A 57,671-nucleotide genomic window follows, 5' to 3' on the forward strand; every position below is an offset into this window, starting at 1 on the left:
TCGCGAAGGTGCTGGGCACCACGGCGAAGGTCATCGACCCGATGACGTACATCGCCAAGGGCGCCGGCGCCGGCCTGGCGAAGATCGGCGACATCGCCACCAGCCTCAAGGGCGTCGGCACCATCGACATCCCCACCCTCCCGGACGGCTCCGTCCAGCTGCCCGACGGCCGTCTGATGGACCCGAACGGCAACCTCGTCGCGCCGAACGGCGTCATCGACACGACGCCGGTCCCGCACGAGACCGGCCCGCCGGTCCCGCACGGTACGGCCACGCCGACGCTTCCGGCCCACTGGACGCTCCAGGGCCAGCAGCCCGTGTACGCGGGCGACGGCATGGCACACACGGTCGACAATGCCGGGCACCACAACTACGCCGCGTCCCACAATGCCCCCGCCGGGCAGTTCGGACCGCCGCCCACGTCGACGCCGTACGGCCACATGCCCTCGCCGTCCGCCTACGACCACGCGCCGTCGCCGTCGGCGTACGACCAGACGCCGACCACCGCGCCGCACACCGGCGGGCAGACGCCCTGGTACCACCAGACGACGGGTCCGAACCCGGTGCACGACGTCCCGCACACCGGCGGCCCCGACGCCCCGCACCACACCGGCCCCGACGTGCCTGGTCCCGGTCACGCCGACGACGTGGCGCACGGCGCCGGCCACACGGACGACATGGCGCACACCGGCGACCACACCGGCCTCGGCGACAACGTGGTGGACGCCGCCGCACACCACGGCACGGACGTGCCGGGCACCCCCGGACACCAGGGCCCGGACGTACCGGGCGGCGCAGGCGAGCCGTTCGAGTACAAGCCGCTCGTCTCGAACAAGGAGTGGGCTCAGCTATCGACCGCTGAGAAGCATCGGGTCGCCTACGCCGAGATTTCGGAAGGTACGGCCCCCTTCCCAGAAGACACCGACGCCATCGCCTACGGGCAGGCCTACTGGAACGACTACGCGGACAACATGTCGGCCGAGCGGAAGCAGGCTGTCTGGGACTACACCGATGAGCCGAACTACGGCCTTCCCGCTCCGCGTCCCGAGGGCTGGGCCACGTACCGCGAGATGAACGGCTACTTGCGGGGCAACGCCTCGAAGTGGAGCCCCTACGTCCAGCACAACATCGACGAGGTCGACGCGGCCCTTGCCGGCCGGGCCGTTCCGGAGGACGTGATGGTCGTCCGCGGCACCGGTATCGGGCACCTCGACCTGGACAACCCGCTCGACATGCTGGGCAAGACCTACGACGACCAGGGCTACATGTCGACTTCGCTCGGTAACCACCCGGTGGGTGCCTTTGCGGGTGAGGACGCCATCCTGCACCTCAGAGTTCCCAAGGGAACACCGGCTCTCTGGGTCGAGAACGTCGGCAAGTTCGGACAGGGCGAACGAGAGATCTTGCTGGGGCGGGGCACGGAATACCGAGTGACTCGCGTGTTCATGGAGAATGGACAGGTGCAGGTCTATGGCGAAGTCCTGCCCCGGAAGTAGCTGACGAAAGGCATGACCATGAGCCGGGATCCGCGTGTTCCTCCCCGGGTGACCGAACCGCTGCAGTGGGAGGAAGTCGACAGCCCTCCCCGCTATGCCAACTCCACCGACAAGCCGGTGGAGTACGCGACGGTGGTTGACCGGGAAGGCACCGTCCTCGGGTACGTGTGGGTGAACGACGAGGATGACGCCGCGGGATGGCAGTACCGCCGGGCGGGTGGGGACGAGGCCTTCAACATGGGCGCCCTGTGGACAACCGAGTTTCACGAGGCCAAGGAAAAGGGCCTTGCCCCGTCGCAGGCGCTCCAGAGGATGACGCGTGCATACGGACCGGAGGACCCCAGCCGCGTCCTTCCCGGCTCGCTCAGGACTGCCCCCACCCTGCAAGCGGTGAAGGACCTGGCCACCGGGGCCTGACGTGTCCGAGCGTCCGCCCGTTCAAGGAACGTCGACTCATGAGCAGCGAACGACCGATCAACCCCCGCTCCGACGAGGACGTGCATTTCAACCTCGTGTCGCCGGGTCCGCCGCGGTATCAGAACCACACCGACAAGCCGGTGCGGTACCTCACGGTGGTCGACAAGCAGGATGGCGTTGTGCTCGGTTACGTGTGGGCCAATGACGAGGACGACGCCGCCGCGTGGGAGCCGCGTCAGGTGGCCGGCCCTCGGGCGTTCTCCGAGGGCAGCCTGTGGCACGCGAGGCTGGAGGGGGCCAAGGGGCGGGGCATCCTGCCGTCTCAGGCCCTGGCGGAGCTTCTCGCCAATCCGGACGGCGTCAAGGGCCGCGTCATGCCCGACTCACTCACCGATGCGCCGAGCACGGCCGCGGTGGAGGAACTGGCCAAAGGTGAATAGGGAGCAAGGGATCAACCCACGCTTCGACGACGACCGCGAGCCGAGTCCCGCCGTGCCGGATTCCCTCACCGAAGCCCCGGCCTTCGCCGCACTCGAAGAGCCGGGCGCCCGCGGCTGAAGCGCCGGAGAAGGCCTGACCAGATGTCCAGTCCCCTGCACTACGTCGCCATCACCGCCACCGACGGTGAACTCATCGGCTACCTCTGGGCCGACGCCACCGTCGTTGACCTGGTGCACCGGTCGGCGAGCAGCAGCCGTGCCTACGACGCGGGCACGCGGTGGTGGCGGCGGGCCGATGATGCCCGCAAGCGGGGTCTGGCCCCGCTCGGCGTCCTCACCCTGCTCAGCCGGGAATCCGATGTCGGCCCCGTCACCGGAGCCCGTGACCTCGCCGCGATCGAGGAACTCGCCCGTGTCGTCACCCCGGAGGACGACCGGCGTCTGCTCGATCAGCTCGACCGTGACAACGCGGGGGCCTGGCACGAGCTCGCCGAGGCCTTCGGCGCGCTGACGGACGAGGACCGGGACATCACATGGGGTGGCGGGCAGAAGCAGGCGAACGGCGTGTACCACGTGGCCTTCCCGCTCTACAGCCGGCCGCTGAAGCGCGCCGTCGCGGCACTGTCCGGCGTCGGTGCCGTCACCCCGGAGCACCGGTGGGTCGACAGCCCGATGCCGCAACCGTCGCCGGACGGGCGGCTGTCCGCGGCCGACGCGGTGCGTGCCGCGACGACGATCGTGCGCGGGGAGCGCTTTTCCGACGGGACGATCGCCGCCGCCGTGCAGGACGGCCTCCTGGACGCCGTCGTCGCCGCCCTTCGTGCCTGGTACGCGCAGCAGGCGCACCCGCACCACGACGAACGCCCCCTCCTCATGTGCAGATTCTGCGGAGGTTCCCCCGCCGCCGACGTCAGCTTCCGTGCCCACCGCGGGCTCGTCGTTCTGATGGGGTTCAAGAAGGCGGACGGGCCCATGTGCATGACCTGTGGCCTGGCCGTGTACCGCGCCTACACCACGCACACCCTCTGCGTCGGCTGGTGGAGCCCCCTTTCGCTGTTCGTCTTCGCGCCGTTGGCGCTGGTCCGCAACGTCCTCGCGGTGCGCCGGGTGAAGCGGCTGCCCGCCCCGGGGCCGGGGACGCTCGGCCCGCGGTACGACCCCGGCGTGCCCGTACACCGCCGGCCCCGCGCGTACGTCGCCCTCGTCCCGGCCCTGTGGCTGCTCTTGATGGTCGTGACGGGGCTGTCGGGAGGGGTGTGAGAAGCCGCGAGGGGCCGCCGTACCCGGCTGTACGCGTGGCGCGTCCATGTCTTATGTTGCGGAAGCGAAGTCAGGGGGATCCGCATGCCGCAGGAGATGAGTCTCACCGAGATCGAGGCCGTCGCCCGCACCGCGCACGCCGGGCAGACGGACAAGGCAGGGAGGCCGTACGCCGAGCACCTGGCGGCCGTCGCCGAGGGGGTGCGCGCCCGGGGCGGGCAGGACGACCTCGTCGCCGCCGCCTGGCTGCACGACGCCGTCGAGGACGGTGCCCTGAGCGAGGAGTGGCTGGCCGGTGCCGCGCTGGCGCAGCGCACCAAGGACGTCGTACGGGCCGTGACCAAGCGGGAGGGGGAGGACCCGGAGGCGTACGCACGCCGGATTCTCGCCACGCCGGGTGCCCGGCTCGTCAAGGCCGCGGACCTCGCGCACAACGCCGACCCGGACCGCCTCGCCGTGCTCGACGAGCACACGGCCCGGCGGCTGAGCCACAAGTACGCCCGTATGCGTGGCCTCCTCGGCCTCACCCCCGACGACTGACGGCCCGCACGGACCGGCAGGCGACGAAGGAACGCCCGGCGCGCAGGGCATGACGCACCACGCACGGCGCACCACGCACGACGCACGACGCACCACGCACGACGACGATTTCTACGGCACGGGACGACGACTGAATGGCACGGGACTACGACAGCCAACTGCTGGAGTCGGTGGCGGTGCGCCGGCGCCGGATGCGCGACGCGCTGCTGTTCGGCGCGCAGCGTGCCCGGCGCACGGCGGACGAGCGGCTCGGCAAGATCTTCGCGGGTATCGCCATCGCGGCCGTGCTGTGCGCCGGCTGCATCGGCTGGTCCTTCGTCCAGTCCACTCTCGCCAAGCAGCGGGCGGAGCAGGACAAGCAGCGCCAGCAGCAGGAGCAGATGTACGACCCGTCGCCCGGCAAGTCCGCCGACGACGGCGGCGACGGTGGGGAGAAGCGGTGAACACGGTGTGTCCGACCGGCCTGAGCACGTCGTCCGGCGCCGATGACCGAAACGACGCGATGATAGGTTCCGGTGAGTGGTGAGCACATCAACGACGTCCCGGACTCAGCTGAGCCGAGTCACCCTGGTCGGTGAGCGCCGACGCGCCGACATCGTTCTGCCCTCGGACACACCGATCGGCCAACTGCTCCCCGACATCTTGCAGTTGCTGGACGACCGGGCCGCCACCCGGCCGACCACACGGCAACTCATCGGCACCGACGGCTCGGTGCTCCCGCACGAGGCCACGCTCTCGTCGGCCGAGGTCCCGGACGGCGCCGTACTGCGCCTGGTGCGCGCCCACGCGGCACCGCCAGCGCCGGTCGTGCACGACGTCACCGACCAGGTCGCCGACGACCTCGACCTGCGCGCCTGGCGCTGGCGTCCGGCCGCGCGCCGGGTCAGCGCCGGTGTGGCGACCTTCGTCTTCGCCGTGGCCGCGGCGGTGCTGGCCCGCCGGGAGTTCGGGCCAGATTCCGTCGCGACGGCGCTGCTCGCCGTGACCGCGGTCTTCCTGATCGCCGGCGCGGTGGTGGCGAAGACCGGCGGCGGCAACCAGGGGCTCGCCACCGCGCTGCTGCTCGCCTCCGGCGGGCTCGGCGTGCTCGCCGCGTGGACCACGGCCGACGCCTACGACTGGCCCGGCACGGCCCGGCTGGCCGGCGTCGTCGCCGCGCTGGTGCTCACCCTCGTACTGCTCGCCTTCTTCTCGCCGCTCGGCCGCGGCGGACTGATCGGGGCGGGGGCGGCCGCCGGCATCACCGTCGTATGGGAGGCCGTGGCCGCGGTGCAGGACCGGCCGGAGCGGCTCGGTGCCGTCATGGCGGTGTTCTCCGTGGTGCTGCTCGGGCTGCTGCCCCGGCTCGCGCTGATGGCCTCGGGCCTCACCGGGCTCGACGACCGTCGTTCCTCGGGCACCTCGGTCAGCCGGCACGAGGTCGGCAACGCGCTCGCCGCCACCCACCGCGGCCTCGCCCTCGCCACCGTGGTCACCGCGGCCTCGGCCGCCGCCGGCGGCTGGCTGCTGACCACCGGCGAGGACCCGGCCGTCTGGTCGGTGGTCCTGGCCTCGCTCACCGCGGTCGTCCTGCTGTCCCGGGCGCGGGCCTTCCCGTTGGTCGCCGAGGTCGTGGCGCTGTTCGGGGCTGCGGCGCTGCTCGTCGTACGGCTCGGGGTGCTGTGGCTGGACCACGCCGGCGGTGCCGGTGCGCTCGTTCTGCTGGGCGCCGCGGCGCTGCTGCCGCTGCTGGTCCTCGCGATCGAGCCGCCGGAGCACGTCCGGGTGCGGCTGCGGCGGCTGGCCGACCTGGTCGAGTCCCTGGGTGTGATCGGGCTCTTCCCGCTCGCCGTCGGGGTGTTCGGCATCTACGGGCAACTGCTCAACAAGTTCTGAGGCTTCGAATACCAGACGCCGAGGCGCGTCGCTCCGGGCGGGACGACGAGGCGGGAGCGTCGCGGGAGGGAAAGGGCGACATGCCGAGCGGGGACAACTGGCAGGGCGACGTGCTGCGCGACCTGAGGGCCGGCGCGGCCGGACAGCCTGCCGCGCAGCCGGGCGCCCGGCCAGGGCAGCGGCCGGGCGGTCAGTCCGGCGCGCGGCCGGAGCACGACCGGCCGGGCCAGGAGCAGCAGCAGCCGCAGCAGGCGGCAGGGCAGCCGGGGCCGCAGCAGGTTCCCCCGCAGGGCCCCGACCCGGCCTACGGCTACCCGGAGCAGCCCCAGCAGCCCGACACCGCCTACGGCTACCCGCACGGCCCGCAGCCCGACACCGCCTACGGCTACCCGCACGGCCCGCAGCCCGACGCCGCCTACGGCTACCCGCACGGCCCGCAGCCGGCCACCCCCGAGGTGCCGCAGCAGGCTCACGGCTACCCGCAGCAGGGCCACGCCGACCCGGGCCCCCCGTACGCCCAGGCCCAGCCCTACGCCGACCAGCACCAGCCCCAGCAGCAGGCCGCCCCCACCCCCCAGCCCGCCCCCGCCCGCCGCGCCCCCGCGTCCCGCGCCACCCCCGACTCCCGTCCGGCCGTGGACAAGCGGATCGTCGGCACCGGACTCAGGCCCCGCCGCGGCGAGCCGTTCGCCGCCCGCGCCCTGCGCGCCGTACGCCGTACCGTCTCCTCCTCCGCCGCGCGCGAGGTCGCCGCGACGACCGCCACCGCCGAGGTGCTCCAGCAGGCCGTCACCACCGGCCGGCAGATCGCCGTGACGTCCATCCGCGGCGGCTCGGGCAAGACGACCGTCGCCGCCCTCCTCGGCACCACCTACGCCCACTACCGGCAGGACCCGGTCCTCGTGGTCGAGGCCGACCCGGCGCTCGGCTCCCTGCCGCTGCGGCTCGGCGCGCAGAACCTGCGCTGGACCACCGGCGACCTCGCCGACGTCGTCGAGCCGCAGATGTCGCTGCTCGACGTCACCGGCTACCTCGTCCAGCTGCCCGACAACGCCTGGCTGCTGCCCGGCAGTCAGGGCCAGGTCGGCGCCATGCTGGACACCAGGGCCTACGAGCGCGTCATGGTGTCGCTGCGCCGCTACTTCGGGGTGACCGTCGTCGACTGCGAGACGCTGCCCGCCGAGGTGGCCCGTACCGCGCTGTCGGCCGCCCAGGCGCGGGTGCTGACCGTGCCCGCCACGCTGGAGGGCGTCGCCAGCACGCACGCCGTGCTCCAGTGGATGCGGGGGCTGCCCCGGGACATCACGACCTCGACGGTCGTCGTCCTCACCGAGACCGTGCCGCACACCGGTGTCGACCTCGACAAGGCCGCCGAGCCGCTGAAGGCGACCGGCGCGAGCGTGCGGACCCTGCCGTACGACCGGCATCTCGCCGCTGGCGGCACCATCCGCACCGACCTGCTCGCGCGGGCCACCCGGCAGGCCGCCGCCGGCCTCGCCGCGGAGGTCTTCCAGCTGTCCCAGAAGCGCCGTTGAGCTCCCCGGAAGGGAACCCCCAGAGGCAAGGACGATGAGCACCCGACTGATCCACCGCCCGGCCCGGACCACCCGTCCCCCGGCCGCCCCCGCGTCGCGCACCATAGAGGCACCGCCCAACCTGCCCGACGGCAAGACGGGTTCGGTCGCGACCTCGCTGCTGCCCGTCGCCGGTGTGATGTCGTCCGTGGTGATGATGACCGTCGTGCGCAACAGCCAGTTCGCGGCGCTGGGCGCGATCATCCTCGTCGTCACCATCGTCGGCTCGCTGATCCTGGTGTTCTCCCAGCGCGGCAAGGCCCAGCGCACCCGCCGCACCCAGCGCGAGGCCTACCTCGCCTACCTGGAGGACCTGCGGGAGGAACTGTCCACGGAGGAGCGCGAACGCCGGGAACGCGCCCAGGTCCTCAACCCGCCGCCGGACGCCCTCTACGACATCGTGCGCGACCCCGCCCGGCTGTGGGAACGGCGCCGCATGGACGGCGACTTCCTGCGCGTGCGCGTCGGCACCGGCGAGATGCCGGTCCGCGACCTGAAGGTCGGCGACCAGGGCTCCTCCGTGCTCACCCCGCCCGACCAGTTCATGCTGAACGAGGCCTCCGCGCTGGTCTCGCGCTTCGGCACCGGCACCGAACTGCCGCTCACCGTCCCGCTCGACCGGGTCGGCAACATCAGCGTCATCGGCCGCCGCGAGGACACCCTCCGGGTCGCCCGCGCCCTGCTCGCGCAGGCCGCCGCCACCCACGCGCCCGACGACGTGGCGATGGCGCTGGCCGCGCCGGGCGAGCGCATCGGCGACTGGGAGTGGGCCAAGTGGCTGCCGCACCTGCTCGACGGCGAGCAGTTCGACGGACCCGTGCCCGCCCGCCGCATCGCACCCTCGGTGCCCCAGCTGGCCCGAAAGATCGGCCCCGAGCTGCGCCGCCGCGCCTCCTACGCGGCCGAGGTGCGCCGGGGCCTGTCCGGCCGGGACGCGCTCGCCATGTCCGCCCGGCTGATCGTCGTCGCCGACGCGCACGGCGACGACGCCGTGGACCTGCCCCGCCCCGACGACGCGGTCGGCCTGCGCGACATGGGCGTCAGCGTGCTGCACCTGCTCGACGAGCGGGTGCAGGAACCCGGCAGTGTCGGCGTGCGCATCACCGTCGACGGCGAACGCGTCGTCATCGAGGACCTGCGCGAGAGCGAGCCGATCAGCGCCCACGGCACCGTCGACGAGGTCGGCACCGCCTTCGCCGAGGGCCTCGCCCGGATGCTGGCCCCGCTGAGGCTGTCCGCCGACTCCATGGGCGCCGACGCCCCGCTGACCGGCCCGGTCGACTTCGCCGAGCTGCTCGGCATCGACGACGTGGCCCGCCTGGACCTGGACCGGCTGTGGGCGCCGCGCGGCGAACGGGCCTTCCTGCGCGTGCCGATCGGCGTCAGCGACTCCCGCGAGCCCGTCCTGCTCGACCTGAAGGAGTCCTCCGAGCTGGGCATGGGCCCGCACGGCCTGTGCGTCGGCGCCACCGGCTCCGGCAAGTCCGAGCTGCTGCGCACCCTGGTGCTCGCCCTGGTCGCCACCCACCCGCCGGAGGACCTCGCCCTCGTCCTCGTCGACTACAAGGGCGGCGCCACCTTCGCGCCCTTCGCCGACCTGCCGCACGTGGCCGGCGTCATCACCAACCTGGAGAACCAGGCGGGCCTCGTCGAACGCGTCCACTCCTCCCTCGCCGGCGAGGTCAAGCGCCGCCAGCAGGTACTCAAGGACGCCGGCAACGTCGCCGACATCGGCCACTACGCCGCGCTGCGCGCCGAGAAGCGCCCCGACCTTCAGCCGCTGCCGCACCTGTTCGTGGTGATCGACGAGTTCGGTGAACTGCTCACCGCCAAGCCGGACTTCATCGACCTGTTCCTGTCCATCGGCCGCATCGGCCGGTCCATCGGCGTGCACCTGCTGCTGTCCAGCCAGCGCATCGAGGGCGGCAAGCTCAAGGGCCTGGACACCTACCTGTCGTACCGGCTGGGCCTGCGCACCTTCTCCGCCGACGAGTCCCGCACCGTGCTGGACACCACCGACGCCTTCCACCTGCCGCCGCTGCCCGGCTTCGGCTACCTCAAGGTCGACACCAGCCACTACGAGCGGTTCAAGGCCGGCTACGTCTCCGGCGCCTACAGCGGCCCCGTGCAGCGCGAGACCGAGGACACCGGCCCGCTCGCCCTGCCCTACGACGCCTACAACTCGCTCGGCGAGGAGTCCGCCGCCGCTCCCGTCGAGCAGCCGCAGATGCGGCGCCGGGAGACCGGGCCCACCGAGATGGGCGTGATGATCGAGCAGCTCGAAGGCGCCGGTGCCCGGCCGGTCCGGCAGATCTGGCTGCCCCCGCTGCCCGCCGCCGTCGCCCTCGACAAGGTCGCCGGCCCCGTCGAGGTCGGCCCGCGCGGGATGCAGCTGGCCAAGCGGAGCGGACCGCTGCGGGTGCCGCTCGGCGTGCTCGACGACCCCACCAAGCAGTGGCAGGGCCAGTGGTACCTGGACCTCACGCTGGCCGGCGGCCACGCGGCCGTCATCGGCGGCCCGCAGTCCGGCAAGACGACACTGCTGCGCACCCTCGCCCTGTCCCTGGCGCTGACGCACACCCCGCAGGAGGTCGGCGTCTACGGCCTCGACCTGGTCGGCGGCGGCCTCCAGGCACTGTCCGGGCTGCCGCACGTCGGCGGCATCGCGGGCCGTGCCGACCGGGAACGCGCCGCGCGCACCATCGACTCGGTGCGGGCCATGCTCGACCAGCGCGAGGAACTCTTCCGCGTCCACTCCATCGACTCGCTCGAACAGCTGCGCACGCTACGCGCCGCGGGCCGGGTCACCGAGCTGGCCTCCACGGAGATCGTGCTGCTCATCGACGGCTTCGGGGCGCTGCGCGACGACTTCGAGGAACTGGACGACGCGGTCGCCGACATCCTCAAGCGAGGCGGCGGCTACGGCATCCACGTCGTCGCCGGCATGCTCCGCTGGAACGACGTGCGCATCGCGACCCAGTCCCAGTTCGGCACCCGTGTCGAGCTGCGCCTGAACGACCCCGGCGAGTCCAGCATCGAACGCAAGCTCGCCCAGACCCTCTCGCCCGAGGAGAAGGGCCGCGTCCTGACCGACGGCAAGCTGTTCGCCCAGGTCGCGCTGCCCCGCACCGACGGCCTCGCCGACACCGCCGACCTCGGAGCCGTCCTGGAGCGCACCGCCCGCACGGTCCGCGCCACCTGGACCGGCGAGGTCGCCCAGCCGGTGCGGGTACTGCCGCACATCCTGGAACCGCAGGCGCTGCCGACCCCGGCCGCCGAGCCGCGCCGCGTCCCCATCGGCCTGGACCAGACGCAGCTCGCCCCGGTCCTGCTCGACCTGTTCCAGCACGACCAGCACATGCTGATCATGGGCGACAGCGAGTGCGGCAAGACCAACCTGCTCAAGGTGATCGTCCAGGGCCTGATCGAGCGCCACGGCGACGACGAGCTCGTCTTCGGCGTCTTCGACCCGCGCCGCGGCCTGCGCGGCGTCGTCCCCGAGGAGTACCGCGGCGGCTACGCCTACAACGCCAAGCTGTGCGCGGGCCTCGCCGCCGGGATCGCCTCCGAACTGGACAAGCGGCTGCCCGACGAGAGCGCCGGCGGCGCCGACCTCGAGCCGGGCAGCTTCTCCGGCCCGAGGATCGTGATCCTCGTCGACGACTACGACGTCCTGACCACCGCAGGACAGCAGCCCCTGGCGCCCTTCGTGCCGTACATCCCCTCCGCCGTCGACATCGGCCTGCACTTCGTCCTCACCCGCCGTGTCGCGGGCGCCTCCCGCGGCCTGTACGAGCCGATGCTGCAGAGCCTGCGCGAGTCCGGCGCCTCGGCGCTGGTGATGGCCGGCGACCGCAGCGAGGGCCAGCTCCTCCCCGGCGTCTACGCGAGCCAGCAGCCGCCGGGACGCGGCACCCTGCTGCGCCGGGGCGAGCCGACCCGGCTCATCCAGACCGTCTACGCGGGGACCAGGTGAACCCATGACCAAGGACGTCATCGCCCTCACCAAGAAGATGCCCGACCCGCTGAGCGTGCTCGCGGGCCTGCTCTCCGGCGGCCCCGACAAGCTCGTGGGCGCCGAGGGCGACGGAGCCGTGGTGCGGCTGTGCGACGAACAGGGCCGCCCCCTCGTCTCCGTCGAGGCACCCCTGCTCGTGCAGGTCCGGGGCGAGGCCGAGCGGCTGCTCGGGGCCCGGGAACCGGAGGCGCCGTACTGGTGGACCGAGGCCCGCGCCACCACCGGTGTGAAGGAGGCCGAGGAGCTCGCCGGGACGTTCGCCGCCCGGCTGGCCACGCTTGTCGGCGGCACCGCCTGGCCGCGGGAGGCCGCCCGGTCGATGGCCGTGGTCAAGACGGACGGCGTCAGCGTGGTGCCGGCCCAGGCGGCCGCGCAGCCCGCCGTCGACGTCCTCACCGACAAGGTCGCCGTCGTCATCCAGGACCGCCCGGTCGTGGCGATGACGGCCTGGCTCGCGGACGCCTTCCGCGCCGCCGCCGAGGCCGGACGCGGCCTTCAGATCGTCACCCCCGCCGGCACCCGCATGTCCCCGGCGGTCCGGGGCGCCCTGCCGGGCTGGCCCTCGCGCTGGGTGGTGCAGGACGAGCGGGACGGCTACTACGACGGCCTCTCCGGCGCCGTACTGCGCTGGGACAACGGCCTCTTCGTGACCGTGGAGTCCCCGGAGGCGACCCCCGAGGACCCGCGCACGCCGGTCGCCCGCACCTTCGGCGAGGACGTCGCCGACACCGGTGAACGCCAGCTTGCCATCTCCTTCCGCACCGTGCACCCGGCGGACGACCGCCTCGTGCTCGGCGGCGCGGTGGAGGCCGTCTGGCGGGAGATCACCGGCGAAGCGCCCGCCGGCTGGGGCACCGAGGAGCCCGCCAACCTGCCCTGGTCGCTACGGCAGCTGACCGACGTGGCCTACGAGCGGACCCCCGAGCCGACCTGGTTCGTGGTCGTCGGCACGCCCGAACGCCCGGGACTGGCGACGGTGCGCGTCACGCGGACCAAGGCCGGCGTGGAGGAGGACGTCACGATGGCGTTCGGCTACGGCCCGGCCGAGCAGATGCCCTCCGACGCCGTGCCCGCCGCGGCCGAGGCCCTCGCCACCCGGCACGACCTGCAGTCCATGCTGGTGCAGATCCGCCGGGCCCGCCGCGACCTGTCCGTACCGCCCCGCTTCGAGGGCCCGGGCGTGCCGTACGCCTTCGTCCTGGGCGCCGAGGAGGTCCGCACGATGCCCGGCGACCGGGCCCGGCGCACACCGCTGGCCGAGCCGCCGCGCGAACTCGGCCCGCGCACCCGCCCCGCGCTGTACTACCCGCTGCCCGGCGATCCGTCGGACCTGTCGGGCTGGCAGGAGTTCGAACGCCTCATGCGGCACCTGAAGGGCGCGTCCTGAACCGCTCGGGCCCCTGAACGCGGAGCCGGGTCACCGCCGCGCGTACGGCGGCGACCCGGACCCGCGCCCTCATCCCACCGGGGACTTCTCCCGGCCCTTCTCCGTGCGGCCGGCCGGGGACTTCTCCGCGGCCTCGCGCGCCGCCTTCCCCCGCTCCCGCGCCCCCTGTGCCGCGTCCTGCCGGAACGCCCACTCCGTCCTCGGCTCCATCGCGAACCGGAACACCCGCTGCACGGGCCAGGTGCACAGCAGCGTGACGGCGACCGCCGCGAGCGCGCCGACGAGGATCTGGCAGGACGGCCGGTGCGGCCGGTCGGGCCCGAACCAGCCGCGGTAGTCACCGGCCTTCACCAGGAAGCCGTGCAGCGGATTGCCGTACGGCGTGCCCGCGCCCAGCGCCGTGAACCACATGTGCCGGCCGGGCACCCAGGCGAAGAAGCAGGCGGTCAGCACCAGCGAGCAGCCGAACATGGCGAGCGCCGCGAGGGCCACCGCGAACACCGGCACGGCCAGGATCCGCACCGACCGCCGCCGCACCATCCGGAAGTGCTCCGGCTTCATGCACAGGCCCAGCACGAAGTACGGCAGGAACTGGAGCACCCGCTGCAGGTCCGGGTCTTCGCCGATCGACGGGGAGACGGACGCCGGCATGGCGATGCCGAGGGCGATCGGAAGTGGCCGGCGCACCAGATTCCAGACGGGGGTGGTGAGCCGCCAGATGAACAGCGCGACACGGAACCAGGTCACGTACCAGGGGTCCAGCAGGCTGATGTCCTGACGTCTCGAAGATGACGTACGGCACGGCGACGCCGGTGGCTGAATTTCCGCGACGACGGCTTGTCAGTTCCCTTACGTGACGCGCGTGGTGGGCGCGCGATGGGCGCGCGGGGCTTGGCGGAACGCGCCGGGGTGCGGCGCGGGTGTGGTCGGCGTTACGTCACGCGCCGCATACGGGGGGCCTGTTGGTGGCACGATGGTTCTGGCGGGGGTCGCATGGGCTCGTGGTCCCCGGCCGGGAGAGCGGACCGACCGAGGGTGTGATCAGTTGTGGCCATTTCACTGTCAGTGGTGCTGCTGTTGGCGATCATCCTGGTGGTGATGATGCGAGGGGGCTCGATCAAGGCGGGACCCGCCGTAGTGGCGATCCTCTTCGGCTTCTTCCTCGCCTCGACCGGCATGGCCCCGTCGATCAACCGCTTTCTCGACTCGATAGCGGACACGATCAACTCGATCAGTTTCTGACGGTCCGGTCCCGGTCCCGGTCCCGATGCGGCCCCGGAGAGCAGACGCGGCGCCCGGGGGGTGCCGCGGCCGTCGGCGCATCCGGACGGAGCCGGGCTCACGCGTGCGCGCCGGGGCGCATCCCGTCCCCGGCGCTTCAGCCGTTCGGCGGTGAAGGCGCGGCCGGCCTCCGCTCCCGGCCGCGCCGCCCGATCCGGTCTGGAGACGACTCAGGCCCAAGGGAGGGCGGGAAACACCCTCTCACCTGGGCCTGAGCCTTCTGGAGCGGGCGACGGGAATCGAACCCGCGTAGCCAGTTTGGAAGACTGGGGCTCTACCATTGAGCTACGCCCGCACACAACGCGCCGCAGGTCAGTGGCCCGCGGCACTGCAGGCATCGTAGCGGGTCGGCCCCCCTCACCGCACACCCCGTTTCCGTCCGGGTGCCGACATCGCACCGCCCTCGGGAAATGCCGCAGCCTCGCTGCCTGCGGGCATGTACCCTACGTGTCGCACCAGACGGGGTGTGGCGCAGCTTGGTAGCGCGTCCGCTTTGGGAGCGGAAGGCCGTGGGTTCAAATCCCGCCACCCCGACCACTCACCCGATCACCGCGCGTGATCGCCTTTTGGGCGGTGCAGCCGCTGCCGTTACTATGCAAGCTGCACGCCCGTGTGTCTCATCACTGAAGTCCTCCGGGCGGCCAATCCGCCGGGCCCGTCGGGTCCCGGCAGAACCCGAGAAGTCAGCCACAAGGAGACCGAACCGTGAAGAGCGCCGTGGAGAACCTGAACCCGACCCGGGTTCGGCTCACTGTCGAGGTGCCCTTCGAGGAGCTCAAGGACAGCCTCGACGCGGCGTACAAGAAGATCAACCAGCAGGTCACGGTGAAGGGCTTCCGCAAGGGCAAGATCCCCGCCCGGGTCATCGACCAGCGGTTCGGCCGTGGCGCCGTGCTGGAGGAGGCCGTCAACGACGCGCTTCCGAAGTTCTACACGGAGGCGGTCAGCGAGGCCGAGCTCAGCGTGCTGGGCCAGCCCGAGGTCGACATCACCGAGCTGAAGGACAACGAGCTGCTGTCCTTCACCGCCGAGGTGGACATCCGCCCGGCCATCGAGATCCCGGACTACTCCGGCATCGAGGTCGAGGTCGACGCCGTCGAGGTCACCGACGAGGACATCGAGAAGTCGGTCGAGCAGCTGCGCGAGCGCTTCGCCTCCACCACGCCGGTCGAGCGTGCCGCCGAGGACGGCGACGTCGTCACGATCGACCTGGAGGCCAAGGTCGACGGCGAGGTCCTGGAGGACGGCGTCGCGAGCGGCGTGTCCTACACCATCGGCTCCGGTGAGCTGCTGGACGGCATCGACGACGCCGTGAAGGGCGTGGAGGCCGGTGGCGAGGCCACCTTCACCTCCGAGCTCAAGGGCGGCTCCGCGGCCGGCCGCCAGGCCGAGGTCACCGTCAAGGTCACCCAGGTCGCCCAGCGCGAACTTCCCGAGCTCGACGACGACTTCGCGCAGCTCGCCTCGGAGTTCGACACGCTGGACGAGCTGAAGGCCGACAGCCGCAAGCGCCTGGAGAACATGAAGCAGTTCGACCAGGCCACGCAGGCCCAGGAGCGCGTGCTGGAGAAGCTGCTGGAGCTCGTCGAGGTGCCCGTCCCCGAGAAGCTCCTCGAGGACGAGATCAACACCCGGAAGCACAACCTGGAGCACCACCAGCTCGGCCAGATGGGCCTCGACCTCGCGAAGTACCTGGAGATCCAGGGCAAGACCGAGGAGGAGTTCGAGACCGAGACCCGCGAGGCCGCGGTCAAGGGCATCAAGACCCAGTTCGTCCTCGACGAGCTGGTCAAGCAGGAGAAGCTCAACGTCAGCCAGGACGAGCTCACCGAGCACCTGATGCGGCGCGCCGCCTCCTCCGGCATGTCCCCCGACCAGTTCGCCCAGGCCGTCGTCGAGCAGGGCCAGGTTCCGCTGCTGGTCGGCGAGGTCGCCCGCGGCAAGGCCCTCGCGGTCGTCGTCGAGGCCGCCACGGTCAAGGACACCAACGGCGAGGTCGTCGACCTGGACGAGGACGAGGACGAGGACGAGGCAGCCGAGGCAGCCGAGGCCGCCGAGGCCGAGACCGGGTCCGCCGAGGTCACCGAGGGTGACAAGAAGGACGGCGAGGCGTAAACAGCCTTGGAGAGGGCCCCGGGACGATCACGCCCGGGGCCCTTTGCCGTACGGCCGCACCTGAGGTCACGGCGCTACGCCCCCGGCGAACACTCCCGTCTCCGGGATTCCCCGAAGGGACCCGCGCGTTAGGGTCCTTGAATACGACACGTGAGACGGCCCCGCGCCGTCGCAAGACGAGCAGGTGGATACGTGACGAATCTGATGCCCTCCGCCGCCGGCGAGCCCTCCATCGGTGGCGGCCTCGGCGACCAGGTCTACAACCGGCTGCTCGGCGAGCGGATCATCTTCCTCGGCCAGCCGGTCGACGACGACATCGCCAACAAGATCACCGCACAGCTGCTGCTCCTTGCCGCCGACCCGGACAAGGACATCTACCTCTACATCAACAGCCCCGGCGGCTCGATCACGGCCGGTATGGCGATCTACGACACCATGCAGTTCATCAAGAACGACGTGGTGACCATCGCCATGGGCCTCGCGGCCTCGATGGGTCAGTTCCTGCTCAGCGCGGGCACGCCCGGCAAGCGCTTCGCGCTGCCGAACGCGGAGATCCTGATCCACCAGCCCTCCGCCGGCCTCGCGGGCTCGGCCTCGGACATCAAGATCCACGCCGAGCGGCTGCTGCACACCAAGAAGCGCATGGCCGAGCTCACCTCGCAGCACACCGGCCAGTCGGTCGAGCAGATCACCCGCGACTCGGACCGCGACCGCTGGTTCGACGCCTTCGAGGCCAAGGAGTACGGCCTCATCGACGACGTCATCCCCACGGCCGCCGGCATGCCGGGCGGCGGCGGCACCGGGGCGGCCTAGGGCCCGTACGGCCCCTTCAGGCCCGTATGCCGCCCAGAGCCTCCAGCCACCGCCCCAGCCCCTTTCAGGAGACACCGTGAACGACTTCCCCGGCAGCGGCCTCGACGACCGTACGCGCGCCGAGTACACCGGTCCGCAGGCCGAGTCCCGCTATGTGATTCCGCGCTTCGTGGAGCGCACCTCGCAGGGCATCCGTGAGTACGACCCTTACGCGAAGCTCTTCGAGGAGCGCGTGATCTTCCTCGGCGTCCAGATCGACGACGCCTCCGCCAACGACGTCATGGCGCAGCTGCTGTGCCTGGAGTCGATGGACCCCGACCGGGACATCTCGGTCTACATCAACAGCCCCGGTGGCTCCTTCACCGCGCTGACGGCGATCTACGACACGATGCAGTTCGTGAAGCCGGACATCCAGACGGTCTGCATGGGCCAGGCGGCCTCCGCGGCGGCCGTGCTGCTGGCGGCCGGCACGCCGGGCAAGCGCATGGCGCTGCCGAACGCGCGCGTGCTGATCCACCAGCCGTACAGCGAGACCGGCCGCGGCCAGGTCTCGGACCTGGAGATCGCCGCGAACGAGATCCTGCGGATGCGCTCGCAGCTGGAGGAGATGCTGTCCAAGCACTCCACCCAGTCGATCGAGAAGATCCGCGAGGACATCGAGCGCGACAAGATCCTCACGGCCGAGGACGCGCTGGAGTACGGCCTGATCGACCAGATCATCTCGACGCGCAAGATGAACAACTCGTCGGTCCGCTGACGCGGATCCGGTAATGTACGCCGCTCCTTGGCACGGTGTGACACTGTGCGTGGCAAGGTGCACGTCAAAGTGAACCGTGCCAAGGGGGGCCCGAACGGGGGGCTCGGCAAGGTACCGTCGGACATAAGGCAGCACCAGGAGCCGCTGGACCAGGTGTCCAGTCGTCTCCCAGGCGAAGGGGAAGCACACCGTGGCACGCATCGGTGACGGCGGCGATCTGCTCAAGTGCTCGTTCTGCGGCAAGAGCCAGAAGCAGGTCAAGAAGCTCATCGCAGGCCCCGGTGTGTACATCTGCGACGAGTGCATCGATCTCTGCAACGAGATCATCGAGGAAGAGCTCGCGGAGACCAGCGAGGTCCGCTGGGAGGAACTGCCCAAGCCGCGCGAGATCTACGAGTTCCTCGAGGGCTACGTGGTGGGCCAGGAGGCGGCGAAGAAGGCCCTCTCCGTCGCCGTCTACAACCACTACAAGCGCGTCCAGGCCGGGGAGAACGGCGGCGCCCAAGGCCGCGACGACGCCATCGAGTTGGCGAAGTCCAACATCCTGCTGCTGGGCCCCACGGGCTCCGGCAAGACCCTCCTCGCGCAGACGCTGGCGCGCATGCTGAACGTCCCGTTCGCCATCGCCGACGCGACGGCGCTGACGGAGGCGGGCTACGTCGGCGAGGACGTCGAGAACATCCTGCTGAAGCTGATCCAGGCGGCCGACTACGACGTCAAGAAGGCCGAGACCGGGATCATCTACATCGACGAGATCGACAAGGTCGCGCGGAAGAGTGAGAACCCGTCCATCACACGGGACGTGAGCGGCGAGGGCGTGCAGCAGGCCCTGCTGAAGATCCTGGAGGGCACGACGGCGTCCGTGCCGCCGCAGGGCGGACGCAAGCACCCGCACCAGGAGTTCATCCAGATCGACACGACGAACGTGCTGTTCATCGTGGGCGGTGCCTTCGCCGGTCTGGAGAAGATCATCGAGTCCCGGGCGGGCGCCAAGGGCATCGGCTTCGGCGCGACGATCCGCTCCAAGCGGGAGCTCGAGGCCAAGGACCAGTTCGAGGACGTCATGCCGGAGGACCTGGTCAAGTTCGGCATGATCCCCGAGTTCATCGGCCGCCTCCCGGTCATCACCTCCGTGCACAACCTCGACCGCGAGGCCCTCCTCAAGATCCTGGTCGAGCCGCGCAACGCCCTGGTGAAGCAGTACCAGCGCCTCTTCGAACTCGACGGCGTGGAGCTTGACTTCGAGCGTGAGGCCCTCGAGGCCATCGCCGACCAGGCCATCCTCCGCCAGACCGGCGCCCGCGGCCTGCGCGCCATCATGGAGGAGGTCCTGATGTCGGTGATGTACGAGGTCCCGTCACGCAAGGACGTCGCACGCGTCGTCGTCACCGCGGACGTCGTCCACTCCAACGTCAACCCGACCCTGATCCCGCGGGACGCGCGGGGGCGGGGGACGGGCGAACAGAAGTCCGCGTAACGCCTGACGCACCACACGAGAAGGGGCCCCGGTCAACCGACCGGGGCCCCCTCCGCGTTGAGGCGATGTCAGGCCTTGACCCGGATCTCGGGGCGAAGCTTCGAGGTGACGTCGATCGCGACGTCCTTCGTCACGCCCTTGGTGGTGTCACCGGGGGAGACCATGACGATGGTGCTGTGGTCCGCCCAGGCGCAGAACCAGTCCGTCTTCTCCTTCTTGGTCACCTGGTCGGTGCCCTTGGCCGCCTGGCACTTCATGTACGCGCCGTCCAGATCGGCGTCCTCGGGCTCCCCGAGCAGTTCGGTCCTGGCGGCGCCGGGATCGCTGCCGGCGGAGCTCTCCTCGGCCGACTTCTTGAAGTTGACGAAGAACGTGTCGAGGGCCTGCTCCGGGTCCGCGATGTCGCCGTAGGCGCCGGCGAACGTGAGGCCCTTGGCGTTGGCGAGCTCGCTCGGGTCGGGCGCGGTGCTCGGGTCGGAGGGGTCGTAACCGGCCAGGTCCGCCGTCGAGTACAGGCCGAGCACCGTCTTGGCGTTCTTGACGCCGCTCTTCTCCAGCTCCTCCACGGAGTCGTCACCGGCGCTCGCGCCGTCGTCGGAGACGCGCTTGTAGTCGGTCAGCACGGTCTCCGGCGTCGCCACCTTGTGCGCGCCGTCGTCCTCGACGCCCGCGCCGCCGCCCCCGCCGATCACGAAGTACGCGCCCACCGCGATCGCGGCCACGACCGCCACCCCGCCGATGATCAGGCCCGTACTCTTCTTGCCGCCACCCGGGGCCGGTGGCATCGGGGCGCCGTACGGGGCCTGGCCGTAGGGCGGCTGCTGACCGTACGGAGGGGTCTGCGGAGGCTGCTGGGGGTAGCCGTACCCCGGCTGCGGCTGGCCGGGCTGCTGGGGGTAGCCGTAGCCGGGCTGGGGGGCCTGCGGCTGCTGGCCGTACGGACCCGGCTGGCCGTACGGACCGGGCTGCTGGGGCTGCCCGCCGTACGGGCCCGGCTGGTTGTAGCTCATTCCTGGGTTCCCCTCCAGATGCTTATGTGTTCACGACATCCTGGCGCAGTCACAGGACACGTACCGCGTCGGGGTCATCACCGTTACAGAAGAATCGCGTTTCTGGACCACCCGGTGACACCCCTAAACTGAGCCCGTGACCGAGAACGCTCAGCAGCAGCCACCAGCGCCCGACACCGAACTGCCGACCCAGTACGCGCCGGCCGACGTAGAGGGGCCGCTGTACGAGCGCTGGGTGGAGCGGGGCTACTTCGAGGCCGACGCCAAGAGCGACAAGCCTGCGTACACCGTCGTCATCCCGCCGCCGAACGTCACCGGCAGCCTGCACCTCGGCCACGCCTTCGAACACACGCTCATCGACGCCCTGACCCGCCGCAAGCGGATGCAGGGCTACGAGACGCTGTGGCAGCCCGGGATGGACCACGCCGGCATCGCCACCCAGAACGTCGTCGAGCGGGAGCTGGCCAAGGAGGGCAAGTCCCGGCACGACCTCGGCCGCGAGGCGTTCGTCGAGCGGGTCTGGCAGTGGAAGGCGGAGTCCGGCGGTCAGATCTCCGGGCAGATGCGCCGCCTCGGTGACGCCGTCGCGTGGTCACGCGAGCGTTTCACCATGGACGAGGGACTCTCCCAGGCCGTCCAGACCATCTTCAAGCGCCTGTACGACGACGAGCTGATCTACCGCGCCGAGCGCATCATCAACTGGTGCCCCCGCTGTCTGACCGCGATCTCCGACATCGAGGTCGAGTACCAGGACGACGACGGCGAGCTCGTCTCCATGAAGTACGGCGACGGGGACGACACCATCGTCGTCGCCACCACCCGCGCCGAGACGATGCTCGGTGACACCGCCGTCGCCGTCCATCCCGGGGACGAGCGCTACAAGCACCTGGTCGGCAAGCTCATCAAGCTGCCGCTGACCGACCGTTCCATCCCGGTCGTCGCGGACGAGCACGTCGACCCCGAGTTCGGCACCGGTGCCGTCAAGGTCACCCCGGCGCACGACCCGAACGACTTCGAGATCGGCCAGCGCCACGACCTGCCCGCCGTCACCGTCATGGACGAGCACGCCGTCATCACCGCCCACGGCCCCTTCCAGGGCCTGGACCGGCTGGAGGCCCGCTCCGCCATCGTCGCCGCGCTGCGCGCCGAGGGCCGGATCGTCGCCGAGAAGCGGCCCTACGTCCACTCGGTCGGCCACTGCTCGCGCTGCAAGACCACCATCGAGCCGCGCCTGTCCATGCAGTGGTGGGTCAAGGTCGGCCCGCTCGCCAAGGCCGCCGGTGACGCGGTCCGCGACGGCAAGGTCAAGATCCACCCGCAGGAGATGGAGAAGCGGTACTTCGACTGGGTCGACAACCTCCACGACTGGTGCATCTCACGCCAGTTGTGGTGGGGCCACCGCATCCCGGTCTGGTACGGCCCGGACGGCGAGGTCGTCTGCGTCGGCCCCGACGAGGAGCCGCCCAGCGGTGAGGGCTGGCGCCAGGACTCCGACGTCCTCGACACCTGGTTCTCGTCCGGCCTGTGGCCCTTCTCGACCCTCGGCTGGCCGGAGCGTACCGAGTCGCTCGCGAAGTTCTACCCGAACTCCGTCCTGGTCACCGGCTACGACATCCTCTTCTTCTGGGTCGCCCGGATGATGATGTTCGGGCTGTACGCGATGGACGGCACCCCGCCGTTCCACACCATCGCGCTGCACGGCATGGTCCGTGACCAGAACGGCAAGAAGATGTCCAAGTCCTTCGGGAACGTCGTCAACCCGCTGGACTGGATGGACAAGTACGGCTCCGACGCGCTGCGGTTCACGCTCGCCCGCGGCGCCAACCCGGGCGTCGACGTGCCCATCGGCGAGGACTGGGTCCAGGGCTCCCGCAACTTCGCCAACAAGATCTGGAACGCCACGCGCTTCGCGCTGATGAACGGCGCGACGGTGCAGGGCCCGCTGCCGGACGCGTCGAAGATGTCCTCGACCGACCGCTGGATCCTGTCCCGGCTGAACTCGGTGGTCGCCGAGGTCGACGCGTACTACGAGGACTACCAGTTCGCGAAGCTGTCCGACGCGCTGTTCCACTTCGCCTGGGACGAGGTCTTCGACTGGTACGTCGAGCTGTCCAAGACCACCTTCCAGGCCGGCGGCGAGGCCGCCGAGGTCAGCAAGCGGGTCCTGGGCGAGGTCCTGGACGTCACCCTGCGCCTGCTGCACCCGGTGGTCCCCTTCGTCACGGAGACCCTGTGGACCACGCTGACCGGAGGCGAGTCGGTCGTCGTCGCCGAGTGGCCCGCCGACAGCGGCTTCCGTGACGCGGAAGCGGAGCGGGAGATCGTCACGCTCCAGTCGGTGATCACCGAGGTCCGCCGCTTCCGCGCCGACCAGGGGCTCCAGCCCGGCCAGCGGGTCCCCGCACGCCTGAGCCTCGACGGCACGGCGCTCGCCCCGCACGAGCCGGCCATCCGCCAGCTGCTGCGCCTCCAGCCCGCGGGCGGGAGTTTCGCGGCGACGGCGACGCTGCCGGTGGCGGGCGTCGAGGTGGCGCTGGACCTGTCCGGCGTGATCGACGTCGCGGCGGAGCGCAAGCGGCTCGCCAAGGACCTCGCCGCCGCCGAGAAGGAGAAGGCGCAGGCGACGGCCAAGCTCGGCAACGAGGCGTTCCTGGCCAAGGCCCCGGACCACGTCGTCGACAAGATCCGCACCCGCCTCGCCAAGGCGGACGAGGACATCGCCCGCATCCAGTCCCAGCTGGAACGCCTCCCGCAGGCGTGACCACGCCAGGTGCGTGAAGGCCCCGGTGCCGCGTCGGCGCCGGGGCCTTCACGCTCTCCAGGGCCCGGTCGCGGGGTGGTGTGGGGCGCCGGCCCGGCGAGCCGACCTCAGCGGCGCGGGAACTGCGCGACCGGCCCCCACCCACCCGCACCCGCCCGACGCCCCCCCCTCGCACAACGAGACGCCACCGCACGCACCACCCGCCCCCCTCCGTAGACTGGCCCCGTGAGTGAGCTCCCCCCGCACGACAGCAGCGACCAGTCCGACCCCGGTGAGTCGTTCGACGAGATCATCGCCGCCGAGACCGAGCGCGACCCCGATCTCGCGGTGATCGAGGCCGGCAGCCGGACCCTGCGGACGCAGGGCGGCCCGCCGGAGGCCGACGTGCCGGCGCGGCCCGAGGACCCCGAGACGGACAAGGCGCTGCGGGAGGTCGAGGCGGAGCTCGCGACACGCTGGGGCGAGACCAAGCTGGAGCCCTCGGTCACGCGCATCTCCGCGCTGATGGACGTGCTGGGTGAGCCGCAGCGGTCGTACCCCTCGATCCACATCACGGGCACCAACGGCAAGACCTCCACCGCCCGCATGATCGAGGCGCTGCTCGGCGCCTTCGAGCTGCGGACCGGGCGGTACACCTCGCCCCACGTGCAGTCCATCACCGAGCGGATCAGCCTCGACGGAGCGCCGGTCTCCGCCGAGCGGTTCGTCGAGACGTACCAGGACATCAAGCCCTACGCCGAGATGGTCGACGCCCAGCAGGACTACCGGCTGTCCTTCTTCGAGGTGCTGACCGGGATGGCGTACGCCGCCTTCGCCGACGCGCCCGTGGACGTCGCCGTGGTCGAGGTGGGCATGGGCGGGAGCTGGGATGCCACCAACGTCATCGACTCCGACGTCGCCGTCGTGACGCCGATCGACCTCGACCACACCGACCGGCTCGGCGGGACTCCCGGCGAGATCGCCGGTGAGAAGTCCGGGATCATCAAGCCCGGCGCCACCGTGATCATGGCCCAGCAGCCGGTGGACGCCGCCCAGGTGCTGCTGAAGAAGGCCGTGGACGTCGACGCGACCGTGGCCCGCGAGGGGCTGGAGTTCGGGGTCGTGGCGCGCACGGTCGCCGTCGGCGGGCAGCTGCTGACGCTGCGCGGGCTCGGCGGCGAGTACACCGAGGTGTATCTGCCGCTGCACGGCGCGCACCAGGCACACAACGCGGCCGTCGCGCTCGCCGCCGTGGAGGCGTTCTTCGGCGTGGGCGCCCAGCGTCCCGACTCGCTCGACATCGACACGGTGCGCAAGGCCTTCGCCGCGGTCGCCTCGCCCGGCCGGCTGGAGGTCGTACGGCGGTCGCCCACCGTCGTCCTCGACGCCGCGCACAATCCGGCCGGCGCCCGGGCCGCCGCCGAGGCGGTCGGCGAGGCGTTCCAGTTCAGCCGGCTCATCGGGGTCGTCGGCGCCAGCGGCGACAAGAACGTACGCGGGCTGCTTGAGGCATTCGAGCCGGTGTTCGCGGAGGTCGTCGTCACCCGGAACTCCAGCCACCGCGCGATGGACGCCGACGAGCTGGCGGCCATCGCCGTCGAGGTGTTCGGCGAGGACCGGGTGCAGGTGGAGCCGCGGCTGCCGGACGCCCTGGAGGCGGCGATCACGCTGGCCGAGGAGGAGGGCGAGTTCGCGGGCGGCGGTGTACTCGTCACCGGATCCGTCATCACCGTCGGCGAAGCCCGACTGCTCCTGGGAAGGGGCTGAACCCCACGATGCGTACGCTCTGTGCTTCCACCCTGATCGGCGAGGTCTTCGTCATCGGCTTCGCCGGTCTGGTCGCGATGAAGGATCCCGACCTGGCGATGCCGACGGTCTGGACGGTCAGCGGCATCGCCATGTTCCTGTGCCTGGTGCTGTGCGGCCTGGTGACCCGGCCGGGCGGTGTGGCCATGGGCTGGGCGCTGCAGCTCGGGCTCGTCGCTTCCGGTTTCTTCGTCCCCACGATGTTCTTCCTGGGGGCGATGTTCGCCGCGCTGTGGTGGGCCTCCGTCCACTACGGCAGGAAGATCGACGAGGCCAAGGCCCGATTCGCCGCTCAGGCTGACACTGCGTGACGAAGGTCCGGGTCGGCCCTGTAGCCTCAACACCCCGCACATAGCGTGACCCCTGAAGGAGCTCCGTCGTGACCCAGCGCACCCTCGTCCTCCTCAAGCCCGACGCCGTCCGTCGCGGCCTGACCGGCGAGATCATCAGTCGCATCGAGCGCAAGGCCGGCTGGCAGATCACCGCGCTGGAGCTGCGCACCCTGGACCAGGAGACCCTGGAGCAGCACTACGGCGAGCACAAGGGCAAGCCGTTCTACGAGCCGCTGGTGCAGTTCATGGCGTCCGGCCCGGTCGTGGCGATGATCGTCGAGGGCGAGCGGGTCGTCGAGGGTGTGCGGGCGCTGGCCGGCCCGACCGACCCGATCGCCGCCGCGCCCGGCTCGATCCGCGGTGACTACGGCGTGATCGTGCGCGAGAACCTGATCCACGCCTCCGACTCCGAGGAGTCGGCCGAACGCGAGGTGAAGATCTTCTTCCCCGGTCGTGCCTGACACGCCGCCGGGGAAGCGGAACGAATTCACCGCGGGGCCTTCTGAGGGACCGTCACCTTTTCAAACCGTCTGACCTGGGACGGCCGCGCATTTCCGGCCGTCCCGCCTCATACCCGTGCCGATCGGGGGAACCACTGCCCCCGATGGCCCGTCTCCACAAGCGAGGCGGCGCGCCATCTGATGACAATGGCGAAGACCCTCGCGCAGTGTTCGCGAAGGCGCGTCTACGATGGAAGCCTTCACGTCACAGCACCCACCTCGCCGACCTGAAAAGCCCTCAAAAGCTCCGTGGGAAGGCCAGACGAATCCTGATGGGGAACTCAATGTCGTTCATCGGCCGTGACATGGCTGTCGACCTCGGGACCGCCAACACGCTGGTGTACGTCAGGGGTCGCGGGATCGTACTCAACGAGCCGTCCGTCGTCGCGATCAACACCAACACCGGTGGCATCCTCGCGGTCGGTGCCGAAGCGAAGAAGATGATCGGGCGCACGCCCGGCAACATCGTTGCCGTACGTCCGCTGAAGGACGGCGTGATCGCCGACTTCGAGATCACCGAGCGGATGCTCCGCTACTTCATCCTGAAGATCCACAAGCGGCGTTATCTGGCTCGTCCGCGGGTCGTCGTCTGTGTGCCCTCGGGCATCACGGGCGTCGAGCGCCGCGCCGTCATCGAGGCGTCGTCCCAGGCCGGCGCCCGTCAGGTGCACATCATCGAGGAGCCCATGGCGGCGGCCATCGGATCCGGCCTGCCGGTCCACGAGGCCACGGGCAACATGGTGGTGGACATCGGCGGCGGCACCACGGAGGTCGCGGTCATCTCCCTCGGCGGCATCGTCACCGCCCAGTCCATCCGGGTCGCGGGCGACGAGCTGGACAACGCGATCATCCAGCACATCAAGAAGGAGTACTCGCTCCTGCTGGGTGAGCGCACGGCCGAGCAGATCAAGATCACGATCGGTTCGGCGTACGACCTCGACACCGACGAGCACACCGAAATCCGCGGCCGGGACCTCGTCTCCGGGCTGCCCAAGACCGTCGTCATCTCCGCCGCCGAAGTGCGCAAGGCGATCGAGGAGCCCGTCAACGCGATCGTGGACGCGGTGAAGACGACGCTCGACAAGTGCCCGCCGGAGCTGTCCGGCGACATCATGGACCGCGGAATCGTTCTGACCGGCGGCGGCGCGATGCTGCGCGGTCTGGACGAGCGGCTGCGCCGGGAGACCGGAATGCCGATCCACATCGCCGAGGACCCGCTGGACAGTGTCGCGCTCGGGTCCGGCAAGTGCGTCGAGGAGTTCGAGGCGCTCCAGCAGGTTCTCGACGCCCAGCCGCGCAGATGAGGTAACTCTTCGATTCCGCCGTACGAGACCATCGCCTCTCGTACGGCGGATCGTTGATATAGAGGCATAAGCTGCCACAAACAGCCCGTGGGAATCCGCCGTCCGGTTTCCCAGCGGGCCGACCCGATTTCCCGCATTCCTATGAGGAAGGGCACGGCCGCCGCACGTGAGGGACACACGAGAGAGCCGGCTGCTCCTGGTGCTGCTGGTCGCCATCGCGTTCGCGTTGATCACGGTGGACATTCGCGGCGGGGAGGACTCACCGGTCGACGGTGCCCGCGGTGCCGCGGCCGCCGCCTTCGGCCCGATCGAGAACGGCGTGTCGTCGGCGGTCGACCCGGTGGGCAACGCGATCGCAGCGATCCGCGACTCCGGCGAGCGGCACGACCGGCTCGCCGAACTGGAGCGGCAGAACGCCGACCTGAAGGCGAAACTCGGCAGCGACGACCGCAACCGCAGCCGGCTGAAGCAGCTCGACAAGATGCTGAAGATCGCCGGCCAGGGCCAGTACGGCATCAAGGGCGCCGAAGTCATCGCCATAGGAGCGGCCCAGGGCTTCTCCTGGACCATCACCATCGACATCGGCGCAGGCGACGGCGTCAAGCGCGACATGACCGTCCTCAACGGCGACGGTCTGGTCGGCCGTGTCACCACCGTCGGACCGAACACCGCGACCGTGCTGCTCGCCAGCGACCCCGACTTCACCGTCGGCACCCGCATGGAAGGCAGCGACGAACTCGGCTTCGCCTCCGGCCAGGGCGACCGCCCGCTGCGCGTCGAACTCCTCAACGGCAAGGCGCAGATCAAGAAGGGCGACCGCCTGGTGACCTTCGGCTCGCAGGCCGACAAGCCGTTCGTGCCCGGAGTCCCGGTCGGCGTGGTCTCCCGCGTCGACCCCTCCGGGGGCGACTTGACCCGCACGCTCTACGTCACGCCGTTCGTCAGCTTCAGCAAGCTCGACATCGTCGGTGTCGTCGTCCAGACCCCGGAGCGGGACCCGCGCGACACGGTGCTGCCCGCCAAGCCCAGGCCGACACCGACGCCGACCGTGACGGTGACCGTGACGCCGGGCGCCGAGGACGCCGGAACGCCCGCCGAGGGCGACGCGGGCACGGGCGGCGATTCGGCCACCGACAGCGACTCCGCTGCCGGCGGCGACTCGGCCGCCGACGATCCGTCACCCGACGACGGACGGTCCCAGCAACAGGAAGACCAGTAGGGGGAGCTGTACCCATGCGCTTCAACAGGATCCTGCTCTCCTCCACGCTGGTCGTCGTCGCCCTGGTGCTCCAGGTCAGCGTCCTCGCCCGGCTGCACCTCCCGGGTGCCGTCCCCGACCTGGTCCTGCTCACCGTGCTGGCCCTCGCGCTGGTCTACGGCCATGTCGGCGGCGCCCTGATCGGCTTCGGCGCCGGACTCCTCGCCGACCTCGCCCCGCCCGCCGACCATGCCGCCGGCCGCTACGCGCTGGTGCTGTGCGTCATCGGCTACCTCGCGGGCCTGGTCAAGCCGGAGAACGGCCAGCTGAAGTCGGCCACCGGCCCGATGGCCGTGGTGGTCGCGGCCGCGGTCGGCAGCACCCTGCTCTACGCCGGGGTCGGCGCCCTCGTCGGCGACACCGCCGCCCGCCACGTCGGCCTGCCCGGCCTGCTGTTCACGGCCGCCCTGTACGACCTGCTGCTCGCCCCCTTCGTCGTCCCCGGCCTGATGACGCTGGCCCGGCGCGCGGACAACAACCCGCTGGAGACCGGATCTTCGGCCAAGGCGAGCGACATCTCCTCCGGCTGGCTCTCCTCCGGCACCGGACTGCGCATCGGCGGCCGGCGCGGCGGGTTCGGGGGCCTGAAGGTGAAGGCGGCCAGAGCACGGGTGGCCCGCGCCGGGCGCATCAAGGGGGTCAAGCGGCTGTGACCGCAGGGCAGTTCACCCGAACGGGGGAGCTCAGGCGGAACCCGGCCTCACCGGCCGGCCGTTCATCACTCGTACCCGCACACCCGTACGCGCTCTGAGAGGGGGAGGCAGCCGCAGTGACCAACATCCCCGAGACCGGACGGACCCCACGCGTCCAGACCCGGCTCGTCGTCATCCAGATCCTCGTCCTCTCCCTCCTGGCCACCCTCGGCGGCCGGCTGTGGTACCTCCAGATCCGTGAGGGCGAGGCGTACGCCAAGGAGGCGTCGGGCAACCACGTCCAGCAGGTCGTGCAGCCCGCCGTGCGCGGCTCCATCCTGGACGCCCGCGGAGTGGCCCTCGCCGACAACGAGACACGGCTGGTGGTCTCCGCCTCCCGCACCGACCTGCTGAAGATGAAGGACGACGGCAAGGCCGTCCTGACCAAGCTCGCGGGCGTGCTGGGCATGCCACCCAAGGAGGTCATGGAGAAAGTGCGGCTGTGCGACGCCGAGACGCCGCAGCCGTGCTGGAACGGCTCGCCGTACCAGCCGATCCCCATCACCGACGAGGCCACCCCCCGCCAGGCCCTGCAGATCCGCGAACGCGCCGAGGACTTCCCCGGCATCACCGCCGAGCCCCAGGCCGTCCGCCGGTACGCGAGCCCCGGCGCCGCCAACACCGCCCAGGTGCTGGGCTACCTCTCCCCGGTCACCGACCAGGAGATCCAGCAGGCCCAGGACACCGACTCGCCCTACCTGCGCTCCGACCAGGTCGGCCGCAGCGGACTGGAGCGCACCTACGACAAGGAACTGCGCGGCAAGGCCGGCGTCACCCGCTACGAGGTGGACAACCTCGGCCGGGTCATCGGCCAGGCCGAGGCGGACGCCGCCCAGCCCGGCTCCAACCTGGTCACCAGCATCGACGCCCGCGTGCAGCGAGTCGCCGAGTTCGAGCTGAACGAGGCGATGAAGACCGCCCGCAAGGAATGGGACCGCAACACCAACGAGCGGTACAAGGCCGACTCCGGCGCGGTGGTGGTGATGGAGGCCAAGACGGGCCGCGTCGTCGCCATGGCGTCCAACCCGACCTACGACCCCAACGCCTGGGTCGGCGGCATCTCCGCCAAGGACTACACCCGGCTCACCGGCAAGCAGTCCAACTACCCGCTGCTCAACCGGGCCACACAGGGCCAGGCAGCGCCGGGCTCGATCTTCAAGGTGGTCTCCACCGCCGCCGCGGTCCAGGCCGGCTACGAGTTCGACGGCCGCTACAACTGCTCCAGCGCCTACTCGGTAGGCGGCCAGGTCTTCAAGAACTTCGAGTCGCAGAACCACGGCGCGATCAGCCTGGGCCGCGCCCTGGAGGTCTCCTGCGACACCGTCTTCTACCAGCTCGCGCACAGCGAGTGGAAGAAGGACGGCGGCATCAACCCCAAGAAGGGGCAGCCCAAGGACCACTTCTACAAGGCCGCCCACCAGTTCGGCCTCGGCAAGGAGACCGGCATCGACCTGCCCAACGAGGTCACCGGCCGTGTCCCCGACCGCGAGTGGAAGCAGGAGTACTGGGAGGCCAACAAGGACGCCTGGTGCAAGACCGGCAAGAAGGACGGGGACTACGTCCAGCGCATCTCCTACGAGAACTGCCTCGAAGGCAACAAGATGCGCGCCGGTGACGAGATCAACTACTCCATCGGCCAGGGCGACACCCTGGTGACGCCGATCCAGATGGCGACGATCTACGCCGCCATCTCCAACGGCGGCACGCTCTACGACCCGACCGTCGGCAAGGCGATCATCAGCCCCGACGGCAAGCGGATCTCGCCCATCAAGCCCAAGGCACACGGCAAGCTGCCGGTCACCCAGCAGACACTGGCCCAGATGGACGACGCCCTGGAAGGCGTCGCCACCCGGGGTACGGCGGCGTGGCGGTTCGGCGGCTGGCCGCAGGACAAGATCCCCATGCACGCCAAGACCGGCACGGCGGAGGTCTACGGCAAGCAGACCACCTCGTGGTTCGCCACGTACACCGACGACTACGCGATCGTGATGACCATCTCCCAGGGTGGTACGGGCTCGGGCGCCTCCGGCCCGGCCGTGCGCAACATCTACGACGCGCTGTACGGCGTCTCCGACGACGGCACCATCAACCAGAAGAACGCCCTGCTGCCCACCCCGCAGAAGGACCTCCCGAAGATCCAGGCCGACGGCTCGATCATCGCACCGAAGATCCCCAAGGACCCGGCGAAGGAACAGCAGGCCAGCCAGAAGGTCCCGGAGGACCAGGGCGGGCAGGTGCAGACGGCGGCGACCGTGCCGCCCTCGCCCGAGGGCAACCGCAACACCCGCCGGCGGCAGCGCCGCCGGGGCTCCCGCAGCCGCCGCGGGTCGCTCAGCCGAAGGATGCTCACATGACGAGCGCGAACAGCTTCCAGGTCTCCGGATACGGACCCGAGCGAGCGGGCTGGACCCGGCTGTTCGCCCGTGACTCGCTGGCCCGGCGGCTCGACTGGCCGATACTGCTGTCGGCGCTGACGCTGTCCCTGATCGGCGCGATGCTGGTCTTCTCGGCGACCCGCAACCGCACCGAACTCAACCAGGGCGATCCGTACTACTTCCTGGTGCGCCACCTGCTGAACACCGGCATCGGCTTCGCCCTGATGATCGGCACGGTCTGGCTCGGCCACCGCACCCTGCGCGGCGCGGTGCCGATCCTGTACGGCGCGTCGGTCTTCCTTGTGCTGCTCGTCCTGACCCCGCTCGGCACCACGGTCAACGGCGCCCACTCGTGGATCGCGGTCGGCGGCGGCTTCTCGCTCCAGCCGTCGGAGTTCGTCAAGGTCACGATCATCCTCGGCATGGCCATGCTGCTGGCGGCCCGGGTCGACGCGGGGGACAAGCAGTACCCGGACCACCGCACGGTCCTCCAGGCGCTCGGCCTGGCCACGGTTCCCATGCTCATCGTGATGCTCATGCCCGACCTCGGCTCGGTCATGGTGATGGTGGTGATCGTGCTGGGCGTGCTGCTGGCCTCCGGGGCGTCGAACCGCTGGGTCTTCGGGCTGCTCGGCGCGGGTGCCATCGGAGCCGTCGCCGTCTGGCAGCTGCACATCCTCGACGACTACCAGATCAACCGGTTCGCCGCGTTCGCCAACCCGGACCTCGACCCGGCGGGCGTCGGCTACAACACCAACCAGGCGCGCATCGCCATCGGTTCGGGCGGGCTCACCGGGTCGGGCCTCTTCCAGGGCTCGCAGACCACCGGGCAGTTCGTGCCCGAGCAGCAGACGGACTTCGTGTTCACCGTCGCGGGCGAGGAACTCGGCTTCCTCGGAGGCGGCCTGATAATCCTTCTCCTCGGCGTGGTGCTGTGGCGGGCCTGCCGGATCGCGCTCGAGACGACCGAGCTGTACGGCACGATCGTCGCGGCCGGCATCGTGGCCTGGTTCGCCTTCCAGTCCTTCGAGAACATCGGGATGACCCTGGGGATCATGCCGGTCACCGGTCTGCCGCTGCCCTTCGTCTCCTACGGAGGATCGTCGATGTTCGCCATCTGGGTCGCGGTGGGGCTGCTCCAGTCGATTCGGGTCCAAAGACCGATGTCGGCGTGAGGTTTCTCCCGAATTAACCTCGTTGTCGCCCTGCCGTAGTGCCCCGACTCCCACTAGATTCGGTTCATGGCGGATACGAAGCGTGAGATCGAGCGCAAGTACGAGTCCGACGACAGCGGACTGCCCGACCTGACCGGCGTCGCCGGAGTCGCGGCCGTCCTCGACCAGGGCGTCGCCGACCTGGACGCCACCTACTACGACACCGCCGACGAACGCCTGGCAGCCTCCTCCATCACCCTGCGCCGCCGCACCGGCGGCGCGGACGCCGGATGGCATCTGAAGTTCCCGGTGGCGAGCGGCGTGCGGGACGAGATCCACGCGCCACTGTCCGACAGGGTGCCCTCCACACTGGGCGCCCTGGTCCGCTCCCGGGTCCGCGACGACGCACTCGCACCCGTGGTACGGCTGCGGACCACGCGCGACGTACGCCATCTCGTGGACCTCGACGGACATCTGCTCGCCGAGGTCAGCGTGGACGCCGTGCACGCCGAACGGCTCACCGGCAGCGGCGGCAAGGCCGAGTGGACCGAGATCGAGGTGGAACTCGCCGAGGGCGGCGACCCTGCCTTCCTCGACAAGGTCGACAAGCGGCTGCGCAAGGCCGGGGTACGGCCCTGCGAGGCCCCCTCGAAACTGGCCCGGGCGCTGGCCGAGACCGGCGGGAAAGGACAGCCCCGCAAGGAGGACCGCGCCGAGCCGGTCACCGCCGGTGACCATGTGCTCGCCTACGTCCGAGCCCAGCGGGACGCCATCGTCGAACTCGACCCCGCCGTGCGCCGGGACGTGGAGGACTCGGTGCACCGCATGCGGGTCGCCACCCGCCGGATGCGCAGCACCTTCAAGTCGTACCGCAAGATCCTCGACCGAGCCGTCACCGACCCGGTCGGCGACGAGCTCAAATGGTTCGCGGCCGAGCTGGGCGCGGGCCGCGACCAGGAGGTACTGGCCGAGCGGATCAGCGACGCGGTGCGGGAACTGCCGCCCGCCCTGGTCGTGGGACCGGTCCGCAACCGGCTGCGCACCTGGTCGACGGCCCGGGGCGAGGACGCGCGGCGAGAGATCATCGACGTACTGAACGGGCCGCGCTACCTCGCGCTCCTCACCTCGCTGGACGCGCTCCTCGCCGACCCGCCGCTGCGCGCGGCCGCGGCCGGCAAGCCGTCGAACGAACTGGCCAAGGCCGTGCGCAAGGCCTACCACGTGCTCGCGGAACTGGTCGACCACGCCCTCGCCACCCCACCGGGCAAGGACCGCGACGTGGCACTGCACGAGGCGCGCAAGAAGGCCAAGCGGGCGCGCTACGCGGCCGAGGCGGCGGCCCCCGGACTGGGCAAGCCGGCCTCGAAGCTGAAGTCCTCCATGAAGGACCTGCAGAAGCTGCTCGGCGAGCACCAGGACAGCGTGATGGGCCGGGAGGCCCTGAAAGAACTGGCCGAGCAGGCACAGGCGGCCGGTGAGCACTCGTTCACGTACGGCGTGCTGTACGCGGCGGAGCAGCGGCGCGCGGAGCAGGTGGAGGAGGAACTGCCGGGGGTGTGGAAGGGGACGAGGGGGACGGCCGGGATCTGAGCGTACGGACGGGTGCCCCGGCCGCGTTAGGCTTGATGGTCACCCGCCCCCAGCCTCCGGCCGGGGGGTATCCCCAGTCAGCTCACGAAAGTCCCGCGATGTCTGTCGAGTCGGTTTTCCCGCAGCTCGAAGCCCTGCTACCGCATGTGCAGAAGCCGATCCAGTACGTCGGTGGTGAGCTCAACTCCACCGTCAAGGACTGGGACGCCTGTGATGTCCGCTGGGCGCTCATGTACCCGGACGCCTACGAGGTGGGCCTGCCCAACCAGGGCGTCATGATCCTCTACGAGGTCCTCAACGAGCGTGCGGGCGTTCTCGCCGAGCGGACGTACAGCGTGTGGCCGGACCTGGAGGCGCTGATGCGGGAGCACGGCGTCCCGCAGTTCACCGTGGACGCCCACCGCCCGGTGAAGGCCTTCGACGTGCTCGGCGTCAGCTTCTCCACCGAGCTGGGCTACACGAACCTGCTGACCGCGCTGGACCTGTCGGGGATCCCGCTGGAGGCCAGGGACCGCACCGTCGACGACCCGATCGTCATGGCCGGCGGCCACGCGGCCTTCAACCCCGAGCCGATCGCCGAGTTCATCGACTGCGCGGTGATCGGCGACGGCGAGCACGCCGTCCTGGAGGCCACCGACATCATCCGCGCCTGGAAGGCCGAGGGGCGCCCGGGCGGCCGCGAGGAACTGCTGTTCCGGCTGGCGAGGACCGGCGGGGTGTACGTCCCGGCCTTCTACGACGTCGAGTACCTGCCGGACGGGCGGATCGCGCGCGTCGTACCCAACAAGTCGGGCGTGCCGTGGCGGGTGTCCAAGCACACCGTGATGGACCTCGACGAGTGGCCGTACCCGAAGCAGCCCCTGGTGCCGCTGGCGGAGACCGTCCACGAGCGGATGTCCGTCGAGATCTTCCGGGGCTGCACCCGCGGCTGCCGTTTCTGCCAGGCCGGCATGATCACCCGCCCGGTGCGCGAGCGGTCCATCACCGGCATCGGCGACATGGTCGACAAGGGGCTGAAGGCCACCGGCTTCGAGGAGGTCGGCCTGCTGTCGCTGTCGTCGGCAGACCACAGCGAGATCAGCGACGTCGCCAAGGGCCTGGCCGACCGCTACGAGGACGACAAGATCGGCCTGTCGCTGCCGTCGACCCGGGTGGACGCCTTCAACATCGACCTGGCCAACGAACTGACCCGCAACGGCCGCCGCTCGGGCCTGACCTTCGCCCCCGAGGGCGGTTCCGAACGCATCCGCAAGGTCATCAACAAGATGGTCTCGGAAGACGACCTGATCCGGACCGTCGCGACGGCCTACGGCAACGGCTGGCGGCAGGTGAAGCTGTACTTCATGTGCGGCCTGCCGACCGAGACCGACGACGACGTCCTCCAGATCGCCGACATGGCGACGCGTGTGATCCAGAAAGGCCGTGAGGTCTCCCGCTCGAACGACATCCGCTGCACGGTGTCGATCGGCGGCTTCGTACCCAAGCCGCACACGCCGTTCCAGTGGGCCCCGCAGCTCTCGGCGGAGGAGACGGACGCCCGGCTCGAAAAGCTCCGGGACAAGATCCGCGGCGACAAGAAGTACGGCCGCTCCATCGGCTTCCGCTACCACGACGGCAAGCCCGGCATCGTCGAGGGCCTGCTCTCCCGCGGCGACCGCCGCATCGGCGCCGTCATCCGCGCGGTCTACGAGGACGGCGGCCGCTTCGACGGCTGGCGCGAGCACTTCTCCTACGACCGCTGGATGGGCTGCGCGGACAAGGCACTGGCCCAGTTCGGCGTGGACGTCGACTGGTACACGACACGCGAGCGGACGTACGAGGAGGTCCTTCCCTGGGACCACCTCGACTCGGGCCTCGACAAGGACTGGCTGTGGGAGGACTGGCAGGACGCCCTCGACGAGACCGAGGTCGAGGACTGCCGGTGGACTCCTTGCTTCGATTGCGGGGTGTGTCCCCAATTTGATACATGGCCACAACTGAGCGAGAGCGGTAAGAAGCTGCTCCCGCTGACGGTCAAGAAGTCCTCGTGACCAGCGGCGATACGGTCCGACAGGTGGCTGAGACACTCGCTCGTCTGCCCACGGTCCAGCGGATGGCTGAGGCGCTCGCCCCCGAGCGGCGCACGCCGCTCCCCGCCCCTCGGCGGGACTCGGGCATCGTCTCGGCGGTCGAGTGGGTGTAGACGAAGAGAGGCGTTCGGACGATCTGGTCCCGGCGCCTCTCGGCGTTCGTGGGGTCCTGTTTGTGCGACAACGCGCATGAGTCACGTCTGTGCATGGACGGCCGCGAGCGGCCCCCGTACGGTCCTCTCAGGCGGCCCGCCCGGGCCGACAAGTCAGCCCGGGCATTCGCGGCATGCCCGGCTCGGTTCACGTGCTCACGTCGCACCCTGGGATTCCGGGCCGTAGGCGGCCGCGATGTCCTTGGAGGCCGGCCAGCGGCTGTAGGTGGGTGACTGGGGCCAGCCCTCGGGGGAGTCCTGCCATTCCTCCTGGCGGCCGTACGGCAGCAGGTCGATCAGGGCGAAGGTGTGGCTGAGCTGCTCGGTGCCCCTGCCGTCGGTGTGCCAGGTGCGGTAGACGGTGTCGCCGTCGCGCAGGAACACGTTGACCGCGAAACCGCCGCCGGGCGGTGCTCCGACGTCGGCCCCGAACGAGCTGCCGGCGGTCGAGTACCAGGTCATCCGGTTGCCGACCCGCCGCCTGTAGGCGAGTGCCTCGTCGATCGGACCCTGGGTGACGACGACGAACCGGGCGTCGTAGCTGTCCAGGAACTCGAGGCGGGTGTACTGCGAGGTGAAGCCGGTGCAGCCCGGGCACTGCCACTCCTCGCCGGGGAACCACATGTGGTGGTAGGTGATCAGCTGCCTCTTGCCGTCGAAGACGTCCGCCAGCCGGACGGGGCCGTCCTCGCCCTCAAGGACGTAGCCGGGCATCTCGACCATCGGCAGCCGGCGGCGCTCGGCGGCGATGGCGTCGAGCTCCCGGGTCGCGGCCTTCTCCCGGGCGCGCAGCGTACGCAGTCGCTGCTCCCAGGTCTCGGTGTCGACGACGGGTGGTAGCGCTTGGGTGGTCATGGTTCCTCACAGAGCTCGTGCGCGGGTTCCGCCTGTCATGAGGTGGACTCCGGCCGGCCCTGGAACTCATCGCTCACCGGTCCGGCGGGGCCGAGGACCGCGACGCAGGCAGGTGCATTCCGCCCGGCGTCAGGGCAGCGGCAGCAGGGATCCCAGGGGACCGAGGTCGAGATTGAGGTCGTCCATGGTGAGGTCGTAGCGGCGGCACAGTTCCGTCATACGGTCATGGAGGATCATCAGGGTCAGTCCCAGGCGCTCCTCCTGGTCCTCCGTGAGGCCGCCCTGGTCGACGCGGTGCAGGGCCTGACGTTCCATCAGCTGGCGGAGCAGCTCCACGATGGTCAGCACCAGCTTGATGAGGTCGCGCTCCACCGTCTCGGGGTCGGTCCGGAGCCGGTGGGCGACCGGGGATCCCTCGTCCTCGTCACCGAGGGGCGGCGGCACTTCGTCGGGCCGGGCGGGGAGCAGGGCGAAAGCGCGTGCCGCGGCGCCGGCCCCCTCGTCCAGGCGGTCGGAGCGCGGCGTGCGGTCAGCGGGGTCCGTCATGGGGCGCCGCCTTCGACGCGGGTGTCTCCCGGCAGCACCTCTCCCGAGGGGCCGGCCCCTGGAAGGGCCACTTCCCACTGCTGTTCCTGAACGGCGACGATCACCGCCCGCAGCGAGATCCTGACCAGGTCGATGTCCGCGATCGACAGGACGATGTCACCGGTGAGCACCACACCGCCGCGCAGCAGCTGGTCGAGCAGGTCGATCAGGGCCACCTGGCGCTGGGCGAGCGGGGGATCCTCGTAGGCGGTCACCGCTGTCGCGCTCCTTCCCGGGCAGCCTGGGTCTGCGGCACCTGGGCGAAGGAGTACGGCACCCAGGGCCCGGTGACCTCCACCCGTACGCCTGGAAGCCCTTCGGCGGCGTCCAGGACCCGCTCGCGGAACTCCTCGCCCCGGCCGCGCGGCACGAGAAAGGCGTCGTTGGCGATGTTCTCCCCGGTCGTGCCGGCCAGGCGGCCCTGCTGGGGCCGGCGCCGGGCGCGCGCCACGGCCAGGCTCCCGGCCTGTGACTCGATACGGCGGACGGCCTCGGCGGCGCAGGACCAGGCGTCCTCGCGCGCATGTCGCTGGTGCCGGCGTTGCCGCAGACAGGCGCGTCCGGGGTCGGGCTCGTCCGCGGCGTCTTCGGGGTGTGACGTGGACGACCGCGCGTCCGGGGAGGAGGTGTCGGCGTAGACCTTCACGCCCCACTCGACGTGGTCGGCGAGCCGGTCGAGGAGTGCGGTAAGGGTCTGCCGGCGTTCGGCGAGCATGTCGCGGACGCGGTGGTCGTCGAGGTACACGGTCGCCAGCCGCAGCGGCAGCACCGTGGCGTGCGCGCCCAGCGTCTCGACCACGTGGTGGTGGGAGCGGGCCACGTCCTCCAGCCAGTCCAGGTCCTCCAGATGCGCCTTGAGGGCGGCCTCGGAGAAGTCCGCCTCGGGCACCGGGCTGACCGCCGCCGCCAGATCGCCGTGGCGCACCAGCGCGACGGGGGCGTCGGCGACCCCGCGGACGCCGGTGAGCGCGTCGCCTTGTGGGGATGCGTGGGGGCGCAGCACGGCGTACACGTAACTGAGCTGGTCGTCCATGGGTCAACTCCGGCCCTCGTCGTCCTCGGCGCTCCTGCGTCGTTTGCGCCGGTGCTCGGTGCCGGGGTCGCGATCCCGGTCCCGTTCCCGAGCCGGGCCGGGGTCGCGCTCGCGGGGGCGGCGGCCGCGTGCGCCCTACGGCAGCTCCGCCTGCGACTGTGCCATCTGCCTGCGCAACTGCTCGACCTCGTCGCGCAGGCGGACGTTCCGTTCCTCCAGGTCACGGGTGCCGTCCGCGCGGGAGGACAGGGCCGGGTCGCGCTCCCACCAGTCGATGCCGATCTCCTTGGCCTTGTCCACCGAGGTGACCAGCAGGCGGAGCCGGATGGTGAGCAGTTCGATGTCGAGCAGGTCGATCTTGATGTCGCCGACGATGACGATGCCCTTGTCGAGCACGCGCTCGAGTATGTCGGCGAGGTTGGCACTGGTTCCCTGGTTGTACGGCTGGAGCGTCCGCGCCGGGGAGGAGCCGGCGGGTGGGGGCTCGGTCACAGCGTCCTCGACCTCGTTCCTGGAAGCGGCTCGGCGTCGCCGGCTACCTGCTGCGCCGGCGGCTCTCGGCCGGGGGTTCCTCGTCGTAGCGGTCCTCGGGTCCTTCGTCTTCTCCCTCTTCGTCCTCTTCGTCCTCGTATTCGTCCTCCTCGTCGTAGTCGTCGTACCGGTCCTCGCCCTCGCCCTCTTCACCCTCTTCACCCTCTTCATCTTCTTCGTCTTCTTCGTTCTCTTCGTCCTTGTCCCGGGGCTCGTCCTTCGAGGGACCCTCGCCGCTCTCGTCCCGCTCGTCGTAGCGGTCCTCGGGCTGCGCCTCGTCGCCTTCGTCCTCGTCCTGCCGCTCCTGCGCGTCGCCGCGCCGTTCCCTCTCCTCCCCGCGGGTCTCGCGGTCCTCTTCCTCGGCCTCGTCCGGGCCGCGGACGACCTCGCCCTCGCGGATCTCCCCGCGCCAGCCGCCCGTCGCCTCGCCGCGCAGCATCACGAACTTGCGGAAGAGCTTGAGGTCGAGCCGGGTACGGCGGCCCTGGGCCCGCCAGACGTTCGCGGTCTTCTCGACCAGACCCGTGGGGAAGTAGTCGAGGACCAGGAGGACCTTGGTGAGGTTCTCGGCCACCGGGTGGAAGGTGACCACTCCCCGTGTGGAGCCCTTGGCCCCCTCCGAGGTCCAGGCGATCCGCTCGTCGGGCACCTGCTCGGTGATCGTTCCGGTCCAGGACCGGCTCGCCTTGGCAACCTTGACCTGCCACTGGGTCGTGGTGTCGTCCTTCTGCTCGACGTCGACCACGCCCTTGGTGAACCGGCCGAACTCCGTGAACTGCGTCCACTGGTTGTACGCCTCGCGCACCGGGACGCCGACGTCGATGTCCTCGACGATGGTGATGCTCTTGCCCCCGCCGCCGTGCGACGCCCCGTGCCGCTGCCCCGTGGCTTCCTTGATCTTGTCCGTCACGGCGTCCTTGGCGTGCGCGGCAGTGCCCTTGGCCTGGGACGCGACCTGTCCGCCGAGCAGTTTGCCGCCCTTGCCCAGGGCGTGGACGAGCGGGCCGGGGCCCACATGGGCGGAGCCGATCCGGTTCGCCGCGTCGCCCATCTTGTGCCCCATGCCGGTCAGCATGTGTTCGAGCCGGGCCTCGGCGTAGTTGCCGAGTTCCTCCATCAGCTTGTTCGCGCCCGGGCTCTTGAGGAGTCCGGTACCGCCCGGCGCGCCCTGCCCGGACGTCTTGCCGTCAGTCATCGTCCGTCTCCCTCGCTCGCGAGGTACCGCCTGACCTGGAGGACGTCCTGCGCGACGCCCCGCTGCCGGACTTCGTCTTCGACGGGGGCCGGCGTGCCGGCTTCCTGGCCTTGGGCCGTTCCTCTTCTTCCTCCTGCGGCTCTTCTTCCTCGCGGGGCTCTTCCTCTTCGCGGGGCTCCTCTTCGCGGGGCTCCTCTTCCCCGCGGTCCTCGTCCTGCTGCCGGCTCCGCTGCCCGTCCTGCCCCTGCAGTCCTGCGGTGCGCTGGTGCAGGGCGTCGGCAAGGTGTCCGGCCTGGGCGTTCAGTACGGAACCCACCGCCGCCTTGGTCGCGCCGGTCAGTTCGTTGCGGGCCTGCTGGTTGAGGTTGCCGAGCACGGGTGCGAGGACCTCGGCGAGGTCTCCGGCCTTCGCGCGCTTCACGGCGATCGCCATGGCGAGCCCCAGGGCGGCCTTGGCGTTCTTCTTGCGGCCCAGCAGATAGCCGCCGACGAGGGCGGCTCCGATCTTGGCGTTGCTCATGATGCCGACCTCCTCAGCTGGTACAGCCTGATCTCCTCCAGCCGTCCCAGCAGTTCCTCCTCGCGTGCCGCGAAGTCCTCCTCGTCGATACGGCCCTCCAGGCGAGCCCGCTCCAGATCGGCGAGCGCCGCCTGGATGGGAGTGGGGTCGTAGTACTCGTTCTCCGCGGCCTGAACGACCTTGTCGACCACCCAGCCCACGCCTCGCACCGGAGCGAAGGGCAGTGCCAGGACCTCGAAGACCAGTCCCACGGTGCCTCCTTGTGTCGAGGAACGACGCGTTGACGAAGTACTGCTCCGAGGGCATCGACAGGCTCTCCGCGTGCACGAACGGCCGCAGCGTCGTGACGATCTGCGTGGCGAGCGCCTCCTCGCGGACCTGCACCTCCTGGGCCACGAGCCGGCCGAGTTCCCTGCGTTGCTCGGGGCTGCCGTGGCCCTCACGGGTCGCCTCGTTCAACTCGCGTACGCGGTCGGACTCGTCGATGATCCGCCGCAGCAGCGAGTCCTCGTTCTGCACACCCTTGACGTTGAACTCCACCCGTCCGGTGAGTTCGGCCATCCGCTGGGCGTACCGGCCTGCGCCCTGCTCCAGGACGGCGCGTACCGCCTCGTCGTCCTGGGCGACGAATCCGAAGCCCAGCGGCAGGGAGACGCCGTCGGACCACAGCCGCTCCTGCACGGCGTGATGTGCCTCCAAGTCCCGCCGGGCGACCGACGGATCCTCCGGGGCCTCGCTGACCACGGCGCACAGCGAGTCACCGCGCACCACGCGCAACTTTGAGGGCCCCTCGCCGACGCCCTTGAGGTCGCCGAGACGCAGGGGGTGCGATGCCTCGGTGATGGCACAGACGTAGAGCGACATCGCTCACTCCTCGCGGTCCCTGGAAGAACGGCGCTCGGACCGGCGCTCGACGTGTTCGCGCTCCCGCCGATCCTCCCTGCCGCGCCGGGGCCGTTCACCGCTCTCGATCTCGTCGCGGCCGCCCTGGAGGGATTCCGTGAAGGCTTCCACGTCGCCGCTGAGCGCGCCCTTGCTCTTGCCCCTGGCGCCGCCCTCGGTGACGCGTTCCATCACGCCGGGCAGCTGGGCCGGGGCCTTGCGGCCCGCTTCCAGGTCCAGCCGGTTGCACGCCTCGGCGAAGCGCAGACAGGTGTCCACGCTGGCCACGACGATGCGGGCGTCGATCTTGGCGATCTCTATGCCGAGGAGGGAGACCCTGAGGAAGGCGTCGATCACCAGACCGCGGTCCAGGACCAACTCCAGTACGTCGTAGAGGTTCCCGGAGCCCGAGCTGGGGGCGGGGACCGCGCCACCGCCCGGAATCACTGTCACGATCTGCTCCCTCCGTTGCGGTCGAGCTGGGCGCGTGTGTAGCGGCGACCGCGCTTGTAGGCCATCAGTTGACCGGCCGGGTCCATCGCGACCTCGTAGCCGGCAAGCACGCTCATGGTCTCGGGCACGCGCTCCAGTTCGACGACCTCGACCTCGACCTCGGCCTCTCCCAGCCGTCCCTCCGTCGGCTTCAGCGCGGAGACGGATTCCGGTCGCCGGCCCAGCAGCTCCGCGAGCTGGTCGGACGCCTGCCGCGCCGCCTCGGCGGCCTAGACTCTCTCATTTCCGGGCATATCATCACCAATCATCGTCAACCACCCCGTGTCTCCCAAAACAGCCGCTTCTATCGCTCCGGTCAGCAGGTTTTCGGGTGCCGGACTGCATCCGCAGCGCGGCCGGTGGCGTCCACACCGGTATGGACCTGGAAAAACCAGCTGCTCACCGGCCGTCCGACGGGTGCCTCGTGGTCGCGATCCGCGTTCCGGTGCGGATCGTGATGCTGCTCGTCGTCCTCCCCGTGCGCATGGCGTGGGACGCGCTGGCCGTCGCGGGGCGGTTCCTCGACGACACGGTGTTCAGGCCGGTGGGGCGGGTGCTGCTGTGGCTGGGGCGGGCGGTGTTCGTGTGGCCCTTCGTCGCGCTGTGGCGCTGGGTCCTGGTCCCCGTGGGCCCGGACGCTGGCCTGGCTCGTGAACGTGCTCGTCGTCGCGCCGTGCGGCTGGCTGTACCGGTACGTGCTGACGCCCCTCGGGCACGCGATCGCGTGGGCCGGGCGGGGGATCGCCGCCGGGCTGGAGTGGGTGTACGCGCGCGTGCTCACCCCCGTGGGGCTCGGGATCATGTGGGTCCTCACGGGCGTCGGCGCGGTGCTCGCCGTCGTCGGTGGCGGAGTGTTCACCGCGGTGGCATGGCTGGTGCGCCACCTCCTCGTGGTGCCCGCCGTCCGGCTCTACGAGTGGGTGCTCGCGCCGGCCGGACGGGCGCTGGTGTGGTGCCTGAGCGGGCTCGCCCGGGTGGTGAGCGTGATCGTCACGGGCATCGGAACGGCCCTGTACTGGACCTGCCGGATCCTGTTCGTGCTGCCCGCGCTCGCCGTGGGGCGCTGGGTCCTGCTGCCCGTCGGGCACGTACTAGCGGTCGTCGGGCGCGAGATCGGGGCCGCGCTGGGGCACGCCTGGCGGGTCGCGGGGCACATCTCGCTCACCGTCGGCCGGTTCCTCGGAAGGCTCTTCCGGTGGATCCTCGTGGAACCGGTGCGATGGGTCTACGCGCGCGTGCTCACGCCTGCCGGTCATCTGGTCCGGGACGCCGTGGTGCGGCCGGTGGGTGAGGCGCTGCGCGCCGTGGGGCGGGCCTCGCGGCAGGCGCTGGCGTCCGCACGGGCGAGCGTGCGGCAGGCGCGGGCCGGCGTCCGGCGGATGCTCTTCGGCGAGCCGCGGCCGCGGCGGAAGGCCGTCCGGCGGGAACCCGCGGCCGCCGGGACACGTACTCTTGGTAGCAGTACGACCGCTCTCACGAAGGACTGAACGACACTGGGCAAGCGACAGCCCGAAGGCCCGCCGCCGGCACCCGCGGTGCAGCGCGTCCGACTGCGCTACACCAAGCGCGGCCGCCTCCGGTTCACCAGCCACCGTGACTTCCAGCGCGCCTTCGAGCGTGCGCTGCGCCGCGCCGAGGTGCCCATGGCCTACTCGGCGGGGTTCACCCCGCACCCGAAGGTGTCGTACGCCAATGCCGCACCCACCGGCACGGGCAGTGAGGCGGAGTATCTGGAGATCGCGCTCACCGCACCACGCGATCCGGAGAAGCTCAGGATCCTGCTCGACGAGTCACTGCCCACCGGGCTCGACATCGTCGACGCGGTCGAGGCCCGCACGTCGGGGCTCGCCGACCGGCTGACGGCCTCCGTCTGGGAGTTGCGGCTGAACGGCGTGGACCCGGCCGACGCCGCCCGCGCCGTCGCCGCCTTCAACGCGGCCGAGGTCGTCGAGGTGCAGCGGATGACCAAGAACGGCGTCCGCACCTTCGACGCCCGCCCCGCCGTCGTGAGCCTGGAAAGCACCGACGGCCTCGTGGACCTCGGCGACGCCGCGGGTGCCGGGGGCGGCGCGGATCCCGAACGTCCCGAACGCGCTGAAGAGCTCGAACGCGCTGAAGAGCTCGAACGCACCGAAATCAGCGAAAACAGCGAAAACAGCGAAAACAGCGAAAACAGCGAAAGCCGCGACAGTCGCGCGGCCTCGGAAACGCAGGATCCGCAGGCTGATAGGCCGACCGACCAGCCCTGTGCGATACTGCGGCTGGTTGTTCGGCACGTGACGCCTGCCGTACGACCCGACGACGTCCTGTCCGGTCTCCGCGCCGTGGCCGACCTGGCGCCGCCGGTCCCCGCAGCGGTGACCAGGCTGGCGCAGGGGCTGTTCGATGAAGAGACCGGCACGGTGACAGACCCGCTCGCGCCTGACCGCGAGGCGGGCCCCGCGTAGGACGGACGTCGAAGCGCAGCCCTCGTACTCGGGAGCCACCTGGGTCGGGCGGCGCACCGACCAGAAGACTTTCGCCAGGCCGTACGCAACACGGCGTACGGAACCGGCGAGACAGGACAACAGAGAGCTCCCGTGCGGCGCCCGCGCCCCGGACGGCGGCAGCCGCGCATCGCGCGAGCCGCGGACGTCACCGGCACCACTGCCGGACCAGGTGCGGCGCCCGGGAGCCTGACGGGAGAAACGCCCGCATGCTCGAGCCGATCGAACCCATCGAGGGTTCCGAACTCAATACACCCAGCGACACCCTGCCGCCGCGTCGTCGGCGCCGTGCCGCTTCCCGGCCGGCGGGACCGCCCGCCGCCACGTCCGAGGCGCCCGCGGAGACGGTCGAGCCGGCCATACCGGCCGCCGACGCCGCCGGCCTGGCCACCGGCGACATGCCGGCCGCCGACGCCGCCGGCCTCGCCGCGGCCGACCTCTCCTCCGCGGCTTCCGAGGAGGCAGGTGATGTCGAGGAGGCGGTCGAGGCCTCCGAGGCGGGAGAGGTCACCGGCGCCGACGAGACCGAGGAGACCGCCGAGGAACTCGCGGCTCCCGAGGAGGCTGCGCCCGCCGGGCGTACGCGTCGCCGGGCGACCCGCCGGGTGTCCGCGCCCGCCGGTGCGCCGGCCGCCGCCGAGGCCGCCGAGGCCGCCGAGACCGTGGTGCAGGCGGGCGCCCCCGCCGCCGAACCGGTGGACGAGAGCCCCGTCGCCCACGTCGTCGAGGAGCCCGCCGCGCCCCGCCGCCGCCGGGCCACGCGCCGGGTGTCCGCGCCCGCCGGCGCTCCGGTGACCGTGGAGGGCGCCGAGAGTGCCGCACCCGCCGAGAGTGCCGCTGCCGCGTCCGTGAGCGCGGAAGCGCCCGCCGCCTCGGCAGCCGACGAGCTCGCGGCTCCCGAGGAGGCCGCAGCTTCCGAGGAGGCCGCGCCCGCCGGGCGCACGCGCCGCCGGGCGGCCCGCCGGGTGTCCGCGCCCGCCGGTGCGCCGGCCGCCGCCGAGGCCCCGCGGCAGGAGGACGTCGTACCCGCCGAGGCCCTGCCGCAGGACGGACTCGTTCCCGCTGCCGGGACGCCCGCGGACAGCGCCCCCGAGGAGACCGGTGACGCCGCTGAGCGGCGGACCCGCCGCCGGGCCACGCGCCGGGTGACGGTACCTGCCGAGGCGGCGGGCAGTGCAACCGAAGAGGCCGCCGAGACCGCCGGCGAGCAGGTAGCCGAAGCCGCCGGTGAGCAGGCCGGCGAGGCTGCCGCGCCTCGTCGTACGCGCCGCCGCCGGGGTGCCGCGGCCGAGGCGTCCGCCGAGCCCGCCGTCGAGGAGACCGCCGAGCCCGAGCAGCCCGCCGCGGTCGAGCCCGTCGAGGCCGCCGCCGACCAGGGAGGTGCCTCGCGTCGTGCCCGGCGCCGGGTTGTGCGCAAGGCGGCGACCGGGTTCGCCGCGCCCGCGCAGTCCGAGGCCGCCGAGGGCGAGGCGGTGCGCCCGCCCGCACGGCCCGCGGTCGCGGTGTTCCAGCCGCCGGTGTTCACCGAGCCGAGGTTCCAGACGCCCGAGCGGGCCGCCGCCGAAGCGGCCGCCGAGGCCGCGGAGGAGGCCCCCGAGGCCGAGGAGTTCCCCGAGGAGGAGCCGGCCGGTGCGCGGCGTCGCCGCCGGCGCCGGGGTGTCGCAGCCGCGGAGGAGCCCGAGACGCAGGCCGCCGAGACCGCCGTGGACGAGGAGGCGGAGGAGGCCGCCGGCGGCACCGTCGAGGACGAGGAGGGCGAGGAGGCCGGGTCCCGTCGCCGTCGCCGCCGGGGTGGCCGCCGTCGTCGCCGGGGCGAGTCCGGGGACTACGCCGACGGTGACAGCGAGGAACTCGCCGCCGAGCAGGCCGCGCAGGACGCCGAGGACACCGCCGAGCAGGTCGAGGAGGACGCCGACGAGGACGACGGCTCCGCCGCGGACTCCGGGGGCTCGTCCTCCAGCAGCCGCCGGCGCCGCCGCCGTCGCCGCCGGGCCGGGGACTCCGGCACGGAGGGCGAGCCGTCCGCCGACGACCCCGAGCGCACGGTCGTCAAGGTCCGCGAGCCGCGGCCCGCGCGGGAGAAGGGCGGTGAGCCGTCCGACGAGGTGCAGTCCATCAAGGGCTCCACGCGTCTGGAGGCCAAGAAGCAGCGCCGCCGCGAGGGCCGCGAGCAGGGCCGCCGCCGGGTGCCGATCATCACCGAGGCCGAGTTCCTGGCCCGGCGTGAGGCCGTCGAGCGGGTGATGGTCGTCCGCCAGCACGGCGACCGTACGCAGATCGGCGTCCTGGAGGACGGCGTGCTCGTCGAGCACTACGTCAACAAGGAGCAGTCGACGTCGTACGTCGGCAACGTCTACCTCGGCAAGGTGCAGAACGTACTGCCGTCGATGGAGGCCGCCTTCATCGACATCGGCAAGGGCCGCAACGCGGTGCTGTACGCCGGCGAGGTCAACTTCGAGGCGCTGGGCATGGCCAACGGGCCGCGCCGTATCGAATCCGCCCTGAAGTCCGGCCAGTCCGTGCTCGTGCAGGTCACGAAGGACCCGATCGGGCACAAGGGCGCCCGGCTGACCAGCCAGGTCTCCCTCCCGGGCCGCTACCTCGTGTACGTGCCCGAGGGCTCCATGACCGGCATCAGCCGCAAGCTGCCCGACACCGAGCGGTCGCGGCTGAAGACGATCCTCAAGAAGATCGTCCCCGAGGACGCGGGCGTCATCGTGCGTACCGCCGCCGAGGGCGCGAGCGAGGACGAGCTGCGCCGGGACGTCGAGCGGCTGCAGGCGCAGTGGGAGGAGATCCAGAAGAAGGCCAAGAGCGGCAACGCGCCGACTCTGCTGTACGGCGAGCCGGACATGACCGTCCGCGTCGTGCGCGACATCTTCAACGAGGACTTCTCCAAGGTCGTCGTCAGCGGCGGCGACGCCTGGCAGACCATCCACGGCTACGTCTCGCACGTCGCGCCGGATCTCGCCGAACGGCTGCAGAAGTGGACCTCCGAGGTCGACGTCTTCGCCACGTACCGGATCGACGAGCAGCTCGCCAAGGCGCTGGACCGCAAGGTCTGGCTGCCCAGCGGTGGTTCGCTGGTGATCGACCGGACCGAGGCGATGGTCGTGGTCGACGTCAACACCGGCAAGTTCACCGGCCAGGGCGGCAACCTGGAGGAGACGGTCACCAGGAACAACCTGGAGGCGGCCGAGGAGATCGTCCGCCAGCTGCGGCTGCGCGACCTCGGCGGCATCATCGTCATCGACTTCATCGACATGGTGCTGGAGTCCAACCGGGACCTGGTGCTGCGGCGCCTGCTGGAGTGCCTGGGCCGGGACCGCACGAAGCACCAGGTCGCCGAGGTCACCTCGCTCGGCCTGGTCCAGATGACCCGCAAGCGGGTCGGCCAGGGTCTGCTGGAGTCCTTCTCCGAGACCTGCGTCCACTGCAACGGGCGCGGCGTCATCGTGCACCTGGACCAGCCGGCCGCCACCGGTGGCGGCGGCAAGCGCAAGAAGCGCGCGCGGGCCGGTGCCGAGCAGCCTGAGCACACGCACGAGGCGGTGGCCGGCGTGATCGTCGAGGCCGGCGAGACCGCCGAGGAGGAGGCGGAGACCGAGTCCGAGGTCGCGGCCGAGGTCGCCGAGCCGCTGGCGCTGCCCGCACCGGAGTTCGCGCCGGACGAGGAGCTGTACAGCAGCGTCGCCGAGGCCGAGGCGGCGGCGTCCCGCAGCGGTCGTTCGCGGCGCCGGTCGAGCCGTCGGGTGTCCGCTCCGGCGGGCGCGCCCGCGCCGAAGAGCGAGGCGGACGGAGTCGGTACGGCGGTGCCCACGGCCCAGGACGTGACGGCCGAGGAGGAGGCCGCGCGTCCGGTGCAGCCGGAGCCGGCCGCGGCGGCCCACGCCGCGCCGACGGCCGTCGAGGACCCGGTGGTCGAGGCCGCCCCGGCGGAGACTGCCGCCGAGGAGGCCGCGCCCAAGGCCCGTACGCGGCGTCGCGCGACCCGCAAGGTGAGCGCACCTGCCGGTTCGCCCGCGTCGGCCGAGGCGGCCCTGGTGACGGTCGCCGAGACCGCTTCGGAGGCGCCGGAGGGTCCGGAGGCTCCTCAGGCCGCGCCGCCGGTCGCGGCGCAGCCGGAGCAGGCCGAGGTGCCCGCCGAGGCAGCCGCCCCGGCCCGTCCGCGCCGCCGTGCGGTCCGCAAGGCCACCGCGCCGACCGCGTCCGAGGAGGCGGCCGTGACGGTCGTGCCGTCGGCACAGGCACAGGCACAGGCACAGGCACAGGCGCAGGCGCCGGTCGCGGAGCAGGCCGCCCACGAGGCCGAGCAGGCCCTCGTGGAGGCCAGGGAGGCCGCTCACGAGGCCGTCGCCGGGACCGAGGACGGCGAGCCCGCCCCGGTCAGGAAGACCGCGGCCCGCAAGACGGCGAAGAAGGCCACGGCGAAGAAGGCCGCCACCAAGAAGACCGCGGCCAAGAAGACGGTCGCGAAGAAGGCGACGGCCAAGAAGGCGGCGAAGTCCACCGCCGCCAAGGCGACCGCCGCGAAGACCGCCAAGGCGACGTCGAAGAAGACGGCGGCGGCGGAGCAGTCCCAGCCGGGCGTGTCGGTCTCGGCCGACGAAGGCTGATGCCACGGGGTGGGGGGGGGGGGGGGGGGGGGGGGGGGGGGGGGGGGCGCGGCCCCCCCCCCCCCCCCCCCCCCGGCCCCCATCGCACGCGCGCCCCGCGTCAGGCCCGGTGGTGCGGCCCCCCGGGATCGACGGGGTCGATGCGGTCCGGCCGCGGCGGCGTCCCAGGCGCCTGTGCCGGCTCGGCGGCGCCGGGCGGCGCGGGCGGGACGGGCGGCACCGGCGGGTACGCCGCGCTGTCCGGGCCGGCCTGCGGGACGGCACCCTGCGCGCGGTCCCGGTCCGCCGTCAGTTCGGCGCGCCCGTGCGGCGTGCCGGGCGCGTGCGGCCGGGCGGCGCCACGCAGCAGGTAGGCGACGGCTCCGAGGATCGCCGCGGTGACGAGCGCGGCGGCCCAGCCCGGCAGGACGAGGGCGAGCGCGAGCCCGACGGCCAGGGCGACGGCCGCGCCCGCGTACAGGGCGACGGCGCCGGACGCGGCGTACAGCGTGGCCTTGCGGCGCTGTTTGCGCGTCTGCTGGCGCAGTTCGTCGCGGATCGTCTCCCGCGCGACCTGCGCCAGCTCGTCGACAAGATGCTTGTCCAGGTGCTCCAGATGATCCATGCGGTCCATGGCCGCCGGGTACCCTTGGCCGCCCCCGCCTAACGCCGCCCCCGCGCACGCCGTCGCCCGGTGGTGCCGTGCGCGCGGCTGCGGCCGCCGCCCTCAGGATCCCGGCGGCCGCATCCGGAAGTCGTACCGCTCGGGCAGCGGACCGCCGCCGGTCCGCTCCCACAACCGCCCGATGACCTCGTCCCCTTCCCGCAGGTCGGCCACCTCGAAGCCGGCCTCGAACACGGCGCGGGCGTCCTCGATGCGCCCCTCGGCGGCCAGCAACTCGGCCTGGAGCAACCGGAACCGCCCCCGCGCCCGCGTCGCGGGACGGAGCCGCTCCCACACGGCCCGGGCCTGCGCCGGGCGCCGCACGGCGAGCAGCGCGCCGATCGCCTCCCTGCCCAGCGCCGCCGTGGCCGCCGTCCACGCGTCGCCGTCGTCGCGCCGTTCCCGGCACAGGTCGTCGAAGGCCTCCACATACCGGTCGGCGGCCCGCTCGTGGTGGCCGCCGTCCTGGTCCGCGACCGCCAGGCACCGCAGCAACGGCCACAGGGAGGGCGCCAGCGGGAGCGCCCGCTCCCAGCTGCGCACCGCCTGCGCCCGGTCCCCTGCGTGCCACTGCGCGACCCCGAGGTGGTACTCGGCCAGGGGCGTGGCCGGAGCCGTCTCCAGCATGTCCCGCCAGTGCGGCCCGACCGGCGTCCCGCCCGGCGGCCGCACCCGGCGCGGCTCGGGAAGGGACCCGGCCCGCAGCAGGTGGAGCCAGGGCGCCTGGTCGTCCCCGAGGGTGTCCTCCTCGAACGGCGTGCCCGGCAGCTTCCAGCCGCCGCGCAGCACTTCGAGCGCGCCCCAGCCCGAGCCGGTGGCGATCCGGGCGCGGGGTTCGGTGTCGGCGCACGGCTTCCATGCCTCGTACGCCGCCGCCACCTCCGCCCGCGGCAGCACCGCCTCCAGCCGCGCCTCGGCGTCGCGGACCACGCTCGCCCAGTCCTCGCCCCGCGGGGACGCGAGGAGCGGTCCGTAGGCCTCCAGCCAGGAGACCTCGCTCTCCGCCTCCAGCCGCACGTGCTCCAACTGGGTCCGGGCGAGGCCGGCCTGGATCTCGCAGTAGCCGCCGGTGCCGGGTTCGGTGAGCCACTGCTGCCAGCGCCGTCCGCCGCTGCCCGAGCCCCACACGAACAGCTTGCGCCCGCGCAGCACGTCGGTGGACGTCTGCACGAGGCCGTGCCCGTCGGCGTCGAGCGCGGCGATCCAGGGCCGCCGCCCCTCGGGCAGCTCGTAGAAGTAGTCTGCGGGGCAGGGGCTGTTGAGGGGATACGTCCGGTCGGTCCCGTCGTGTGCGGGGACCGGAACCCGGCGCAGCCGGCGCTCGTAGCTGAAGTTCCAGGCCTCCTCGGCCGGGGCGAGCACCCGGCACTCCTCGGGGACGGCGATGTTGGACCACCAGTAGGCCGGCACGGGCCGCTCGTGCGGGTTGCGGACGCGGACGCCGGCGTAGAGGAAACCGGAGCCCTCGGGCAGCCAGAGGTCGACCTGGAAGGGCAGGTCGCGCAGCCGTTCCCACTCCCACAGGCGCAGCATCGTCCCGCCGTCGGGAGCGGGGACGACGGCGGCGTGCAGGGGAGAGCAGGACAGGGTGGTGTGGCCGGTGGCGCCGATGTTCCATTCGACACCGCCCGAGAACCAGGCACCGTTGAGGGCGAAGTTGGCGGGCTGGAACACCGGGTTGCGGTAGAGGAGTTCACGGCCGGACGGCAGCTGGGCCAGGGAGATCAGCCGCCCGCCGAGGGCGGGGAGCACGATGGCACGCAGCCGGTCGTTCTCGATCACCACGGCGTCGAAGTCCCGTGGTGCGCGCGCCCGTTCGTAGCCGTCCCGGACGTGCGTCGGCAGCGGGCTGCGCAGCGGGGCGTACCCGACCTGCCGTGCCATGTCGCGCGGCAGGTCCTCCCGGTCACGGTCGTCGATGCGGTGCGCCTCGTCGAGGGGGCGCAGCGGTGGCAGGGGGTTGTCCGGCCCCAACTCGGCGGCCGGGAGCGTCACTACGTCGCGTCGGATCGTCGTCACGATCACCATGGAACCCGCCCGCCGCCGAGCTGACCAGGGGAGCCGCCGGTCAGGGTTGCGCAAAGGCGCCCACCACGGCGTCCGCGAGCAGCGCGCCCGCGGTGCGCAGGGCCCCGGCGGGCTTGTGGCAGCCCGGCACGGTGCCCGGGGCGGGCGGGCGCAGGCCCAGGTCGGAGGGGCGTCGCTCACCACGATGTTCCGCATGCGCGGCATGCCTTGCGGGGTGGAGCCGGGCCTTCAACAGCTTTCGGCATGCCGGGCACGCGCGGTTCACCGGCCAGGGACGCCGTCCCGCGGGGCGGCGCCGTTGCCACGACTGGACGGGTCACGGCTTTCGCGTGCCGCGCCCGGCGGTCACCGCCCTCGGCACCATGGAGATCAGCCAGCGGTCCGCATCTCGGCGGTGAGCGCCCAGCGCTCATGGTCGCGCCAGGCGCCGTCGATGTGGAGCATCCGGGGCGAGAAGCCCTCCAGCCGGAACCCGCAGGTGCGGGCCAGGGCGATGGACGCGCTGTTGCCGGGCTGCACGTTGATCTCCAGCCGGTGCAGCCGCATCGGCCCGAAGGCGTGGTCGATCACGAGGTTCAGCCCTTCGCGCATCAGGCCCCGCCCGGCGGCGTGCGCGAAGGCGCCGTAGCCGAGAGCGCCGCACTGGAAGGCGCCGCCGACGATGTTGTTGATGTTGATGTACCCGGCGAGGGCGCCCGAGTCCGTCTCGCAGACGAGGAACCCGGCCTTCGCCGGGTCCTCGATCAGGCGGCCGGCATAGCGGGCGTAGGCCGAGGCGGTGTCCGGCGGGAAGAGCCACGGGTGGTGCAGATCCTTGCTCTCCCGGACCCGTGCCGTGAACTCGGCGCCGTCCTCGTAGGTGAAGTGGCGTATGCCCACCCGGGGGCCCTCGGCGAGGTGACGGGACGCGATGTGCGGCATCCCGCCACCTTACGACCGGCCCCCGGCCGCCGCAGCCCCGGCCGTCAGTCCGGGACCGCGGGCAGCTCCAGCACCCCGGTGTCGCCGGGCGCGCTCACCACGGTCACCGGCTTGACGCCCCGGTTGCCGAAGTACGCCCCGTCACTCGCCGCGATCACGAACCGCAGCCGGTGCCCCTGCTCGAAGCGGTGCACGATCGCCGGCAGCGTCACGGTGAACGGCCGCCGCACGTCCGGCACCCGCACCGGTGCGACCAGCCGGTGGGCCAGCGTCTGCGTGCCGTCGGGGGCGACGTCGTACAGCTTCGCGAAGAGAACCAGCTTGTCGGCGGCGTCGCCCGAGTCCTGGGTCCGCTCGGCCGTCGGCGAGACCACCTTCAGCCGGGCCCGGGGCTCCCCCACGACCTCCACCGGCCGCCGGAGCGGCTCTCCGGTCCACGCCAGGTGGGTGCCCCTGGTGTCATGGGGTGCCGGGTCCGGCAGCCCGAGCATCCCGGCCAGGGAGCTCTCCGAATGGCTGGTGGGGGTCAGCCAGTTGAGGTAGCTGCGGCTGCCCCGCTCGATCTTCCGGCGGTCGTCCACGAGCTTGCCGTCGCCGGAGAGGTACAGCTTCTGCCCAGGTACGGGCAGCCGGTCGGCGGTGGCGTACCGGCTGCCGCTGTCGCCGGCCCAGTCCCGGTAGTAGGCGAAGGCGGGCCCCGTGTCGACGCCGGCCTTGCGCCGCAGATGGCGGTCGAACCAGGCCAGGATCCGCCTGCCGACGTAGCTGGTCTCCAGATTGCCCGCCGCGAGGTCGAGTTCGCCCGCCGCCGGATCGCTGGTGCCGCCGCTGTGCCCCCAGGACTGCCAGATCATCTTCACCGGCGTGCCCCGGGCCTTGAGCGCCTTGTACGTCCTCGTGGCCTCGTTGAGGTTGAACAGGGTGTCGGCCTGTCCCTGGACCAGCAGGGTCGGCGCCTGGACCCGGTGCAGATAGGACACCGGGGAGACGCTGCGGGCGTAGTCGAGCAGCTCCCGCGTCCGGCCGGCCGGGTAGCGGCCGGAGTTGAGGGTGCGGACGGTGTCGCAGGCCCGGGTGACGAAGTGCAGGCAGGTCAGGGAGTTGATGCGGGACGGGTCGAGGCCCGGCTCCAGCAGCGGCTGGCCCTCCCCGATGAGGTAGAAGCCGTTGGTCCACTGCCATTTGAAGGCGCCGGGCACGTCGGCGGCGCCGACGGCGTTGTTCGGGTCGAGCGAGTACGCCAGGTCGTTCCAGGTGATCATCGGCACCAGGGCGTCGACGCGGTGGTCGACGGAGGCGGTGGCGAGCTGGACGGCGCCGCCGTAGGAGCCGCCGATCATCCCGACGCGCGGGTCGCCCGGCGCGTCCAGGGTGACGAAGTCGGCGCTGGTCCCGTCGTCGGCGGCACGTTTGCCGGCCAGGAAGTCGACCAGTTGCGAGGCGGCCCGCCCGTCGGCGGCGGGGTCGTCGAGCGAGACGAGGCAGCCCGAGCGGCCGAAGCCGAGCCCGGAGTAGACGAGCCCCACGTAGCCGCGCTGGGCGAAGCTCCTGCCGATGGCGTCGGTGGAGCCGTCGTTCTTGCTGCCACCGAAGCCGTTGGTGGCGAGGACGGCGGGGGCGGGCCGGGCGCTGCCGGCCCCCGCGGGCCGGTAGAGGTCGGCGTCGATCGTGCAGGTCCGGCCGCCGGCCTGGACGGTGAACTTCAGGGCGGTGACGGAGTACTGGCCGGTCGTGGGGGTGGCGATGGCGGGGGCGGTGAGGGCGACAGGTGCGGCAAGCGCGGCGCCGAGAACGGCGGCGAGGACGGCACGAGATCGGGGCACACGTCGGGACACGAGACCTCCACGCTGAGGACAACCCGGATGCCGGCCGGCCAGTACCTGCCGGCCGGTTGACATGCTGTGACACGTGTCAGGCGAGGTCAATCACCGTGGCGGCGGTTTCCGTCAGGAAACTGACGGGCCTTCAGCGCAGGGCGGGCTCGTCCAGCGTCAGCGTCCCCGCCTCCGCGTCGAGCTCCGCCGCCACACCGAACGGGATCGTCAACGCCCCGTCGCAGTGCCCGAACCCGAACTCCTCGGCGACCGGAACGCCCAGTCCGCCCAGCCGGTCCGCGAGCACCCGGCGCAGCGTCTCGTACGGGCCGCAGTCGAGCCAGGAGCCGAGCCCCACCCCGGCCACCCCGTCGAGCCATCCGGCGCGCAGCAACTGGGTCAGGATCCGGTCGAGCCGGTACGGCTCCTCCCCCACGTCCTCGATCATCAGCAGCCCGCCCCGGGCACCGCCGCGGGCGTGCGCGGTGCCCAGCTCGGCGGCGAGCAGGCTCACACAGCCACCGAGGGTCACACCCCGGGCCCGCCCGGGCACCAGGGCGCCACCGCCGGAGACGATCGTGCGGACCGTCTCCGGCGCGAACAGCGTGGCCTTCAGATGGTCCTGCGCCCGCGCGTTCTTGATGAAGTCCACGCCCGCCGCCATCGGCCCGTGCAGCGTGACCAGGCCGAGCCGGGTGGCGAACGCCTCGTGCAGCGCGGTGACGTCGCTGAAGCCGACGAGCACCTTCGGTCCGGCCGCCCGCAGCGCGTCCCAGTCGAGCAGGTCGGCCATCCGCTGCACCCCGTACCCGCCGCGGGCGCACAGCACGGCGGCCACGGACGGATCGCACCAGGCGGCCTGGAAGTCGGCGGCCCGGTCGGCGTCCGTGCCCGCCAGATAGGGGAACTCGACGTGCCGGTCCAGCACATGGGGTGCCACCACCGGGTCGAGGTCCCAGCCGCGCAGCACGTCGAGCCCGGCCTGCAAGCGCTCCTCGGGCACCGGCCCGCTGAGCGCGACGACGGCCACCCGCGCGCCGGGAGCCAGCCGGGGCGGGCGCAGGAGTTCCTTCACTTGCTCAGCTCCAGCGGCGCGACTCCGGGCGGGGTCAGCCCGAACACCTGGGCGTACAGCGAGAGTTCGGCCTCCAGCGCGCGGATCATGGTGTCCGCCCGCCGGAACCCGTGCCCCTCGCCCTCGAAGGCGATGTACGCGTGCGGCACCCGCCGCCCCTCCATCTCCTCCAGGAACCGCTCGCACTGGGCGGGCGGGCAGATCACGTCGTCCAGGCCCTGGAGCAGCAGGAAGGGGGCGGTGATGAGGTCGGCGTGCCCGGCGGGCGAGCGCTCCGCGTACCTCCCGGGAACCTCGGCGAGCGGTCCGACCAGGCTCTCCAGGTACCGCGACTCGAAGTCGTGCGTCTCCCCGGACGCCCAGCCGGCCAGGTCGAGGACCGGGTAGATGATCGTGCCGCAGGCGTAGACGTCGGTCATGGTGAGCGACGCGGCCGTGGTCCAGCCGCCCGCGCTGCCGCCGCGCACGGCGAGCCGGTCGCGGTCGGCGGTGCCCTCCTCGGCGAGGGCGAGCGCGACGGCCGCGCAGTCCTCGACGTCGACGACGCCCCACTGCTCGCGCAGCCGCTCCCGGTACTCCCGCCCGTAGCCGGTCGAGCCGCCGTAGTTGACCTCGGCGACCCCGATGCCGCGCGAGGTGAAGTAGGCGATCGAGAGGTCGAGGACGAGCGGGAAGCGGCCGGTCGGGCCGCCGTGCGCCCAGACGACGTACGGCGGCAGCTCGGCGCCGGGCGGGGTGCAGCCGGGGTTGTGCGGCGGGTAGACGTGCGCGTGGACCTCGCGCCCGGCGGGTCCGGTGAAGGTGCGGATCTGCGGTTCGGGGTAGAACACCGGGTCCACCACGTCGTCGTGCTCGGCGCCGACCACCCGGGCCCGGCCGGTACGGGCGTCCAGTTCGACCACCTCGTAGGCGCTGCGCGGGCTGGCGCCGACGGCGACGACCCGCTCGCCGTGCACCGCGAGGGCGGGCGTGAACTCGGTCCAGGGTCCGGCCGCGTCGACGACCTCTCCGGTCTCCGGGTCGAGAATGCCGAGGGCGGTGGCGCCGCGCCCGTGCACGACGGCGATCAGCCCGCCGTCCAGCGGGGCGAACCAGCGGCTGCCGATCCGCCACAGCGGCCCGCCGAACTCCTCCTCGCGCGGGCACAGCGGCTCGCCGTCGCGGTAGAGGTTCCACCAGCCGGTGCGGTCGCTGACGTACAGCAGGGCCCCTTCGGCGTCGAACTCCGCTTGCGCGACGGCCTCCCGCGGCCCGCCGGCGACCGTGCGGGGCGCGGTCAGCGCGCCGTCGTCCGTCACCTCGGCGAGCACCAGCTCGGTGCCCTCCCACGGCATCCGCGGATGGTCCCAGGCGAGCCACGCCGCGAGCCGCCCGTCCGGCGACAGCCGGGGCCCGGTGACGAAGCGGTGCCGGTCGTCGCTCAGTTCGCGTACGGCGTCCCGGTCGCCGGCGGCTGAGCCGTCCAGGGGCACGGCGGCCAGTACGCGCCGCACGTCGGTGGGCCCGTCGCCGGTGAACTCCTCCAGCACGCACCACACCTCGCCGCGCTCCACCCGCAGCTGC

The 57,671-nt window shown here is 71.8% G+C and carries 46 protein-coding genes, 2 tRNA genes and 5 pseudogenes (1 of these 53 running past the window's edge); 32 read left to right on the plus strand and 21 right to left on the minus strand.

Annotated features, from left to right (window positions below):
• From ACGF8A_RS20575 to ACGF8A_RS20625, 11 genes are all read left to right on the plus strand, one after another.
• On the plus strand, positions 1–1,496 hold a 1,496-nt coding region (locus ACGF8A_RS20575; protein WP_393110129.1), incomplete at its 5' end, for an ADP-ribosyltransferase.
• A 48-nt stretch (positions 1,497–1,544) separates the two neighbouring features.
• Positions 1,545–1,913: a hypothetical protein gene (locus tag ACGF8A_RS20580; protein WP_393110131.1), complete on the plus strand. Its 369-nt coding sequence runs from the start codon at positions 1,545–1,547 to the stop codon at positions 1,911–1,913.
• 38 nt (positions 1,914–1,951) lie between these two features.
• Entirely contained in the window at positions 1,952–2,353 is a 402-nt protein-coding gene (locus ACGF8A_RS20585) for a hypothetical protein (RefSeq protein ID WP_393110133.1), read from the plus strand.
• Complete coding sequence (locus ACGF8A_RS20590; protein WP_393110135.1) at positions 2,346–2,471, plus strand: hypothetical protein; 126 nt, start codon at positions 2,346–2,348, stop codon at positions 2,469–2,471. Before ACGF8A_RS20585 ends, ACGF8A_RS20590 begins: the two co-directional genes overlap by 8 nt.
• A 23-nt stretch (positions 2,472–2,494) precedes the next feature.
• Complete coding sequence (locus ACGF8A_RS20595; protein ID WP_393110137.1) at positions 2,495–3,613, plus strand: DUF6508 domain-containing protein; 1,119 nt, start codon at positions 2,495–2,497, stop codon at positions 3,611–3,613.
• Between the two features lie 84 nt (positions 3,614–3,697).
• Entirely contained in the window at positions 3,698–4,153 is a 456-nt protein-coding gene (locus ACGF8A_RS20600) for an HD domain-containing protein (protein WP_393110139.1), read from the plus strand.
• Between the two features lie 134 nt (positions 4,154–4,287).
• A complete protein-coding gene (locus tag ACGF8A_RS20605) occupies positions 4,288–4,596 on the plus strand; it encodes a hypothetical protein (RefSeq protein ID WP_393110141.1) in 309 nt (102 codons plus the stop codon).
• Positions 4,597–4,672: 76 nt separating this feature from the next.
• Positions 4,673–6,028 (plus strand): type VII secretion integral membrane protein EccD, encoded by a 1,356-nt coding sequence (gene eccD / locus ACGF8A_RS20610; protein ID WP_393110144.1) that lies wholly within the window; start codon positions 4,673–4,675, stop codon positions 6,026–6,028.
• A gap of 80 nt (positions 6,029–6,108) precedes the next feature.
• Positions 6,109–7,563 (plus strand): hypothetical protein, encoded by a 1,455-nt coding sequence (locus ACGF8A_RS20615; protein WP_393110146.1) that lies wholly within the window; start codon positions 6,109–6,111, stop codon positions 7,561–7,563.
• 34 nt (positions 7,564–7,597) lie between these two features.
• Entirely contained in the window at positions 7,598–11,578 is a 3,981-nt protein-coding gene (gene eccCa, locus ACGF8A_RS20620; protein ID WP_393110148.1) for a type VII secretion protein EccCa, read from the plus strand.
• A gap of 4 nt (positions 11,579–11,582) precedes the next feature.
• Positions 11,583–13,007 carry a DUF6177 family protein gene (locus ACGF8A_RS20625; protein WP_393110150.1) on the plus strand — a complete coding sequence of 475 codons (1,425 nt, stop codon included), beginning with the start codon at positions 11,583–11,585 and terminating at the stop codon, positions 13,005–13,007.
• 69 nt (positions 13,008–13,076) lie between these two features.
• Here ACGF8A_RS20625 and ACGF8A_RS20630 read toward each other — a convergent pair.
• A pseudogene (locus ACGF8A_RS20630) lies at positions 13,077–13,821 on the minus strand (acyltransferase family protein); the annotation flags it as partial.
• 233 nt (positions 13,822–14,054) lie between these two features.
• Between ACGF8A_RS20630 and ACGF8A_RS20635 the strand changes: the two are divergent.
• On the plus strand, positions 14,055–14,249 hold the full coding sequence (locus tag ACGF8A_RS20635) for a hypothetical protein (protein WP_393110152.1): 195 nt from the start codon (positions 14,055–14,057) through the stop codon (positions 14,247–14,249).
• A 260-nt stretch (positions 14,250–14,509) separates the two neighbouring features.
• On the opposite strand, the gene ACGF8A_RS20640 is transcribed toward ACGF8A_RS20635, so the two are convergent.
• Positions 14,510–14,583, minus strand: a tRNA-Gly gene (locus tag ACGF8A_RS20640).
• Positions 14,584–14,748: 165 nt separating this feature from the next.
• On the opposite strand from ACGF8A_RS20640, the gene ACGF8A_RS20645 reads away from it, so the two are divergent.
• The 5 genes from ACGF8A_RS20645 to clpX all read left to right on the plus strand — a co-directional run bounded on the left by ACGF8A_RS20645 (position 14,749) and on the right by clpX (position 19,450).
• Positions 14,749–14,825 (plus strand) — tRNA-Pro (locus ACGF8A_RS20645).
• Positions 14,826–14,993: 168 nt separating this feature from the next.
• Entirely contained in the window at positions 14,994–16,403 is a 1,410-nt protein-coding gene (tig, locus tag ACGF8A_RS20650) for a trigger factor (protein ID WP_393110154.1), read from the plus strand.
• A 204-nt stretch (positions 16,404–16,607) separates the two neighbouring features.
• Positions 16,608–17,216 carry an ATP-dependent Clp protease proteolytic subunit gene (locus tag ACGF8A_RS20655; protein WP_030779489.1) on the plus strand — a complete coding sequence of 203 codons (609 nt, stop codon included), beginning with the start codon at positions 16,608–16,610 and terminating at the stop codon, positions 17,214–17,216.
• Between the two features lie 76 nt (positions 17,217–17,292).
• Positions 17,293–17,973, plus strand: a complete 681-nt coding sequence (locus ACGF8A_RS20660; RefSeq protein ID WP_393110156.1) for an ATP-dependent Clp protease proteolytic subunit — start codon at positions 17,293–17,295, stop codon at positions 17,971–17,973.
• Positions 17,974–18,163: 190 nt separating this feature from the next.
• Positions 18,164–19,450 carry an ATP-dependent Clp protease ATP-binding subunit ClpX gene (gene clpX, locus ACGF8A_RS20665; RefSeq protein ID WP_393110158.1) on the plus strand — a complete coding sequence of 429 codons (1,287 nt, stop codon included), beginning with the start codon at positions 18,164–18,166 and terminating at the stop codon, positions 19,448–19,450.
• 68 nt (positions 19,451–19,518) lie between these two features.
• On the opposite strand, the gene ACGF8A_RS20670 is transcribed toward clpX, so the two are convergent.
• Positions 19,519–20,460: a hypothetical protein gene (locus ACGF8A_RS20670; RefSeq protein ID WP_393110160.1), complete on the minus strand. Its 942-nt coding sequence runs from the start codon at positions 20,458–20,460 to the stop codon at positions 19,519–19,521.
• Positions 20,461–20,596: 136 nt separating this feature from the next.
• Between ACGF8A_RS20670 and ACGF8A_RS20675 the strand changes: the two genes are divergently transcribed.
• The 12 genes from ACGF8A_RS20675 to ACGF8A_RS20730 all read left to right on the plus strand — a co-directional run bounded on the left by ACGF8A_RS20675 (position 20,597) and on the right by ACGF8A_RS20730 (position 36,393).
• Entirely contained in the window at positions 20,597–23,221 is a 2,625-nt protein-coding gene (locus ACGF8A_RS20675; RefSeq protein ID WP_393110162.1) for a valine--tRNA ligase, read from the plus strand.
• Between the two features lie 225 nt (positions 23,222–23,446).
• Positions 23,447–24,967, plus strand: coding sequence for a bifunctional folylpolyglutamate synthase/dihydrofolate synthase (locus ACGF8A_RS20680; RefSeq protein WP_393110164.1), 1,521 nt, complete (start codon positions 23,447–23,449; stop codon positions 24,965–24,967).
• An 8-nt stretch (positions 24,968–24,975) separates the two neighbouring features.
• Complete coding sequence (locus ACGF8A_RS20685) at positions 24,976–25,317, plus strand: DUF4233 domain-containing protein (RefSeq protein WP_393110166.1); 342 nt, start codon at positions 24,976–24,978, stop codon at positions 25,315–25,317.
• Between the two features lie 68 nt (positions 25,318–25,385).
• Entirely contained in the window at positions 25,386–25,799 is a 414-nt protein-coding gene (ndk, locus tag ACGF8A_RS20690) for a nucleoside-diphosphate kinase (protein ID WP_393110168.1), read from the plus strand.
• 323 nt (positions 25,800–26,122) lie between these two features.
• A complete protein-coding gene (locus tag ACGF8A_RS20695; RefSeq protein WP_393110170.1) occupies positions 26,123–27,142 on the plus strand; it encodes a rod shape-determining protein in 1,020 nt (339 codons plus the stop codon).
• A gap of 166 nt (positions 27,143–27,308) precedes the next feature.
• Positions 27,309–28,361, plus strand: a complete 1,053-nt coding sequence (gene mreC, locus ACGF8A_RS20700; RefSeq protein ID WP_393110172.1) for a rod shape-determining protein MreC — start codon at positions 27,309–27,311, stop codon at positions 28,359–28,361.
• A gap of 14 nt (positions 28,362–28,375) precedes the next feature.
• Complete coding sequence (gene mreD, locus ACGF8A_RS20705) at positions 28,376–29,053, plus strand: rod shape-determining protein MreD (RefSeq protein WP_393110174.1); 678 nt, start codon at positions 28,376–28,378, stop codon at positions 29,051–29,053.
• 116 nt (positions 29,054–29,169) lie between these two features.
• Positions 29,170–31,446: a penicillin-binding protein 2 gene (gene mrdA / locus ACGF8A_RS20710; protein ID WP_393110176.1), complete on the plus strand. Its 2,277-nt coding sequence runs from the start codon at positions 29,170–29,172 to the stop codon at positions 31,444–31,446.
• Positions 31,443–32,642 carry a rod shape-determining protein RodA gene (rodA, locus tag ACGF8A_RS20715; protein ID WP_393110178.1) on the plus strand — a complete coding sequence of 400 codons (1,200 nt, stop codon included), beginning with the start codon at positions 31,443–31,445 and terminating at the stop codon, positions 32,640–32,642. Before mrdA ends, rodA begins: the two co-directional genes overlap by 4 nt.
• 66 nt (positions 32,643–32,708) lie before the next feature.
• Positions 32,709–34,211, plus strand: coding sequence for a CHAD domain-containing protein (locus ACGF8A_RS20720; protein ID WP_393110180.1), 1,503 nt, complete (start codon positions 32,709–32,711; stop codon positions 34,209–34,211).
• A gap of 98 nt (positions 34,212–34,309) precedes the next feature.
• Positions 34,310–36,241 (plus strand): TIGR03960 family B12-binding radical SAM protein, encoded by a 1,932-nt coding sequence (locus tag ACGF8A_RS20725; RefSeq protein ID WP_393110182.1) that lies wholly within the window; start codon positions 34,310–34,312, stop codon positions 36,239–36,241.
• Positions 36,242–36,264: 23 nt separating this feature from the next.
• Positions 36,265–36,393: a hypothetical protein gene (locus ACGF8A_RS20730; RefSeq protein ID WP_393110184.1), complete on the plus strand. Its 129-nt coding sequence runs from the start codon at positions 36,265–36,267 to the stop codon at positions 36,391–36,393.
• Positions 36,394–36,588: 195 nt separating this feature from the next.
• On the opposite strand, the gene ACGF8A_RS20735 is transcribed toward ACGF8A_RS20730, so the two are convergent.
• The 11 genes and pseudogenes from ACGF8A_RS20735 to gvpO form a co-directional block, all read right to left on the minus strand.
• On the minus strand, positions 36,589–37,287 hold the full coding sequence (locus ACGF8A_RS20735) for a DUF899 domain-containing protein (protein WP_393110186.1): 699 nt from the start codon (positions 37,285–37,287) through the stop codon (positions 36,589–36,591).
• 129 nt (positions 37,288–37,416) lie between these two features.
• Entirely contained in the window at positions 37,417–37,833 is a 417-nt protein-coding gene (locus ACGF8A_RS20740) for a gas vesicle protein K (protein WP_393110188.1), read from the minus strand.
• Complete coding sequence (locus tag ACGF8A_RS20745; protein ID WP_393110190.1) at positions 37,830–38,087, minus strand: gas vesicle protein; 258 nt, start codon at positions 38,085–38,087, stop codon at positions 37,830–37,832. Before ACGF8A_RS20745 ends, ACGF8A_RS20740 begins: the two co-directional genes overlap by 4 nt.
• Entirely contained in the window at positions 38,084–38,905 is an 822-nt protein-coding gene (locus ACGF8A_RS20750) for a GvpL/GvpF family gas vesicle protein (RefSeq protein WP_393110192.1), read from the minus strand. The genes ACGF8A_RS20745 and ACGF8A_RS20750 overlap by 4 nt, the downstream gene beginning before the upstream one ends.
• Positions 38,906–39,040: 135 nt before the next feature.
• Positions 39,041–39,397, minus strand: coding sequence for a gas vesicle protein (locus ACGF8A_RS20755; protein WP_393110194.1), 357 nt, complete (start codon positions 39,395–39,397; stop codon positions 39,041–39,043).
• A 43-nt stretch (positions 39,398–39,440) separates the two neighbouring features.
• Positions 39,441–40,631 (minus strand): SRPBCC family protein, encoded by a 1,191-nt coding sequence (locus ACGF8A_RS20760; protein ID WP_393110196.1) that lies wholly within the window; start codon positions 40,629–40,631, stop codon positions 39,441–39,443.
• The gene (locus ACGF8A_RS20765; RefSeq protein ID WP_393110395.1) at positions 40,624–41,151 is read right to left on the minus strand and encodes an ABC transporter substrate-binding protein; all 528 of its coding nucleotides are present in this window, start codon (positions 41,149–41,151) and stop codon (positions 40,624–40,626) included. Before ACGF8A_RS20765 ends, ACGF8A_RS20760 begins: the two co-directional genes overlap by 8 nt.
• The gene (locus ACGF8A_RS20770; protein ID WP_393110387.1) at positions 41,148–41,402 is read right to left on the minus strand and encodes a gas vesicle protein GvpG; all 255 of its coding nucleotides are present in this window, start codon (positions 41,400–41,402) and stop codon (positions 41,148–41,150) included. The genes ACGF8A_RS20765 and ACGF8A_RS20770 overlap by 4 nt, the downstream gene beginning before the upstream one ends.
• Positions 41,403–41,478: 76 nt before the next feature.
• Positions 41,479–42,015: pseudogene (locus tag ACGF8A_RS20775) on the minus strand (GvpL/GvpF family gas vesicle protein); the annotation flags it as partial.
• A 3-nt stretch (positions 42,016–42,018) separates the two neighbouring features.
• A complete protein-coding gene (gvpJ, locus tag ACGF8A_RS20780) occupies positions 42,019–42,486 on the minus strand; it encodes a gas vesicle protein GvpJ (RefSeq protein WP_393110198.1) in 468 nt (155 codons plus the stop codon).
• A pseudogene (gene gvpO / locus ACGF8A_RS20785) lies at positions 42,483–42,740 on the minus strand (gas vesicle protein GvpO); the annotation flags it as partial. The gene gvpJ and the pseudogene gvpO, both read right to left, overlap by 4 nt.
• Before the next feature lie 161 nt (positions 42,741–42,901).
• Here gvpO and ACGF8A_RS20790 point away from each other — a divergent pair.
• The 3 genes and pseudogenes from ACGF8A_RS20790 to ACGF8A_RS20800 all read left to right on the plus strand — a co-directional run bounded on the left by ACGF8A_RS20790 (position 42,902) and on the right by ACGF8A_RS20800 (position 49,627).
• A pseudogene (locus ACGF8A_RS20790) lies at positions 42,902–44,012 on the plus strand (hypothetical protein).
• Between the two features lie 48 nt (positions 44,013–44,060).
• Positions 44,061–44,972, plus strand: coding sequence for a TIGR03936 family radical SAM-associated protein (locus tag ACGF8A_RS20795; RefSeq protein ID WP_393110200.1), 912 nt, complete (start codon positions 44,061–44,063; stop codon positions 44,970–44,972).
• 248 nt (positions 44,973–45,220) lie between these two features.
• The gene (locus ACGF8A_RS20800; RefSeq protein ID WP_393110202.1) at positions 45,221–49,627 is read left to right on the plus strand and encodes a ribonuclease E/G; all 4,407 of its coding nucleotides are present in this window, start codon (positions 45,221–45,223) and stop codon (positions 49,625–49,627) included.
• A gap of 100 nt (positions 49,628–49,727) precedes the next feature.
• Here ACGF8A_RS20800 and ACGF8A_RS20805 read toward each other — a convergent pair whose 3' ends face one another.
• From ACGF8A_RS20805 to ACGF8A_RS20835, 7 genes and pseudogenes are all read right to left on the minus strand, one after another.
• The gene (locus ACGF8A_RS20805; RefSeq protein ID WP_393110206.1) at positions 49,728–50,240 is read right to left on the minus strand and encodes a phage holin family protein; all 513 of its coding nucleotides are present in this window, start codon (positions 50,238–50,240) and stop codon (positions 49,728–49,730) included.
• Between the two features lie 93 nt (positions 50,241–50,333).
• Positions 50,334–52,298 carry a DUF5107 domain-containing protein gene (locus ACGF8A_RS20810; protein ID WP_393110208.1) on the minus strand — a complete coding sequence of 655 codons (1,965 nt, stop codon included), beginning with the start codon at positions 52,296–52,298 and terminating at the stop codon, positions 50,334–50,336.
• Positions 52,299–52,392: 94 nt separating this feature from the next.
• Positions 52,393–52,493 (minus strand): annotated as a pseudogene (locus ACGF8A_RS20815) (arginase family protein); the annotation flags it as partial.
• Between the two features lie 174 nt (positions 52,494–52,667).
• Complete coding sequence (locus ACGF8A_RS20820; RefSeq protein ID WP_393110210.1) at positions 52,668–53,219, minus strand: GNAT family N-acetyltransferase; 552 nt, start codon at positions 53,217–53,219, stop codon at positions 52,668–52,670.
• 44 nt (positions 53,220–53,263) lie between these two features.
• On the minus strand, positions 53,264–55,054 hold the full coding sequence (locus ACGF8A_RS20825) for a CocE/NonD family hydrolase (protein WP_393110212.1): 1,791 nt from the start codon (positions 55,052–55,054) through the stop codon (positions 53,264–53,266).
• Between the two features lie 130 nt (positions 55,055–55,184).
• The gene (locus ACGF8A_RS20830) at positions 55,185–56,108 is read right to left on the minus strand and encodes an LD-carboxypeptidase (RefSeq protein ID WP_393110214.1); all 924 of its coding nucleotides are present in this window, start codon (positions 56,106–56,108) and stop codon (positions 55,185–55,187) included.
• Positions 56,105–57,671, minus strand: partial view of a S9 family peptidase gene (locus tag ACGF8A_RS20835; protein ID WP_393110216.1) — the 3' portion only. 398 nt of this gene lie beyond the right edge of the window; the window shows 1,567 of its 1,965 coding nt (coding positions 399–1,965); the start codon falls outside the window, past its right edge; its stop codon occupies positions 56,105–56,107. The genes ACGF8A_RS20830 and ACGF8A_RS20835 overlap by 4 nt, the downstream gene beginning before the upstream one ends.

The organism is Streptomyces sp. NPDC047706 (genome assembly GCF_043204795.1).
GTDB lineage: Bacteria > Actinomycetota > Actinomycetes > Streptomycetales > Streptomycetaceae > Streptomyces.

Bases quoted from the DNA above. Each gene is read 5' to 3' on its own strand.
- ACGF8A_RS20585 (WP_393110133.1), top strand. From the start codon at position 1,952: ATGAGCAGCGAACGACCGATCAACCCCCGCTCCGACGAGGACGTGCAT.
- ACGF8A_RS20595 (WP_393110137.1), top strand. From the start codon at position 2,495: ATGTCCAGTCCCCTGCACTACGTCGCCATCACCGCCACCGACGGTGAA.
- ACGF8A_RS20600 (WP_393110139.1), top strand. From the start codon at position 3,698: ATGCCGCAGGAGATGAGTCTCACCGAGATCGAGGCCGTCGCCCGCACC.
- ACGF8A_RS20605 (WP_393110141.1), top strand. From the start codon at position 4,288: ATGGCACGGGACTACGACAGCCAACTGCTGGAGTCGGTGGCGGTGCGC.
- ACGF8A_RS20615 (WP_393110146.1), top strand. From the start codon at position 6,109: ATGCCGAGCGGGGACAACTGGCAGGGCGACGTGCTGCGCGACCTGAGG.
- eccCa (WP_393110148.1), top strand. From the start codon at position 7,598: ATGAGCACCCGACTGATCCACCGCCCGGCCCGGACCACCCGTCCCCCG.
- ACGF8A_RS20625 (WP_393110150.1), top strand. From the start codon at position 11,583: ATGACCAAGGACGTCATCGCCCTCACCAAGAAGATGCCCGACCCGCTG.
- ACGF8A_RS20655 (WP_030779489.1), top strand. From the start codon at position 16,608: ATGCCCTCCGCCGCCGGCGAGCCCTCCATCGGTGGCGGCCTCGGCGAC.
- ACGF8A_RS20670 (WP_393110160.1), bottom strand. From the start codon at position 20,460: ATGAGCTACAACCAGCCGGGCCCGTACGGCGGGCAGCCCCAGCAGCCC.
- ACGF8A_RS20685 (WP_393110166.1), top strand. From the start codon at position 24,976: ATGCGTACGCTCTGTGCTTCCACCCTGATCGGCGAGGTCTTCGTCATC.
- ACGF8A_RS20695 (WP_393110170.1), top strand. From the start codon at position 26,123: ATGTCGTTCATCGGCCGTGACATGGCTGTCGACCTCGGGACCGCCAAC.
- mreD (WP_393110174.1), top strand. From the start codon at position 28,376: ATGCGCTTCAACAGGATCCTGCTCTCCTCCACGCTGGTCGTCGTCGCC.
- rodA (WP_393110178.1), top strand. From the start codon at position 31,443: ATGACGAGCGCGAACAGCTTCCAGGTCTCCGGATACGGACCCGAGCGA.
- ACGF8A_RS20720 (WP_393110180.1), top strand. From the start codon at position 32,709: ATGGCGGATACGAAGCGTGAGATCGAGCGCAAGTACGAGTCCGACGAC.
- ACGF8A_RS20725 (WP_393110182.1), top strand. From the start codon at position 34,310: ATGTCTGTCGAGTCGGTTTTCCCGCAGCTCGAAGCCCTGCTACCGCAT.
- ACGF8A_RS20735 (WP_393110186.1), bottom strand. From the start codon at position 37,287: ATGACCACCCAAGCGCTACCACCCGTCGTCGACACCGAGACCTGGGAG.
- ACGF8A_RS20740 (WP_393110188.1), bottom strand. From the start codon at position 37,833: ATGACGGACCCCGCTGACCGCACGCCGCGCTCCGACCGCCTGGACGAG.
- ACGF8A_RS20750 (WP_393110192.1), bottom strand. From the start codon at position 38,905: ATGGACGACCAGCTCAGTTACGTGTACGCCGTGCTGCGCCCCCACGCA.
- ACGF8A_RS20760 (WP_393110196.1), bottom strand. From the start codon at position 40,631: ATGACTGACGGCAAGACGTCCGGGCAGGGCGCGCCGGGCGGTACCGGA.
- ACGF8A_RS20765 (WP_393110395.1), bottom strand. From the start codon at position 41,151: ATGAGCAACGCCAAGATCGGAGCCGCCCTCGTCGGCGGCTATCTGCTG.
- ACGF8A_RS20800 (WP_393110202.1), top strand. From the start codon at position 45,221: ATGCTCGAGCCGATCGAACCCATCGAGGGTTCCGAACTCAATACACCC.
- ACGF8A_RS20805 (WP_393110206.1), bottom strand. From the start codon at position 50,240: ATGGACCGCATGGATCATCTGGAGCACCTGGACAAGCATCTTGTCGAC.
- ACGF8A_RS20810 (WP_393110208.1), bottom strand. From the start codon at position 52,298: ATGGTGATCGTGACGACGATCCGACGCGACGTAGTGACGCTCCCGGCC.
- ACGF8A_RS20820 (WP_393110210.1), bottom strand. From the start codon at position 53,219: ATGCCGCACATCGCGTCCCGTCACCTCGCCGAGGGCCCCCGGGTGGGC.